This window comes from Paenibacillus sp. FSL H7-0331 (assembly GCF_001956045.1).
In genome coordinates this window covers 1-57,671 of sequence record NZ_MRTH01000025.1, presented here as the reverse complement: position 1 = coordinate 57,671, position 57,671 = coordinate 1, and the positions used below count along the sequence as shown (strand labels likewise).

The 57,671-nt window shown below is 37.3% G+C and carries 46 protein-coding genes, 2 tRNA genes and 1 pseudogene (1 of these 49 running past the window's edge); 36 read left to right on the top strand and 13 right to left on the bottom strand.

What is annotated here, in order from left to right; all coding sequences use genetic code 11:
- The 4 genes from tatC to BK127_RS28405 all read left to right on the top strand — a co-directional run.
- Positions 1-124 carry the 3' portion of a twin-arginine translocase subunit TatC gene (tatC, locus tag BK127_RS28420; protein ID WP_076235490.1) on the top strand. 638 nt of this gene lie to the left of the window's left edge, so 124 of the gene's 762 nt are visible here — the last part of the coding sequence; the start codon falls outside the window, past its left edge; the stop codon is at positions 122-124.
- A 232-nt stretch (positions 125-356) separates the two neighbouring features.
- Entirely contained in the window at positions 357-638 is a 282-nt protein-coding gene (groES, locus tag BK127_RS28415; RefSeq protein WP_076235489.1) for a co-chaperone GroES, read from the top strand.
- A gap of 176 nt (positions 639-814) precedes the next feature.
- Positions 815-2,452, top strand: coding sequence for a chaperonin GroEL (gene groL / locus BK127_RS28410; protein ID WP_076235488.1), 1,638 nt, complete (start codon positions 815-817; stop codon positions 2,450-2,452).
- Positions 2,453-2,678: 226 nt separating this feature from the next.
- Positions 2,679-3,446, top strand: coding sequence for an SDR family NAD(P)-dependent oxidoreductase (locus tag BK127_RS28405; RefSeq protein ID WP_083689661.1), 768 nt, complete (start codon positions 2,679-2,681; stop codon positions 3,444-3,446).
- A gap of 190 nt (positions 3,447-3,636) precedes the next feature.
- Here the strand turns inward: BK127_RS28405 and BK127_RS28400 are convergent, their stop codons facing one another.
- From BK127_RS28400 to BK127_RS28370, 7 genes are all read right to left on the bottom strand, one after another.
- Positions 3,637-4,146: a hypothetical protein gene (locus BK127_RS28400; protein WP_076235487.1), complete on the bottom strand. Its 510-nt coding sequence runs from the start codon at positions 4,144-4,146 to the stop codon at positions 3,637-3,639.
- 72 nt (positions 4,147-4,218) lie between these two features.
- On the bottom strand, positions 4,219-5,931 hold the full coding sequence (locus BK127_RS28395) for a hypothetical protein (RefSeq protein WP_076235486.1): 1,713 nt from the start codon (positions 5,929-5,931) through the stop codon (positions 4,219-4,221).
- Positions 5,932-6,137: 206 nt separating this feature from the next.
- Positions 6,138-7,724 carry an S-layer homology domain-containing protein gene (locus tag BK127_RS28390; RefSeq protein ID WP_305954333.1) on the bottom strand — a complete coding sequence of 529 codons (1,587 nt, stop codon included), beginning with the start codon at positions 7,722-7,724 and terminating at the stop codon, positions 6,138-6,140.
- A 238-nt stretch (positions 7,725-7,962) separates the two neighbouring features.
- Positions 7,963-10,407, bottom strand: coding sequence for an O-antigen ligase family protein (locus tag BK127_RS28385; protein WP_076235485.1), 2,445 nt, complete (start codon positions 10,405-10,407; stop codon positions 7,963-7,965).
- Complete coding sequence (locus BK127_RS28380) at positions 10,400-11,506, bottom strand: glycosyltransferase (protein WP_076235484.1); 1,107 nt, start codon at positions 11,504-11,506, stop codon at positions 10,400-10,402. Before BK127_RS28380 ends, BK127_RS28385 begins: the two co-directional genes overlap by 8 nt.
- Positions 11,503-12,495, bottom strand: a complete 993-nt coding sequence (locus tag BK127_RS28375; protein WP_144026584.1) for a glycosyltransferase family 4 protein — start codon at positions 12,493-12,495, stop codon at positions 11,503-11,505. Before BK127_RS28375 ends, BK127_RS28380 begins: the two co-directional genes overlap by 4 nt.
- A gap of 158 nt (positions 12,496-12,653) precedes the next feature.
- Complete coding sequence (locus tag BK127_RS28370; protein WP_076235481.1) at positions 12,654-14,147, bottom strand: sugar transferase; 1,494 nt, start codon at positions 14,145-14,147, stop codon at positions 12,654-12,656.
- A gap of 262 nt (positions 14,148-14,409) precedes the next feature.
- Between BK127_RS28370 and BK127_RS28365 the strand changes: the two genes are divergently transcribed.
- The 23 genes from BK127_RS28365 to BK127_RS28255 all read left to right on the top strand — a co-directional run bounded on the left by BK127_RS28365 (position 14,410) and on the right by BK127_RS28255 (position 42,142).
- Positions 14,410-15,486, top strand: a complete 1,077-nt coding sequence (locus tag BK127_RS28365) for a mannose-1-phosphate guanylyltransferase (RefSeq protein ID WP_076235479.1) — start codon at positions 14,410-14,412, stop codon at positions 15,484-15,486.
- Between the two features lie 49 nt (positions 15,487-15,535).
- The gene (gene gmd, locus BK127_RS28360; RefSeq protein ID WP_076235476.1) at positions 15,536-16,498 is read left to right on the top strand and encodes a GDP-mannose 4,6-dehydratase; all 963 of its coding nucleotides are present in this window, start codon (positions 15,536-15,538) and stop codon (positions 16,496-16,498) included.
- A 27-nt stretch (positions 16,499-16,525) separates the two neighbouring features.
- Positions 16,526-17,473, top strand: coding sequence for a GDP-mannose 4,6-dehydratase (locus BK127_RS28355; protein ID WP_076235474.1), 948 nt, complete (start codon positions 16,526-16,528; stop codon positions 17,471-17,473).
- 31 nt (positions 17,474-17,504) lie between these two features.
- Positions 17,505-18,281 (top strand): ABC transporter permease, encoded by a 777-nt coding sequence (locus BK127_RS28350; RefSeq protein ID WP_083689659.1) that lies wholly within the window; start codon positions 17,505-17,507, stop codon positions 18,279-18,281.
- 14 nt (positions 18,282-18,295) lie between these two features.
- The gene (locus tag BK127_RS28345; RefSeq protein ID WP_076235472.1) at positions 18,296-19,579 is read left to right on the top strand and encodes an ABC transporter ATP-binding protein; all 1,284 of its coding nucleotides are present in this window, start codon (positions 18,296-18,298) and stop codon (positions 19,577-19,579) included.
- A gap of 12 nt (positions 19,580-19,591) precedes the next feature.
- Positions 19,592-20,791, top strand: a complete 1,200-nt coding sequence (locus BK127_RS28340) for a class I SAM-dependent methyltransferase (protein WP_076235471.1) — start codon at positions 19,592-19,594, stop codon at positions 20,789-20,791.
- An 11-nt stretch (positions 20,792-20,802) separates the two neighbouring features.
- A complete protein-coding gene (locus tag BK127_RS28335; RefSeq protein WP_076235470.1) occupies positions 20,803-22,008 on the top strand; it encodes a glycosyltransferase family 4 protein in 1,206 nt (401 codons plus the stop codon).
- Positions 22,005-24,380 carry a glycosyltransferase gene (locus BK127_RS28330; protein ID WP_076235468.1) on the top strand — a complete coding sequence of 792 codons (2,376 nt, stop codon included), beginning with the start codon at positions 22,005-22,007 and terminating at the stop codon, positions 24,378-24,380. The genes BK127_RS28335 and BK127_RS28330 overlap by 4 nt, the downstream gene beginning before the upstream one ends.
- 14 nt (positions 24,381-24,394) lie before the next feature.
- Complete coding sequence (locus BK127_RS28325) at positions 24,395-26,548, top strand: hypothetical protein (protein ID WP_076235465.1); 2,154 nt, start codon at positions 24,395-24,397, stop codon at positions 26,546-26,548.
- Between the two features lie 387 nt (positions 26,549-26,935).
- Positions 26,936-27,370 carry a GtrA family protein gene (locus BK127_RS45780; RefSeq protein ID WP_076235463.1) on the top strand — a complete coding sequence of 145 codons (435 nt, stop codon included), beginning with the start codon at positions 26,936-26,938 and terminating at the stop codon, positions 27,368-27,370.
- Positions 27,370-28,905, top strand: coding sequence for a lipopolysaccharide biosynthesis protein RfbH (rfbH, locus tag BK127_RS28315; RefSeq protein ID WP_083689658.1), 1,536 nt, complete (start codon positions 27,370-27,372; stop codon positions 28,903-28,905). The genes BK127_RS45780 and rfbH overlap by 1 nt, the downstream gene beginning before the upstream one ends.
- 139 nt (positions 28,906-29,044) lie before the next feature.
- Positions 29,045-29,821, top strand: a complete 777-nt coding sequence (gene rfbF / locus BK127_RS28310) for a glucose-1-phosphate cytidylyltransferase (RefSeq protein WP_076235460.1) — start codon at positions 29,045-29,047, stop codon at positions 29,819-29,821.
- Entirely contained in the window at positions 29,803-30,885 is a 1,083-nt protein-coding gene (gene rfbG, locus BK127_RS28305) for a CDP-glucose 4,6-dehydratase (RefSeq protein ID WP_076235458.1), read from the top strand. Before rfbF ends, rfbG begins: the two co-directional genes overlap by 19 nt.
- 44 nt (positions 30,886-30,929) lie before the next feature.
- Positions 30,930-32,702, top strand: a complete 1,773-nt coding sequence (locus tag BK127_RS28300; protein WP_076235455.1) for a thiamine pyrophosphate-binding protein — start codon at positions 30,930-30,932, stop codon at positions 32,700-32,702.
- A gap of 20 nt (positions 32,703-32,722) precedes the next feature.
- On the top strand, positions 32,723-33,682 hold the full coding sequence (locus BK127_RS28295) for an NAD-dependent epimerase/dehydratase family protein (protein WP_076235452.1): 960 nt from the start codon (positions 32,723-32,725) through the stop codon (positions 33,680-33,682).
- Entirely contained in the window at positions 33,679-34,674 is a 996-nt protein-coding gene (locus tag BK127_RS28290) for a glycosyltransferase family 2 protein (RefSeq protein ID WP_076235450.1), read from the top strand. Before BK127_RS28295 ends, BK127_RS28290 begins: the two co-directional genes overlap by 4 nt.
- A 367-nt stretch (positions 34,675-35,041) precedes the next feature.
- Complete coding sequence (locus BK127_RS28285) at positions 35,042-37,075, top strand: uridine kinase (protein ID WP_179097639.1); 2,034 nt, start codon at positions 35,042-35,044, stop codon at positions 37,073-37,075.
- On the top strand, positions 37,065-37,754 hold the full coding sequence (locus tag BK127_RS28280) for an HAD family hydrolase (protein WP_076235445.1): 690 nt from the start codon (positions 37,065-37,067) through the stop codon (positions 37,752-37,754). The genes BK127_RS28285 and BK127_RS28280 overlap by 11 nt, the downstream gene beginning before the upstream one ends.
- On the top strand, positions 37,747-38,820 hold the full coding sequence (locus tag BK127_RS28275) for a class II aldolase/adducin family protein (protein WP_076235443.1): 1,074 nt from the start codon (positions 37,747-37,749) through the stop codon (positions 38,818-38,820). Before BK127_RS28280 ends, BK127_RS28275 begins: the two co-directional genes overlap by 8 nt.
- A gap of 11 nt (positions 38,821-38,831) precedes the next feature.
- Positions 38,832-40,478, top strand: a complete 1,647-nt coding sequence (locus tag BK127_RS28270) for an NTP transferase domain-containing protein (protein WP_076235440.1) — start codon at positions 38,832-38,834, stop codon at positions 40,476-40,478.
- Positions 40,475-40,882 carry a GtrA family protein gene (locus BK127_RS28265; RefSeq protein WP_076235438.1) on the top strand — a complete coding sequence of 136 codons (408 nt, stop codon included), beginning with the start codon at positions 40,475-40,477 and terminating at the stop codon, positions 40,880-40,882. The genes BK127_RS28270 and BK127_RS28265 overlap by 4 nt, the downstream gene beginning before the upstream one ends.
- Positions 40,848-41,552, top strand: a complete 705-nt coding sequence (locus BK127_RS28260; RefSeq protein ID WP_076235435.1) for a glycosyltransferase family 2 protein — start codon at positions 40,848-40,850, stop codon at positions 41,550-41,552. The genes BK127_RS28265 and BK127_RS28260 overlap by 35 nt, the downstream gene beginning before the upstream one ends.
- Positions 41,552-42,142, top strand: coding sequence for a PI-PLC domain-containing protein (locus BK127_RS28255; RefSeq protein ID WP_076235432.1), 591 nt, complete (start codon positions 41,552-41,554; stop codon positions 42,140-42,142). The genes BK127_RS28260 and BK127_RS28255 overlap by 1 nt, the downstream gene beginning before the upstream one ends.
- Positions 42,143-42,397: 255 nt before the next feature.
- On the opposite strand, the pseudogene BK127_RS46095 reads toward BK127_RS28255, so the two are convergent.
- Positions 42,398-42,711 (bottom strand): annotated as a pseudogene (locus BK127_RS46095) (IS256 family transposase); the annotation flags it as partial.
- A 527-nt stretch (positions 42,712-43,238) separates the two neighbouring features.
- Between BK127_RS46095 and BK127_RS28250 the strand changes: the two are divergent.
- Positions 43,239-44,954 (top strand): hypothetical protein, encoded by a 1,716-nt coding sequence (locus tag BK127_RS28250; protein ID WP_076235429.1) that lies wholly within the window; start codon positions 43,239-43,241, stop codon positions 44,952-44,954.
- Between the two features lie 243 nt (positions 44,955-45,197).
- Here the strand turns inward: BK127_RS28250 and BK127_RS45775 are convergent, their stop codons facing one another.
- The 3 genes from BK127_RS45775 to rfbC all read right to left on the bottom strand — a co-directional run bounded on the left by BK127_RS45775 (position 45,198) and on the right by rfbC (position 49,731).
- The gene (locus tag BK127_RS45775) at positions 45,198-45,317 is read right to left on the bottom strand and encodes a transposase (RefSeq protein WP_372237382.1); all 120 of its coding nucleotides are present in this window, start codon (positions 45,315-45,317) and stop codon (positions 45,198-45,200) included.
- Positions 45,318-46,835: 1,518 nt separating this feature from the next.
- Positions 46,836-48,536: a hypothetical protein gene (locus BK127_RS28245; protein ID WP_076235427.1), complete on the bottom strand. Its 1,701-nt coding sequence runs from the start codon at positions 48,534-48,536 to the stop codon at positions 46,836-46,838.
- Positions 48,537-49,182: 646 nt separating this feature from the next.
- A complete protein-coding gene (gene rfbC, locus BK127_RS28240) occupies positions 49,183-49,731 on the bottom strand; it encodes a dTDP-4-dehydrorhamnose 3,5-epimerase (protein ID WP_076235424.1) in 549 nt (182 codons plus the stop codon).
- Positions 49,732-49,947: 216 nt separating this feature from the next.
- On the opposite strand from rfbC, the gene BK127_RS28235 reads away from it, so the two are divergent.
- From BK127_RS28235 to BK127_RS28215, 5 genes are all read left to right on the top strand, one after another.
- Complete coding sequence (locus BK127_RS28235; protein ID WP_076235421.1) at positions 49,948-51,252, top strand: LolA family protein; 1,305 nt, start codon at positions 49,948-49,950, stop codon at positions 51,250-51,252.
- Positions 51,253-51,443: 191 nt separating this feature from the next.
- Positions 51,444-52,610, top strand: coding sequence for an alanine racemase (alr, locus tag BK127_RS28230; RefSeq protein ID WP_076235418.1), 1,167 nt, complete (start codon positions 51,444-51,446; stop codon positions 52,608-52,610).
- Positions 52,611-52,861: 251 nt separating this feature from the next.
- Complete coding sequence (locus BK127_RS28225) at positions 52,862-53,143, top strand: CopG family ribbon-helix-helix protein (protein ID WP_076235529.1); 282 nt, start codon at positions 52,862-52,864, stop codon at positions 53,141-53,143.
- A gap of 3 nt (positions 53,144-53,146) precedes the next feature.
- A complete protein-coding gene (locus tag BK127_RS28220; protein ID WP_076235415.1) occupies positions 53,147-53,497 on the top strand; it encodes a type II toxin-antitoxin system PemK/MazF family toxin in 351 nt (116 codons plus the stop codon).
- Positions 53,498-53,598: 101 nt separating this feature from the next.
- Complete coding sequence (locus tag BK127_RS28215) at positions 53,599-55,800, top strand: Tex family protein (protein WP_076235528.1); 2,202 nt, start codon at positions 53,599-53,601, stop codon at positions 55,798-55,800.
- A 98-nt stretch (positions 55,801-55,898) separates the two neighbouring features.
- On the opposite strand, the gene cmpA is transcribed toward BK127_RS28215, so the two are convergent.
- Entirely contained in the window at positions 55,899-56,030 is a 132-nt protein-coding gene (gene cmpA / locus BK127_RS43115; RefSeq protein WP_144026582.1) for a cortex morphogenetic protein CmpA, read from the bottom strand.
- A 114-nt stretch (positions 56,031-56,144) separates the two neighbouring features.
- Positions 56,145-56,504, bottom strand: coding sequence for a hydrolase/acyltransferase (locus BK127_RS28210; protein WP_076235412.1), 360 nt, complete (start codon positions 56,502-56,504; stop codon positions 56,145-56,147).
- A 153-nt stretch (positions 56,505-56,657) separates the two neighbouring features.
- On the opposite strand from BK127_RS28210, the gene BK127_RS28205 reads away from it, so the two are divergent.
- The 3 genes from BK127_RS28205 (at position 56,658) to BK127_RS28195 (ending at position 57,323) form a co-directional block, all read left to right on the top strand.
- Complete coding sequence (locus tag BK127_RS28205) at positions 56,658-57,131, top strand: SprT family protein (RefSeq protein WP_076235409.1); 474 nt, start codon at positions 56,658-56,660, stop codon at positions 57,129-57,131.
- Positions 57,132-57,149: 18 nt separating this feature from the next.
- Positions 57,150-57,225: transfer RNA gene (locus tag BK127_RS28200), tRNA-Asn, on the top strand.
- Positions 57,226-57,234: 9 nt separating this feature from the next.
- Positions 57,235-57,323: transfer RNA gene (locus BK127_RS28195), tRNA-Ser, on the top strand.
- Positions 57,324-57,671: the final 348 nt, after the last annotated feature.

The following is a 57,671-nucleotide window of genomic DNA, read 5'->3' as shown; positions in this document are numbered from 1 at the left end:
CGCTGTGGTCGTATCGCTGCCGATGATTTTGCTTTACGAGGTCAGTGTGTGGCTATCGGGATCCATATACCGCAAACAGCTGATCAAGGATCAGGAATGGGAAGAGGAATTCGGTCCCAAATAATACCGCATTTACAGCCGGATTGGAGCTGCAAATGTGGTTTTTTCTTTAATAGGCCGGTTGTATAATAACAATTTCAATGGATACAATGATGAAGTTGTGTAAATTATTTAAAAAAACTTGCAAAATGTTACGAAACTGATTATCATAATAAGTGTTGTTAGCACTAAACATATTCGAGTGCTAACAGTAACCTAAAAATTCAGAACCATATTTCAAAGGAGGACATTTTCTCATGATCAAACCGTTAGGTGATCGCGTAATTATTGAAGCCATTGCTAAAGAGGAAACAACAGCAAGTGGAATCTTCTTGCCTGAAACTGCTAAGGAAAAACCGCAAGAAGGTCAAGTTGTAGCGGTAGGCAGTGGCGTACTGAAAGATGGAGAGCGTGTTGCGCTTGAAGTTAAAGAAGGCGACCGCATCATTTTCTCGAAATATGCAGGTACTGAAGTGAAATTTGAAGGACGCGAGCTTCTTATATTGCGCGAAAGCGACATTCTTGCCGTTATCGAGTAGTTAACAGAAGATCCTATACTTATAGACTATCACCAGCTGCTAATGCGAATTTAGCCGGCTTTTACTTATAGCATCAGCATACATTCAGGATCAGTCCAGCAGAAGGTATCTGATGTTTCTTGTGAAGATAAACGGAACGTTGTTCAAATACATTTATTTCAGGAGGGTTTCACACAATGGCTAAGGATATCAGATTTAGTGAAGATGCTCGCCGCGCAATGCTTCGTGGTGTTGACGCGCTTGCCAATGCAGTAAAAATCACTTTGGGCCCTAAAGGTCGTAACGTTGTTCTTGAAAAAAAATTCGGCAGCCCGTTAATCACCAATGATGGTGTAACGATCGCTAAAGAAATTGAATTGGAAGATGCATTCGAAAACATGGGTGCTCAACTGGTTAAAGAAGTAGCTACCAAAACCAATGATGTTGCTGGTGACGGTACAACAACTGCAACTGTATTGGCTCAAGCGATGATTCGTGAAGGCTTGAAAAACGTAACTGCAGGTGCTAACCCAATGGTTATCCGTAAAGGTATCGACAAAGCGGTTAGAGCAGCTGTAGAAGAATTGAAAAACATTTCCAAAGCTATCGAAGGCAAACAATCGATCGCTCAAGTTGCTGCTATCTCGGCTGCTGACGACGAAGTAGGTCAATTGATCGCTGAAGCTATGGAAAAAGTGGGCAAAGACGGCGTTATTACGGTTGAAGAGTCCAAAGGCTTTGCAACTGAGCTTGAAGTGGTTGAAGGAATGCAATTCGACCGTGGATACATTTCCCCATACATGATCACAGATACGGACAAAATGGAAGCTATTTTGGAAAACCCGTATATCTTGATCACTGACAAAAAAATCTCCAACATTCAAGAAATTTTGCCTGTGCTTGAAAAAGTCGTTCAACAAGGCAAACCGCTTGTAATCATCGCTGAGGATGTTGAAGGCGAAGCATTGGCAACTCTGGTTGTTAACCGTCTTCGTGGCACATTTACTTGCGTAGCTGTTAAAGCTCCAGGCTTTGGCGATCGTCGTAAAGCTATGCTTCAGGATATTGCAGCATTAACTGGCGGACAAGTAATTACTGAAGAACTGGGTCTTGACCTGAAATCGACGCAACCGGATCAATTGGGTTCCGCTCGTCAAGTTCGTGTAACTAAAGAAAACACAATCATCGTTGACGGTGCTGGCGACAAGAAAGACATTGGCGCTCGTATTTCCCAAATCCGTTCACAATTGGAAGAAACAACTTCCGATTTCGATAAAGAGAAATTGCAAGAGCGTTTGGCTAAATTGGCTGGAGGCGTAGCGGTAATCAAAGTGGGTGCAGCTACTGAAACCGAGCTTAAAGAGCGCAAACTTCGCATTGAAGATGCTTTGAACGCAACTCGTGCTGCTGTTGAAGAAGGTATCGTATCCGGTGGTGGTACTGCCCTTGTTAACGTATATGCGGCTGTAGCTGCTGTAAAAAGCAACGATGGCGACGAGCAAACTGGTGTGAACATCGTTCTACGTGCTCTTGAAGAGCCTGTACGCACGATTGCAGCTAACGCAGGTCAAGAAGGTTCCGTTATCGTTGAGCGTCTGAAAAAAGAAGCTGTAGGCATTGGCTACAACGCAGCAACTGGCGAATGGGTGAACATGTTCGACGCTGGTATCGTAGATCCGGCGAAAGTAACACGCTCCGCATTGCAAAATGCAGCATCCGTTGCAGCTATCTTCTTAACTACTGAAGCGGTTATCGCTGACAAACCGGAAAAAGACAAACCAGCTATGCCTGATATGGGCGGAATGGGTGGCATGGGCGGAATGGGCGGCTTCTAAGAAGCGCACTGACTGCTATTACACTGCAGCCTGAGATTCTTTTACAGAGATATCCGGGCTGCAGCATCCATATCCCAAAAGAGACCTTTTATGAGTTCAATGAACTTGTGAAAGGTCTTTTTTTAGTTCTACGATTCTGATTCCCAATTCGGATCATTTGGTGCTAGACTGATGTTAGGACGCATCACCAGATGCATCAGCAAAAATACGGAAGGATGATTGGATTATGATGTATTTACCATTGGAAAATAAAGCAGCCATTGTTACCGGAGGTGCTAGCGGCATCGGATACAGTATCGTTAAGGGCTTGGCGCGTGCGGGTGCAAGCGTCATCATCGCTGATATGAGCCATCAAGGAGAGGAGGCAGCCAAGGCGCTGATTGAGGAAGGATTAAACGTCATATTCGTTCAGGGTGATGTTACGTTGTCAGAGGATGCACAGCGAATCGCTAGCAAAGCTGACGAGCATTTTGGTGGTTTAGATATTCTCGTCAATAATGCAGGCATTTATCCACGTAGTATGATGCCCGATACGACCGAAGAGCTGTGGGACCGGGTGATGTCGATCAATGTAAAGGGAGTCTTTTTGATGTGCCAGGCGGCAGCACCTTGGTTGAAGAAGCGTGGGGGCGGCGCGATCATTAATATGAGTTCAAGTCATGCAGCAGTCGGATCACCTGAGCTGTTCGCCTATTCGGTTTCCAAAGGAGCGATCTCGACATTAACCCGTAATTTGGCTCGATCCTTATCCAGTGACCGGATTCGGGTCAATGCCATCAATCCGGGATGGGTGGCGACAGAGCGCGAAATTGAGGTACAGGCTTTGAATGGGAATAATCTGGACTGGCTAATTGAAAAAGGCAAAACATTACCACTTGGACGTCTGCAAACGGGTGAAGATACAGCGGCAGCTGTCGTGTTTCTGGCAAGTGATCATGCTACCCAGATTACTGGACAAATCATTCAAGTGGATGGAGGCACCACAGTTCAATAAGCGGAGCCTGGAAGCTGATAGAACGACAAGAAAACAAGCTTCACCACCACATGGAGCAGTGATGGAAGATGCTTGTTTTCTGCCTTGCTGAGTTTCTTACATATATAAGTTGAACAAAAGAAACACACTGCCCGAGTGGAGAAAGTGGACTATTTTGGAGAAACGGACTATACGCCTTTGCAGGTGGATTTTATTGGCCGCCTTCATGCCCCTCGGAAATATTCAGCAGCTGATCAGTGAATAAGTAGAGCTGATGAAGAACAAGCGCATTTTGGCGGTCCAAATGCTCTATGGCTTGCGAGCTGCTAAGCCAGTCGCGCTGCAGGATCGTATTGTGTTTAAAATAAAGAACACCCGTATCTGTAAAAAGGCCAAATCCACCAAGGGGCAGCTGGATATTAATTTTCGCTGTTTCTGCAAGCAGTTTGGTATAGGTTGAGGGAGGGACGTTGTTTCTTAGTACAGCAAATGTTTGTAATATGGCAACTCCCTCTTCGGTGAACGATTCCATCCCTGGCAGGAAGCATAGTTCCAGATCAACAATCGTGAAGCGTTCGCCGATTTCATCAAAACGCAAGATCAAAGATGGATATGGCGATTCATTTGAAGGTTCAGCCCAGTGGTTATGAACGTCGAGCTTTATATAGTATTGTTGGAATTGGCGGAGAAACGAATCTGTAAAATCAGTAGCAGCTGCCATAAGTATTACCTCCATACATAGGCTTGTCTTTGAAAGAGCAAACAAGCGATTGTCTCAAATGGGTTAAGTGAATTAAGTATGCAGTTTTTTGGCTATCAAATCTTTGCCTGGTTTTTTCTTAAGTCGGTTGACCTCAAGCCCTATACCTTCAATAACAGATTTGGCCTCTTCATCCTGACCGGCAACCCCACCTTCATAGAGCATAGAGGCGAGATCGGTTACAAGTTGGTTATAGCATTGTCCTACGTTGTTGAAGCCGTGTGCCTCTAGTACACCTTGACGTACTTTTTCGCGACTAAGTCCTACATTCTCCGGCTTGGTCATTTCTTTATCAATGTTCAGGGCTTTGTCGACAAAGGTTTCCTTCCGTTTGGATTTTTTGTAAAATTTGACGATGGCGCCGATTCCACCGAGAATAGCAGCTGCTGCGAGCAGGATAGGACCGACTGGAGACAAAGCAGCTGCGATCATCACAGCGCCTCCTGCGATCATCAGCGCTCCTTTGGCGGCAGTTGTGGCGCTTTTGGATTTGTTAATAGCTTGGGTGGATCCCCCCAGATTAGCAGCCAGACCTAAATCCCTCTGATGTAGTTTAGCTTGCTCGGTTTCACTCGTGCTTCCCTTGGCGCTAAAGCCTTTTTCTAGCTCCGCCAGCTTCTTCTGGTTTCTGCTGCTTTCTACGTAGCCGGCTACTCCACCAGCCAGGTAAGCCGCGCCTCCAACAACTCCTGCCGCACCTGCGGCAGCAGTAGCCGCACCGCTGGCAGCCATTCCTCCGAAGGTTCTGACACCATTAACCGTACCCGCAGTGAAACGGGTTAAATCAGCTGCTCCACCTGAAGCCTCTGATCCTAGTATTTGTGCTTTACCAGCAGTAGACAAGCTTGAATCATAGTTTTCAGATGCATTATATATTTGCGATACGGAAGCCACTCCGCTCAGTACGCCTGCTGCCGGTGCAACTGCATTGGCAACCGAAAGGGCGCCACCGGCCCCGAGCGTATTGCTTATAGTGGCCGTACCGGATACCCCGCTCGTAGCCGCTGAGGTTACGATTGCCGTATAGCCCGCATAGTCTCGTGCCTGATCAGCATTGTAGTTAGTAATGTTCTTGGCCTTGGCTTCACGACTAATCTCTGAGAATCGGTCCCAGTCCACCGTCTTGGTGAAGACGCCTGTGAGCATCGTCTTTTTTGCCTTATCAATAGTTGGAGTACGATCATTACCACACATGGCTTTGATGGCAGACATTTTTTCTCCGGTAGTCAAATCATCAAAATATCCGAATAATCCCGCCTTCTTTTCTTTTTCCGCACGTCCCTTAAACCATTCAAATACTACATTATAGTTGTGATATTTTTTTAAATCCTTGGTAGGCGCAGGACGTGCTTGCTGAGGAGGTGCAGCCATAACGGGTGCACCTGCTGACAAGCCAGCAACCGGAGCTGCTTCGGCAGGGACATCGGTGGCTGGAGCTGCGATTGGATTACTGGCTGCAACTTCGACGGCAGGCGCAGCAACTGTTTCGGGTGCTTCAGCAGTGACTTCACGTTGAATGGCCGAACTGCCTGTACGATGTGAAGATGAAAACATTCGCTGAATTGCCTGATTTCCTACAGTTCGCTGCATATGTATCATGTTTTCATTGGAAAATCCTAAAGCTCGATTAGTAACGGGGCTACCTTGTGTTGATGTCATTATGCTGGGTTGCTGCTGAATAGGTGAAATTTGATCCGTTGAGGTTTTTTTTACAGCGCTATTTTTGACATTGGCATGTTCTAACATCAGAATCCTCCCCAATAAAACTTCTATCTTTATGATAGCATACTATAGGAGGAAAAATACTTTTATAAAATTTAATTAAATGATAGATGGCGGGCTATGAATGTGACCCGAAGCCTTAGACTGATTGGGCAAGGGTCTATCAAGAGTTTATCTTAAGCATACAAAAAAGACCCGATACCGAAGTATCGAGTCCCATTTGATTAAAACTAGTTAATGAAGTTAGCTGTACTCAAGAAACGCTTCAACATCGTTGCAGATTGTGCACGAGTAGCTTTGCTTGCGGAACCGATTGTATCATCAGTCAAACCATTGATAATACCAGCGTTTACTGCAGCAGCGATTTCTTTTTGAGCCCATACGATTTTGTTGGAATCTTTGAACTTGCTCAATACGGATTGTGGATCTGTTACATTAGTGCTGATGCTAGCATAGTCCATCGCACGAATCACGATAGCAGCCAACTCTTCACGAGTGATTTGAGCATCAGGACGGAATGTGTTGTCTTCGTAACCATTGATAATGCCTGCATAAGTAGCTGTTGCTACGGAGCTTGCATACCAAGCATCAGACTTAACGTCGCTGAATGTGCTAGCAGGTGCAGCAGAAGTTAAACCAAGGGAACGAACTGCCAATGCTGCAAATTCAGCACGAGTGATGTTGCGTTCTGGTTCGAAAGTTGTATCTGTGGAGCCTTCTACTACAAGCTTGTTAGCAAGAAGCTCAACATCGGTTTTGGACCAATGGGAAGCAACATCAGCGAAGCTTTTGTTGGATTCAACAACAGTATAGATACTGTTACCATTACGTTTGATGTTAGCCACGTTTTTACCATCAACAGTTGTGAAAGTAGCTGGAACAAAGCTTACTTTCTTCGTTGTTTCGTTGTACAGAACACCAGTTGTTTTGGAAGCATCAACAGCTTTGGAAACATTAACTGAACGGGAAACATAAGTTTTACCGAAGTCAACCGATGTTGTTTTACCGTCTTTGTCAATACCAACAACATTAAAGTCAACAGCATCAGCCAATTGAGTTCCGCCTACTGCAGTTGCAGCTGCTTTAACAGCATCAGATGTAGTGGAATCAGCTTTTGCAATCGTAACTTTAATTTTCAAATCTTTAACTTCAATATTCAATGCTTTTGCCAGAGCTTCCAATTTGAAAACGGAAACCGGCAATACATAAGTACCGAAGTCATTAGTAACTGTAATTGTTTTGGAACCATTTCCTACCAGAGCAGAAGCAGGAAGCAAAGCAACAGTACCGGAAAGCTTCAATGTAATGTCACCAGCAGTTAAAGCAGTAGATAAAGTATTAGGGTCAACGAAACCATCACTGGAAACGGAAATTGCACCGTTGCTTATGCTGGAACCGCCACCTCCGCCGCCACCGCCACCGCCAGTGGTGGTGCCAGTGTTAACTCTGTTAACCGTTAGAGAAGCAAGATCAGATACAGTATTGTTGTAAGTAACTTTTGTAACTAGATCTAGAGTATTGTATCCAACGGCAGACGCATTAAAGTTATAGTAGTATTTGCCATCGGTGTAAGTGCTGTATGTAGCTGTTGTTGTAGTAACAATACTACCACCGCTATATACATAAACATACACTGAATCTCCAGCACCGACTGCATAAACATCGGAATATACAGAACCTGTAACATTTCCGTATTCATATTTAGCAGTTGAAAAACCTGCGGTTGCTGCGAAAGCTAATACTGGAACCATGATTGCAATAATAAGCATTAAAGAAAGCATTGCAGATATTTTTTTAACGAAAGTACGATTTAACACAGTATTCCTCCTATTTGTTCCTCTGTTTGTAAGGTCTTGCAAATTCAAATTCGCCATTCTCGATTCACCTCCCTTCCAGCGAAGACTGTATTATAACAAGGCTGGTGCCTTTGTTAAATCAGAATAATAATACTGAATGTATTATTGAAAATACAATCTACATCTTACCATCTAATAGCAAGCTATGGTAGTATTTTGTTAAAAAACATTGCTTCCAAATAATAGGACGTAATTGCCGCTAGAAAGTTGCGTTGACCAGCTTATTTATCTCATCACGTTCTTTTGGGTCCTTGGCGATGAGCTTGTCATATAGTGGTTGATCCGTTTTGTTTTGCTTTTGTAAGGAGGCGAGGTACCATCTGGCTATCTCGCGATTACCAGCATCCTCAAACTGATCGTTAGTATATGTTTTTAGGAAGCTTTCAGACGATGCATACTGCCCGCGAATAAACTCGATTTGTCCAAGGCTTAATGCCATATTACGGGTAACATTGAAAGGACGCCCCTGAACTTGCTCTTTCGGAAGATTTTCCAGCTCTTTCATCTTGCTTAAGACTTTTGCGTAGATTTCGAAAGAATGGTTCCAGTATTGTACTTTTAAAGCATCGTTTCGATCTATTCTAGCTTTTTCAGATAGAGTCAGATCAAGAGATATTGTTTTTTCGTACAAGGTGATATCCCAAGAATAATTATTAATTTGAGAGCTTGCGATTTCTTGTGCTTTTGCAAACTGTTCCTTGATCAAATAAGCTTTGATCTCTTGATCAATTAAGTAACGATTATGGGGTTCATCTGTTTTCAGTTGATTTATAAGACTGATTAAAAGAGTATAAGTTTTTTCATCTTTGGTTTGTTGATAAGACTGAAACAGTATATCAATTTTGTAAAGACTATAATCCGGATGATTACTGTGAGTACGTAGTGCCTCGTCTAAAGGAACAAATACATCATTAATCGTTTTATTGCTATTGCCAGCTGCTACTGCATTTTGAAATGAGCTGTTGGCGCTTAGATTTTGGGCAGATATAAAGAACATAATGATCGATAATACCAAAAGTGCTGCTGGATAAATTTTATTGATGTAAGGAAGAGTTGATTCTTTAACGAAATTGAACTTGGGTATGACAGAAATCTGAGAAATCATTGCACCCAGACTCAAGAATACAAGTATGCCTATAAATACATAGCTAAGATCAAAGTCGATTATACTGTGAATAAGTAGAGATATTGTGACAATATAGAAAATGTGACGGTCCTGCCCTTGCTCCGAAAACTTGCTTTGATACCGAATGTACAGCCCAAAGATATAAGCAAGGAACCCAAGAAGTACTAAAATACCGACGGTTCCAGTTTCCACTAAATACTGCATGAAAAAGTTGTGGGCCTGCCTGCTTACATAAGGGTAGCTTTGGTACTTTTCGTATAGGGCTGCCCATGCACCGCCACCGGCACCCAGAATCGGGTAATCCTCAAAAAGTTTCAGGGCATCCTTGTTAAAAGAATTTCTTTCTAAAACACTGTGCTGAGCAAAATTGATATTTTCGATACGTTGTTTAATATAGTCAGGTAAAAGATTCGTAGCACCTGTGTTGCCAAAAAGCAGTAACAAGCCTATTGCTCCTATTACTAAAGCAGTTGCTGGCAACAAAATGGTTGCAAACTTCATTTTTATCTTATTATCTGTGAATGTATCGACTAAAGGAAAGAGAAATTTTTGGAATAACCATATGAGAATAGCACATCCTGCAGAAGTACCTATAAGTATCCACAATCCACCTGCAGCCGTTGCAAGGTTTTGATGTAAGTAAAATTGTTCGCCAACTGCCGTAATCTTGCCCAGAATGAGAAGCGATACTAAGAAAGAAACGCCAAGAACAATAAACATGAATATTTGTTTGGATATTTTCATAAATGGTAATATGAGCAGCAGAACTATAGGCAGAATGACAAGTCCGCCGCGTGATAAAGTTAGGAACAATGAAATGATTATAGGTATGCACATAAAGGCATTAATAATAATAACAACTGGTTTCTTACTCGAAACGATAAAATAAGCAGCACTAAGTAACAAAGCAATAAGAAGAGCTGCATATGAGTTCGCATATTGAAAAGTAGAGGTGAGCCGCAGTTGGTTTTCCGCGGACATGACAGCATCCTGATACTCCATTTTACCGGGAAAATTGACGAACCAGCTAATCATCTTTGCCGCCGATTCCTTGTAGCCAAGCCAGTTGATCAGTCCGAACCATACGACCGCATATCCCGATCCCATTAAACTACAAGTTATGATTTGATTGCCAAGCTTACTTCTACACAAATAAATACCGAGAATAAAGAAAATCGCATATAACATTTGAATGTATAGCAAATTAGTAGCATAGTAACGTGAAGCCTCAGATATTCTGGACAGTAAGTAAGTTAATGGAAGCAGCCATACGAGTAAACTAAGAATGTCACGATGATCTTTCAGCTTCCAGTTATAGAATAAGTATAACGACGCAATAATAAGTACAATGAACCCCCAAACTAAAGAGGTATAAATAGAACGTTCAAAATCAAAAGTGTTACCATTAAATAATGCTTTTTGAAAAGGTGCCCAAAATAAAAAAAACACAACAAAAGCAGAAAGCAGCCAAAACAGAATTGATTTTTTTTCTTCATTCTCTACAGCTTTTTTATTCATGAGAGTGCTCCTTTTGTTGAATCGCCGTATTAATATAATTCAAGATTTCTTCTTTAAAACGGTTCTCATTAAATCCATGAGCATGCTTCCGAATAGCTGAAGAGTCAAAAGCTATGGATTCAAACTTACGCACAGCCTCTATAATACTGTCGGCTGTCGGCTCGTTGAAAAACACTCCCGTCACATTATCAACTACAGTTTCCAACGCCCCGCCTGTACCAAAGGCAATAACAGGTCTTCCACTCGATTGTGCCTCTAATGGTGTAATCCCAAAATCTTCTTCACCCGCTAGAATGAACCCTTTACACTTGGAGTAATATTCTATAATCACTTCATCGGGCTGCCGTCCCAAAAATGTAATGGTTTCTCCCGCCAAGGACTCCAAGCGTTTTCTGTCATAACCATCTCCAATAATAACTAACGGCTTTTTGAGTTTATTGAAGGCCTCAATAGCAATGTCTATTCTTTTATATGGAATCATTCTGGATACAATTAAGAAGAATTCTTCTGTGTTCTCGGCTTGCTTGAAATTATCATAGCTGACAGGCGGATAAATAACGTCAGAATCACGACCATAATACTTGGCAATCCGTCTAGAAATACTTTTAGAATCTGCGATGAAATGGTCGACTCGCTGAGCAGTTATTAAATCCCACATCCGAATTTTGTGAAGGATAAAAGGAAGAACCATACGGAATATCGGGTTTTTCACGTCTTCTTGAATGTATTGATGATACAGATCCCAAACATATCTCATTGGTGTATAGCAGTAACAGATATGAATTTGATTAGGGCTTGTAATTACTCCCTTGGCGAAGGCGCTTGAACTGCTCAATATAACGTCATATTCCCTTAAGTCGAATTGTTCAATAACAGTCGGAAATAAAGACAGCATTTTCTTGTAGTGCTTTTTGGAAAAGGGAATTGAATGGATGTACGAATTACGAATATCAACCTGACCAAATCTTGCTGGCATTTTTGATAAATCACTAAGTATCGTATAAACAGGAGCATTTGGGAATAAATCCAGGAAGCATTCAAGAACCCGTTCCGCTCCTCCATATTGGTTAAGATAATCATGGACAATTGCGATTTTCATTTTGAACCACCTAATACCTTTTGATATATTTGTTTGGTTTCCATTGCAGTTTGTTTCCAGGTAAATTGCTTGGAACGTTCCAGACCCATTTGTGAATACAGATCTCTCTTTGCAGAGTCTGAGACTATTTGAAAAATTTCCTCAGCCCATAAGAAGTGATCATGTGGATCAATAAGTATGCCAGCTTCTCCCACAATCTCAGGGAGCGACGATATATTAGATGCAATAACAGGAGTACCACATTGCATCGCCTCAAGGAGAGGAAGACCAAAGCCTTCATACACAGATGGAATAACAAATACCGTAGCTGCACTGTATATAGCGGGTAAGTCTTCATCGTCAATAAATCCAGTGAATACAACTTCATCTTCTAATTGATTTTCTCGTACCCAGTCAAATATAGGATTGAACTTCCACCCTTTGGCGCCAACAATTACAAGCTTTTCTGAGCAGTCATATTGTTTTTTCAAAATTAAATAAGATTGAAGTAAACCAAGTAAATTTTTCCTCGGTTCCAAAGTTCCTACAAATAGAATATATTTATCTGGAATTTGGTATTTTTTCAAAACTGGTGCTGAATTGGAGATGAATTTAAAGTTCTCATCTGCGGCAAGATGAACAACATCAATTTTTTCTTCCGCTATGTTGAGTAAATTAATGATATCGAGTTTACTTTGCCAAGAATCGGTTATAATGTGATCACATTTCTCAGCGCTGTAAGGGACCCACTGACTATGATGTTTTAAGATTTTTTGGGTAGTAAATTCTGGGTAATGCATATAAGACAAATCATGAATCGTAATAATGCTTTTGCCTTTTAGAGTAGGCGTATGAGTAAAATTAGTACCGTGAAAAATATCAGCTTTCGATTTTTTTATCATATCATAGGGCATATTATAAAGGAAATTAGGGCGCAGAAGTCTGCGTATCACCTTATAAGGGTACATATTATTGACCAAATCAAGATGAAAATCACGTTCGAAAGACAAAACGTGATTTTCCCGAATACTTTTTGCTATTCGGTTAAAAGCTAAGTACAGATTCACATCGGATTCATTTGACAGTTGCTTTATCAAGCATTCGACATATCGAGGAATTCCTGACCGTGGTCCGAGAAGTGGCTGACCGTCTATATATACATTCAATATTAATAAGCTCCTTCACCCTTCAACACAACAGGGAGTGTTTTTAATAATATTTTAATATCAAAAGCGATACTCCAGTTTTCAATATAATAAATATCAAGATTCATCCATTGTTGAAAGGATAAGTCACTCCGTCCACTTACCTGCCACAAACCCGTGATACCAGGGAGCACCTCCAGCCTTCTCCACTCCCAGTCACCATATCGTTCTACTTCGTAAGGTAACGGAGGTCTTGGACCTACCAAGCTCATATTACCTATCAGAACATTAAACAATTGTGGGAGCTCATCAATGGAATATTTACGTATAAACCGCCCTACTTTGGTGATGCGTGGATCCTCTTTCATTTTGAAAGCAATACCATCCACTTCATTTTGGTTTTGTATTTGTTTTAGTAAGGCGTCAGCGTTAGTTACCATAGACCTAAACTTGAGCATATAAAATCTTTTTCCGTTTTTTCCGATTCTTTGTTGCTTATATATGATACTTCCTTTGGAATCCATCTTAATAGCGATAGCAGTTATAAGAAATACAGGAAGTATGAGAAGAATCAACAGAGAAGAGGCAACAATATCAATTAATCTTTTGCATGCAAGACCCAAGCCTCTCATGGGAGTTTTCACTAATGTTACTACTGGTAATGAATTAATATTGCCTATTTGAACAGTACTCATGACCAGATTATATAAATCAGGAACAATTTTAATATTAATATCCAGCTTTCTAAGATCCGTAATGAGTTTATTGACTAAATCTCTTTCTGAAGGAATAGTAATAATGATTTCTTCAACAAGGTGTTTTTTTAGTAGTTCATTTAATTGTGCTATTGGACCCAAGTATTTGTGCTCTTCATAATCCTGAGTTTCGTCATCATCTACAAAACCAATAATTTTATAACCGAGATATTGATAATTTGTCAGTTCTTGCATTAAAGATTTACCAAACTTTCCCGCTCCTACAATGACGACATTTTTGCTCACAACACCTTGCTTAGCTAATCTAATATATACCGCACGTTTGATTCCACGTACCAATCCAGAAGAGACAATTGCCATTAGCCAATACAGGACAACAACCAATCTGGAAAAATCTGTAAATTTAAGTAAGAAACTAACTCCAATTGTAATAAGAATTGCGAATGAATAAGCCTTGATCATTTTATATAGTTCATCTGCAAGCCCTGAACTTGATCTAAAGCTGAATAGCTTGTAGCGGTAAACGAAAACGATGTAAGTAAATGAAGAAATTAGGAAGAAAACCATGTATTTCAAAAAACGGGGTGAGTTTATATCCCACAAAATAATATTACTCTCGAATTCTTGTGAAATTCTGTATTCATAGAGATAGAAGAAAACTAATACGATCGAAACAGCTTCAAGCAACAAAAAGATTGCTGCTAAAATGCTTGAATAATTCTTCTTTATAGCAAGTTGTTTATTCATTTCTAGAGTAGGTATAAAATGCTCTGATTTTGTTGTCGCATATTGGTAATTCAATTTTAGTAACCTCCGAGAATTCGACATTCATGATCTTAATACTATTATTAAACGAGTAGGTAAAGCAATAAAAGTTATTACCAGTTATATAAACTAGCCTTTTCGCACTTACCTTGGTAACATATACGTAACCATTATACTAGTCATGTACATTTATGGAAACAAATAATTCCATAAGCATTGCTTTGTCGTAAATTGGTACGTTATAATATTGTAGTTATAGAAAGCGACCCGCTTTATGTCGATAACTGGAGGGGAAGATATGACCATCACCGCAGTGATAATGGCTGGGGGGAAGGGTGAACGGTTCTGGCCCAAAAGCCGAACGAATTTGCCGAAACAATTTTTGAATATATCCGGTAATAAATCTATGATTCAGCAGACAATTGCCAGGCTAGAGAAGCTAATAGATATTTCTCAAATTTTTATTGTGACCAATGAGCTCTATGCTGAATTGATGCATGTGCAGTTACCTACTCTACCACTGGAAAATATAATAATCGAGCCTATAGGTAGAAACACAGCCCCGTGTGTAGGCTTAGCTTCCTTAATAATAGAGGAAAAGTTTCCAAATAGTACTATGGTGGTACTTCCTTCTGATCACATTATTGAAAATGAGGAAGGATTTATTAAAATCCTGCAAACAGCGGTTGAGGTTTCTCAAGATGATAGCAGTATGGTAACGCTTGGTATTAAACCAACCTATCCTGAGACTGGCTATGGGTATATTGAGAGCACCAACGAAATGGAAATGATCAACGACTTAGAAGTGTACAAAGTAAATAAATTTGTTGAAAAGCCTGATCTAAATACGGCACAAGGCTACTTGGCTACAGAAAGCTTTTTTTGGAATAGTGGAATCTTCATTTGGAAGACATCTGTTATACGTAAATATATTCAAGAGCTTATGCCAGACATGCATGATATTTTAGAAACGATGAAAAAGGCTTTTGAAACTTCCAATCGAAATGATGTAATTCGAGCTGAGTTTCCAAAAATGCCCGATCAATCCATTGACTATGGTATTATGGAGAAGGTTGACAATATTTATGTAATTCCTTGTATATTTGGCTGGGATGACGTTGGGAGCTGGACTGCACTTGATCGAATCAACGAGCGCGATGAAAATGGGAATGTCATAAAAGGCAACATACTTAATTTAGATACCAAACGCTGTATTATCGAAAGCAATGGTAAATTAATAGCAACTCTCGGAATAGAAGATTTGATTATAGTAGATACTGAAGATGTAACGTTAATTTGCACCAAGGAAAAAGCGCAGGAAGTAAAGTTATTATTGAAAGAACTAAGAATGCAAAAGCTGGATAAATACTTATAATACAAATTAATCACTCAATCTATGAATATATTAAAGGAGAATTTATTACATGACGAAGTCGGCGCTAATTACTGGAATTACAGGTCAAGATGGTTCATATTTAGCTGAATTATTACTATCTAAAGGTTACAAGGTATATGGCTTACGCAGAAGAACTAGTGTACCAATATTGGAGAATATTGAGCATATCAAAAATGAAATTGAATTCGTTGAGGGAGATCTGTTGGATCAAGGGTCTTTAATACAAGCGATACGTGTCTCCAATCCTGATGAAGTATACAATCTTGCTGCACAATCGTTTGTAGGTACTTCATGGCTTCAACCTGTGCTTACGGGTCAATCAACAGGAATTGGTGTCACAAATGTATTAGAGGCTGTTAGGCTCATTAAACCGGAGGCCAAGTTCTATCAAGCATCAAGCAGTGAAATGTTTGGTAAGGTTGTTGAAACTCCTCAGAAGGAAACAACACCTTTTTATCCAAGGAGTCCTTATGGTGTCGCTAAAGTATACGGTCACTGGATTACGGTTAATTATCGCGAAAGCTTTGATATGTTTGCTTGTTCCGGCATCTTGTTTAATCATGAATCACCACGCCGCGGCGTTGAGTTTGTAACTCGTAAGGTTACGGATGCTGCAGCTCGAATTAAATTGGGCCTACTAAATGAACTGCGGATGGGTAATTTAGATGCTAAGCGTGATTGGGGATTTGCTGGGGATTATGTAAAAGCAATGTATTTGATGCTACAGCAGGATCAACCAGATGACTATGTTATTTCAACTGGGGAACTTCATACCGTAGAGGAATTGGTTGAGATTGCTTTTGGTCACGTTGGATTGAATTGGAGAGATTATGTTGTAGTTGATCCGAAATTTGTAAGACCAGCAGAGGTCGATCTTTTGTTAGGTGATTGTACGAAAGCTAAGAGTAAGCTTGGGTGGGAATTAGAAGTTGGATTCGAACAATTAATCACAATGATGGTTGAGAGTGATTTGAAAAAACTGCAACGCTAAAACAGCTAGATAAAGGCGGTTTATTTCATGAGAGCATTAATTACAGGGATTAATGGATTTGTTGGTAAACATCTTGCAGCGTTTCTTATCAATCAAGGACATCAGGTTTGGGGAACTACTAGAGTAGTTCCCCATTTCAAAGACAACAACAATATTCATATTATACAAAGCGCTTTAGATGATGCTGAAAAAATGAAATCAATATTAAATCAAGTTTTACCAGACCAAATTTATCATTTGGCGGGTCAAAGTAATGTGAGATACTCTTGGGAGAATAAATCTGAGACATTTGATGCAAATGTCATAAAAACAATAAATTTGTTCGAAGCAATTCTACAAAGCGATGTACGTAATCATACTAGAGTTTTGACTATAGGATCTTCTGAAGAATATGGTTTAATTGAAGATTTATTGTCCCCTATTTCGGAAAACACTTTACTAAATCCCATAAGTCCATATGGAATTTCTAAAGCAACAGTTTCTATGTTATCTAAGCACTATAACAATCAACATTCTATAAAAACAATTCATGTGAGACCATTCAATCATATTGGCCCTGGCCAAGGTTTGGGGTTCGTCACTTCAGATTTTGCCAAACAAATATCTGAAATTGAAAAAGGAATTAAATCCCCTATCATAATGGTGGGAAATCTTGATGCAAAACGAGATTTTACAGATGTTAGAGATATAGTAAATGCATATTACTTGCTTCTTGAACAAGGTGATTTTGGTAAAGTTTATAACGTTTGTTCAGGAGTTCCTGTATCTATTCAAAAGATTCTCGAGAAACTAATAAGCATTAGCTTTTGTAGTAACATACAAATTCAGAAGGATGAAACTAAACTAAGACCATCTGATTTTCCTCTTTACTATGGAGATCCACAACTTATTAGAAAGAAGACTAATTGGGTTCCCTCAATATCATTAGAAGACTCCCTTTCTAATATAATACAATACTGGAGAAATAGAATTTAATAAACTCCGACTAAGGAGCAACAAATTAATTATGATGAAAAAAATTAAGGAAATATATCAATATAGGCAGATGCTGGAAAGTCTAGTTCTTACTGATTTAAGAACACGTTACAAAGGTTCTTTTCTAGGTTTTTTTTGGACTTTAATTAATCCTCTCTTAATGTTAGTTGTATATTCAATAGTATTTAAATATATAGTTCGGGTTGATATTGAAAATTACACTTCGTATTTATTTGTTGGACTGATCTCATGGTTCTTAATAAATCAAGCCATAACATCAAGTGCGGGAGTCGTTATTCGAAATGCAGGATTAGTAAAAAAAATCTACTTTCCAAAAGAGATATTGCCATTATCCGTAGTTTTGGGTGGAGTTGTTAATTATGTTTTTAGCCTACTAGTTTTATTTCCAATACTCTTTTTCAGTAAGATACAGTTGGGTTGGCCACTTTTGTTGTTCCCTGTTATCTTAATTATTTATTTTGTGTTTACTCTTGCATTAACATTAATTTTTTCAAGTCTAAATGTTTATTTTAGGGATTTAGAACATGTATTGGGTATATTAATGATGGTGTGGTTTTATCTGACACCGATCGTCTTTACAACAAGTATGATTCCTAAAGAGATCAACTTTATATTTTTATATAATCCACTACGAGTGATAATTGAAAGCTTTCACGATATCTTCTTTTACAACAAATTTCCAGACAGCACTGAATTAACTGTGGTAGCAATTCTTTCTGTTGCAATGTTATATTTCGGTTTATTAATCTTCAAGCATTTAAGCAGAAGATTTGCAGAAGAAATTTAAGGGTGGTTGAAGTAATGAATGTTATCTCAGTAACTAATGTCACTAAATCATTCAAGGTTTTCAAAGAAAGAGCTTCAACTCTAAAAGATAGAATTGTAAATAGAAGAAAAAATAAATTCGATGTATTTCTGGGTTTGGACAACGTTTCTTTAGATATAAAAAAAGGAGAAACAGTTGGTTTAGTTGGTAGGAATGGTTCTGGAAAAAGCACATTGTTAAAACTATTAACGGGTATTTTATATCCTGACACAGGTGAAATAAATATGCAAGGGAAAGTATCTAGTTTATTAGAATTAGGTGCTGGCTTTCATCCTGATTTCACAGGTAGAGAAAATATATTTATGAACGCTGCAATACTGGGCTTAAGTAAGAAAGAGATTAAGAGCAAACTTGATCAAATAATCACTTTCTCAGAACTTAAAAATTACATTGAAAATCCTGTAAGAAGTTATTCTTCTGGTATGTATATGCGATTAGCCTTTTCTGTAGCCATTATGGTTGAACCGGAAATTTTATTAATTGACGAAGTTCTTGCTGTGGGTGACGCAGCTTTTCAACAAAAATGTATGGATCAGTTATTGAGATTGAAAAGTGTAGGAACAACGATCGTGTTTGTTTCTCATGATCTGGGTGCAATGGAAAAACTATGTGATAGAGTCATTTGGATTAATAAAGGGAAAGTAACAGAAGATGGACAACCAAGAAAAGTAATTGATAAATATCTCTCTTATCTAGCAGAAGAAGAAAACAAAAGACTAATCGAAGAAAGTAGTCCAGAACCAGTTACTACTGAGATCGATGTTACTCAGGATAACATAGTTAAGCAAGAAGAAATTCAAAAAGATGTAATACATGAAGTCGATGAAAACAGATGGGGAAACCGATATGTTGAATTGACTGATGTTATAATTACTGATATCAATAATATCCCTAAACTGGGCTTTTTGAGCGGGGAATATTTGAAGATAATTATTAATTATAAGACTAATCAAAACATTGAAAACCCGGTATTTGGATGTGGTATACACACAATAGATAATATACATTGTTATGGAACAAATACTTTTATAGATAAACTTAAAATACCTTACTTGGAAAAGGGATTAATAGGTAAAATGGTGTTTGAAATACCCTCTATTAATTTAGGGGCTGGGACATATTTAATAACTGTTGCTGTTCACGATATTAATGGGAATCAGTATGACTATCACGATAAAAAATATTCTTTTAAGGTATCAAGCATAACTAACGATGTAGGAATCGTTAAGATAAAGCATGAATGGTTACATGAAAAATAGGTGGTGCCAAAAATGGTAGAAAAAATAACTCCTGGATTTATTATGAATCAAATTCGAAATGGTGTTCGTTCTCAAAAAAAGACTATTGAAGAGATTAAATTAGAACAAGCTACTTTAGAGACTGAGATAGATTTTAAAGATGAGGAACTTTCTCAAATCTTTTCTTCTTTACAGGTTAAATTAAAAAGATTGAACTATAGAATTACTGCTAATATACCTGTGGCTTTTTTGGAACCTCATCTTGTTTCCAGATTTAAATTTTTAGGTAAAATTATTGTTCCCATAAGACGCATTGGAACTAGATTATTTACCAAATGGTATGCAGATACTTTTATAAATCAACAAAAGCAATTAAATAATGATATTTGGTTTGGTCTAAATTCTGCAATAGAAATTATTAATGAACAAAACAAAGTGATTCTTCATTTAACTAATAAAAACATTGAATTGACGAATAAAGTTTCAGAATCATTACTAACGGGAAATGAGCTAGCTAATAAAACTACAGTCTTAACTACAAAAATAATGGAAATAGATCAAAATGCGGTATTATATCGAGATGAACTAGGTACAAAGATTCAAACAATCGCAGATGAATACAAAAAAAATACAGTTCTTGATTTTAATTATTCAAAATTTGCCGAACGATTTAGCGCTGATCGTGAAACTGTAAAGGAAATATACCTACAATACATTCCTTATTTGAAAGATTGTAATTACGTTCTGGATATTGGATGTGGTAAAGGGTATTTCTTGGAGTTACTCCGCGATCACGAGATTGAAGGAGTGGGTGTGGATTCTGATCCTGAGTTAGTGAGAATCTGTACCGATAAAGGGTTATCAGCCCACACAAATGATGCTATAAAATACCTTGAAAGTCTGAATGATAATAGTGTTGGGGGAATATTTACAGGCCATGTTGTAGAGCATCTACCTGCCCCTTTGAAAATACATTTTCTGAAATTATGCTTAAGCAAATTATCTTTAAATGGTGTACTTATTATAGAGACACCAAATACTACTTCACCATACGTCATGCATAATCTATATTATCTAGATCCTACACATGAAAAGCCAATGTTTCATGAAACCTACAAATATATTGCTGTTGATGTGGGATTTAGTGTTATTAATTCATATTTGAGTGGTCCTATCGATGGAACGGATCCTCAGGAATATTATAATTTTTCTTTGATCTTATCTAAACAATGAGGAGTTAATATATGATAATTGCAGTTGTAACTCCGTGGTACAGTGATAATATCTCGGGTGGTGCAGAGAGGTTTGCTGGTGGTATAGCAAGAAGTCTTCAAAGTGCAGGATGTAATGTTGAGATCCTTACCACCTGTGGTAGGGATTCGTTTTGGGATTGGGGTACCGATTTTTATAAAGAAGAAGTTACAATTATAAACGAACTTAAAGTAAGAAGGTTTTCTTTAAGAAAAAGAAATAAACAATTGTACGATGACCTAATGGGCAAATTAATACATGGTGAAAGTTTAAGTTACGTTCAAGAGATGCAACTAATGCATGAAACCGTCAATAGTGATAGTATGTATCAATTTATTAACGAGTCAGGAGAAGATTATATATTTTTATTTATCCCGTACCTAAGCGGCACAACGTACTGGGGAAGTAAACTGAGGCCTGAGAATAGCTTTATTGTTCCGTGCCTGCACGACGAAGGAATGGCCTACCTCAAATCGGTTAAAGATATGTTCTCAAGGGTTAGTGGACTGTTCTTAAATACAATTGAAGAGCAAGAATTTTCAGAGAGTTTATACAATTTGCAGGATGGTGCTAGCGTGGTCTCAGGTGGTGGAGTAGAAGTTAACTATATACCGAATCCTGATGGTTTTAAATCTAAATATAATATTTCTGGAGATTATGTTGTATATGTTGGAAGGCAAGTGTCCGGGAAGAATGTTCCGCAACTAATTCAATTATTCAAGCAATATAGCGATGAGAATTCGAATAAGACGAAACTAGTTTTTGTAGGTAAAGGTGAAGACCAAATTATAGAAACTATGAAGGCTACCAAGAATATAATCCATATCGGTGAGGTTAGTGATGAGGATAAATACGATGCAATTGCAGGTGCAGTTGCTTTGATACAGCCATCCTTAATGGAAAGCTTCTCTATAGTCGTGATGGAAAGTTGGTTATGTAATACCCCTGTTATAGTTCATGAACATTGTGCTGTTACAAAAGGTCACTGCGACCGTAGTAAGGGAGGACTATATTATAAAGACTATGATTCTTTTAAAAAAGCTATAAACACATTATTGGAAGATACAAATAGGGCAAACTCTATGGCAGATTTGGGTAAGAGGTATGTAGACGAATATTACACATGGGCTAAGACATCTGAAACAATAATAAATTATCTGATTAAAAAGGGATTTCCAAGAGAGGATATTATCTCATGAGAATTTTAATCGATGTTCAAACTTTGTACACCGCTGAGAAAAACAGAGGGATTGGCATCTATACTTATAATTGGGTTAGGGGTCTTATAAATCAAGATTCTAGCCATCGGTATTACTTACTTAGGAAAAAAAATGATGAGTGGCAATTTACTTTTGTTAGTAAATTTATTGATTTTGATCAAAGAGTTCAAGAAGATCATACTTGGGAAACAGCAGATATAGAAGACTTTATTGAACAAAAGAATATCGATATTATTCATTTTACTAGTCCACTGATGTTTGACATAGAAGTTCCGAATATTAAAAATCAAAATGTAAAAGTATCTTATCTAGTTTATGATCTAATTCCAATTGTTATGAAAGAACATTATTATAATAAATGGCCACAACATATTCAAAACCTTTACGACTCTAGATGTAATATCATTAAAAAGGCAGATTGCATATTAACAATTTCTGAAGCGTCGAAGAATGATTTGATACGAATTTATAAGATTGATAGTAATAAAATTCATGTAGTTTATGCTTCTACAAATGAATATCTTTATCAAGAAGAAAGATCAGGTAAAGAGCAAACGTTATTAAAGGAAGAATTAAATCTTTCATCGAGGTTTATTTTCTCTTTAACAGGTTATGATCCTAGGAAAAACAATAAGGGGCTAATTAATGCATTTTCTAAATTAAATAAAGAATTTTCTGATGTCATATTGGTTATTTCTGGAATCAAGCAAGAAAATGAGAGAGAAGAGCTTTCCCTACATGCAAAAGAGAAAGGAATCAATCCAAGTCAATTATTGTTTTTAGGTTTTATAACAGATGATTGTTTAGTTGCCTTGTACAAAGAGTGCGAAATGTTTGTCTTCCCATCTGTTTATGAAGGTTTTGGATTACCTGTACTAGAAGCCATGCGATGTGGAACTCCGGTTATAACAACCAATAGCTCTTCCCTAACAGAAGTAGCTGAAGCTGCTGCAATAATTGTAGATGTTAACGAAGATGAGATATTGGCAAAGGCAATTACATCCTTATTAAAGGATAAACAATTATCGGATGTATATAAGACGAAAGGTATCAAGCAAGCGGAGAAATTCAGTTGGAATAAAACAACTTCAGCAAGTTTACTTGTTATTAAAAATCTTATTTTTGGTGTGTCTCCTGAGATTCAATTTAATTCAAACAAACCTGTCTTGGCTTACTTTAGCCCCTTAAACCCACAGTCATCAGGTATATCTGACTATAGTGAAGAACTATTGGTTAACTTAAAGGATTTCTTTGAAATAAAAATATTTGTGGATAACTTCTCTCCTGATAATCCATTCATTAGAAGTAATTTTGAAGTTTTAGAATATAAAACTAATATGGAACTACTAGAACGAATTAGTACAAGAGTATATCATATGGGGAATAACGAATTGCACTCTTGGATCTACGATGCATTCATTGATTATCCTGGTAGTGTTGTTTTGCATGATCTTAATTTGTATGGCTTCTATATGTATACCAAGTATTTACGTGGAGATAAACATGGGTTTGTAAATGAGTTAACCTATAGCCATGGGCAACAAGGTAATGATGCTGGAATGCAATTAATAACTCAAGGATCATATCCTAATGATCAAGAATTTCCAATGTTTAAAAAAGTAGTTGAATTGAGTAATCAGATAATTGTGCATAGCAAGTGGGTAAAGGAAAAAATTCAAATTGAAACGAATTTTACAGGGGAAATAATTAATATTCCAAGTGGGATTATAATTGAGAAAGAAGAATATAACAAAGATGATTTGAAAAAGAGGCTCAATATTAATCCGGATAAAATCACAATAGGTGTATTTGGTAATGTTATTCCTAACAAAAGAGTAGATGTTATTTTAAGAGTTATCTCAGAATTAGTAAAAACTAATACAAATATTCAATTATATATTGTAGGCCACTGTAGCGATGATGTGAAAGCACAGCTTACAAAAATAATGAGGCAATTAAACGTTAACAATTTTGTTAAATTAATTGATAGTCCAGATTTGGAGTTGTTTAAAAGTTATATTAAAGCATCAGACATATGTATTAACTTAAGATGGCCCACCTTTGGTGAAACATCTGCGACACTTGTAAGATCGTTAGGATATGGGGTACCATGTATCGTTTCTAATGTTGGCTCATATAAGGAATACCCGGACGATTGTGTTTGGAAAGTGGATGTTGATGAATATGAAGAGGAGTTAGTATTGGCTTATTTGCTTGAACTAACGAATAACAAATTATTACTTAATTCAATGAGCGCTATTTCTACTTGTTATGCCGAAAAAACATTAGATTTTTTAGCTATATCTAATAAATATTTCAATACTTTAACAAGTCATTTAAATGAGTTATGAGGTGAAAGTAGTAGATGAATTCCCAATCGAAAAGATTGATAAAAGTTTTTTTTATGTATACGTTCTCTGCTGCTCTAAGCATTGCTATATTAATTTTTTTAATGCAACTATGGAAAGCAAATTTATCTGTTCCGTTAGATTATAACGCTGATGGTCTGTTCTCAACAATTATGGTTAAAGGACTTATTGAGAATGGCTGGTATTTCAATAACAAATATCTAGGAGCGCCTTTTGGTTTAGAAATGTATGATTTTCCAATGGCAGATAACTTTCATTTTTTTATTATGAAGTTAATATCTTTGTTTATTCCAGATTATGCATCAGTCTTAAATTTATATTTCTTATTGACGTTTCCTTTAACAACAGTTATTTCGTTATTTGTAATGCGGAAACTTAATTTTTCGAATACAGTTTCTCTTATAGGAAGTTTACTTTATAGTTTTATGCCATATCACTTTTTGAGAGGAGAAGCACATCTATTTCTTTCAGCTTATTATTTAATTCCACTAATGATATTATTAATTGTGAATATAATGTCAAATGATCGTGATAATTATGGGGCGAAAAAGAAATTATACAGTTTATTTATTTGTTTGTTACTGTCTTCTAGTGGAGTATATTATGCTTTTTTTATATGTTTTTTGTTTATTATAGGAGGACTGGTCTCAAGTTTAAAATTTAGAGCTTTATATCACATAAAGATTTCATTAATTCTTGTAGCATGTATTGGTTTTGGTGTTTTGATTAATATCTCTCCTTCGTTATATAATAACTATGCTACAGGTAAGAATACAGAAGTAGCAATTAGAGATACATCACACACGGAAATTTTAGGTTTAAAAATTTCACAATTGGTTCTCCCGATAGATAACCATAGAATCAACCTATTGGAACGTTTGAAAAAAAAATATACTTCTACTGCTCCATTAGTAAATGAGAATAGTTTTGCATCGTTAGGTTTGATAAGTTCAATCGGCTTTTTGATTTTAATTATAACAAGTCTTCGACAGTGGAAAATAAAGGAAAAAAGCGAATTATTAATTAACTTAAGTAATTTGAATTTATCACTTGTTTTACTTTGTACTGTAGGTGGCTTTGGTACTTTGTTTGCTTTAATTGTTTCTCCTTCTATTAGGGGTCTAAACAGGGTGAGTATAATTATAGCCTTTTTATCAATACTAGCAATATGCATTATCATAGATTACACCAGGAAATATTTACACAAATCTGTTTTTAATGTGCTACTTATTGTGCTATTGTTAATTGCTTTGTTTGATCAAACAAGTAAAAATTATATACCTAACTATCAAGCTCTAGAAAATAGTTTTTCTACAGATAAAGATTTCGTTGGCAAAATAGAGAGCGCTATTTCTGCAGAAACTCCTGCAAAAGTTTTTCAATTGCCATATATTTTTTTTCCAGAAGCCTCGCCGCTGAATAAGATGGGGGGGTATGACCACTTTAGAATGTATCTACATTCTAATAAGATTTCATGGAGTTTTGGAGCTATGCAGGGCAGATTCTCAGATGTATGGCAAAAGGAAGCAGTACAAAAACCTGTTAAGGATTTTCTTGAACAACTCTCATTAGCTGACTTTCAAGGGATCTACTTGGATAGAAATGGATACGCTGATAATGGCAAACAAATGGAAGAAGACTTACATAGTTATTTAGGAGCTCCTTCTGTTATAAGTAGTGACAATAGAGAAGTTTATTTTGACTTGTCTAATTTTACACAATCATATAAAAACAGTATGTCTAATACAGAATTTATAAAGAAAAAAGAAATAATCAAGTCTCCTACATTAATCAAATGGAATGGTTGTTACGGGGTTGAAACACAGGGGGAAAGAAAATGGAATTGGTGTTCAAATAAAGTGGAACTGGAATTAAATAATTTATCACTCCATAATAAAGAATTAACTTTGAAAATGACTGTATTATCAGGATTTGACGTGCCTTCTCAGTTAAAGATTACCTCAACTGATGGTAGTGAAAAATTAATTTTCAATGCGCAGGGATCCGATTATTCAAAAAAAATCATTGTGCCTGCAGGACAAAGATATGTGATTAACATATCAAGCGACTCAAAAAAAATTGATGCCAATGGCGATCCAAGAAATGCCTCTGGCATGTATTTTAGACTTGAAAACGTGAGTATCGAATGAGGTATTATTCACTAAAACTAAATGGGATATCAGTAAACAAACTGAGAAGTACTAGTGTATAATTCCTCAATAGCATTGCAAACAAGTGAATATAGTATTCAATGCAGTTGTCGCACCTTCATGGAATTTTGTTAAAGACTAGATGCAATGCGCTTCAACAGTTATCGAAACAGCAACTCTTTCAGGAAATCTGGGGTTGCTTTCAGATCGTACAAGTAATCGGCATTCTGACTAAGAATCAACTTTTGGGCCCGGTAACCAACATTTTTTTTTGAATCGGCAGATGTTCTTTCTATTTGACTTAAAGTTTCTTATCCGTTTACAAATGGTTATTTTGTTTTATATAGATGTTCTGTAATAGTCAAGCAATTTATTCATAGAGTTGTGATGCAAGAGATCAAAAAATATGGAGGAATATTATTAAAAGTGAAAATTAATCAAACACTAAGATTTATTTTAGTTGGTATTCTTAACACAATTGTTGGATATACAGTTTATTTTATTTGTTTGAATCTACTACACTTTAATTATTCTATTTCATTGGTTGTCTCTCATATACTGGGTGTAATTAATAGTTACTATTTGAATAAAAAATGGACTTTTAATGTAGCAAGAAGTTCTAGTAGAATGATTCTAAAATTTGGCTTAATATACTTATGCACTTTTCTACTCAATTATGGTATATTAGTTTTGTTTGTAGAAATGCTAAAGTTGAATCCACTGATATCACAACTTATTTCTTTATTCGTAACAACAATAATTAGCTTTTTGGGTCAAAAATATTGGAGTTTCAAAGCAACTAAATTGGAGAGTGAAAGTTAATGTTTTTTAACGGTAGCATTATTGAGAATATTTATGGTAAGAAAGCAATTATAACAAATATACTTAATCAAAATTATAATGTGATTGAAATTTCAGAAGGGATCGTTACGGATGACAAATATCAAATATCATTAGAACACATGGAAGGACAAATATGTGACGTTAGAAATCAAAGTGTGTATAACGCAAGTGAATGTTCTTACACCGGAGAATTACCTAAGTCATTATTTGAAAAAATACTGCGATTAGAAATCTTATCAAAAGTGGGTCAATTCTATCACTTATTTCATGAAAAAAAGCATGAGTTTGATCCCGAGAGTTCTTCGTTATCCTACGGTGGAAGAGTTTATGACGAACTAGAAATGAAAAGTCTTGTAGATTCGTCATTAGACTTTTGGTTAACAGCGGGTAGATTTAGTAAGCAATTTGAAAAAGAATTTGCCGATTTTATTGGGGTTCGTTATGCACTTTTAACAAACTCGGGTTCATCCGCCAATCTGCTCGCATTTTCCACATTAACATCGCCTAAATTAGGTGAAAGAAGAATTACTCCAGGCGATGAAGTAATCACGGTAGCTGCAGGCTTTCCCACTACTGTGACACCGATGGTTCAAAATGGGGCCATTCCTGTTTTCATTGACGTAGACTTAGGTACGTATAATATTTTGGCTGATAGAATCGAGGAAGCTATCACTCCAAAAACTAAAGCTATAATGATAGCTCATACAATGGGCAATCCCTTTAACTTAGAGAAAGTAATGGAAATAGCTACGAAGTATAACTTATGGGTAATAGAAGATAATTGTGATGCTCTGGGGTCCAGATATAATGGAAAGTTAACTGGAACCTTTGGTCATATTGCAACATCTAGTTTCTATCCACCTCATCACATGACTATGGGTGAAGGTGGGGCAGTATATACCAATGACCCTAAGTTAAAAATGATTATTGAATCTTTCAGAGACTGGGGAAGAGATTGCTGGTGTCCTTCAGGATGCGATGATACCTGTAAAAAAAGATTTGGTTGGGAGCTTGGCACTCTACCAATGGGTTATGATCATAAATATACGTATTCTCACATTGGTTATAACTTAAGAGTTACGGATATGCAGGCCGCAGTTGGTGTTGAGCAGCTGAAGAAAGTTCCGAGCTTTACGGAAGCCAGAAAGAATAACTTTAATCGACTCCTTACAGGCTTAGAGGATTTGAAGGATTACTTTATTCTTCCGAGACCGACTGAAAATGCTGATCCAAGTTGGTTTGGTTTTATTCTAACTTTGCAAGATAATGTTTCATTTAGTAAAAATGATATTGTTAGTTATTTAGAAGCCAATCGGATTCAAACAAGAATGCTGTTTGCTGGTAACTTAACTAGACAACCTGCCTTCCAAGGAGTTAATTATAGAATACATGGTGACTTAACAAATACAGATAAAATTTTAAAAGATACTTTCTTAGTTGGTGTTTATCCAGGATTAACGAATGAAATGATTGACTATGTAGTAGAAAAAATTCATGCTTTTGTGAAACGTTAATGATTATAAATAAGCTAAGAGTTATTTTCGCTGCTCCTAGCTTTTTCGTTTAGGATAATCTAGCAAATTCAGACATCAATTGACACTTTCTTTAATTAAAAGATATAATTTAATATACACAATATTCCTGGAGGTAAGTATGAAAATTGTAATTCTAGCAGGTGGATATGGTACAAGAATAAGTGAGGAGTCTCATTTAAGACCAAAGCCAATGATTGAGATCGGTCAACGCCCTATTCTATGGCATATCATGAAAATATATTCATCATACGGATATAACGACTTTGTTGTATGTTTAGGATACAAAGGTTTTTTTATAAAAGAATATTTTGCTCATTACTTTTTACATGAGTCGGATGTTACTTTTGACTTTACAAACGAAAACCAAACTATAGTTCATACTCACTCAGCCGAGCCTTGGAAAGTAACTCTGGTTAATACTGGTTTAAATACCATGACGGGTGGCAGAGTAAAACGGATTAAAGATTATGTTAATAACGAACCATTCATGTTAACTTATGGCGACGGGGTAGCTGATGTTAACATTAACGAATTAGTAGACTACCACAAATTGCATGGTAAATTAGCTACAGTTACTTCAGTCCAACCTAGTGGGCGTTTTGGTGCATTAGATTTAGGAGTGAGTGGTGAAGTAAACGGATTTCAAGAAAAGCCAAAAGGCGACGGATCGTGGATTAATGCTGGTTTTTTTGTGATGCAGCCTGAAGTTTTCGATTTTATTGAAGGCGATGATACTGTATTGGAAAAAGAGCCACTAGAGCAACTATCCAAAAAAGGGGAACTATACGCATACAAGCATAATGGATTTTGGCAGCCTATGGATACTCTGAGGGACAAAAATCATCTTGAAGAATTATGGGGAATAGGTAAAGCGCCATGGAAAAATTGGAACTAATGAGGAGCTTTTGGCAAGGGAAAAGGGTGTTTTTAACTGGTCATACTGGATTTAAAGGAAGCTGGCTATCTATTTGGTTAACACATATGGGCGCTCTGGTAACAGGATACTCCTTGCAACCTCCAACGTCCCCTTCTTTGTTTGAAAAATGTCGCATTGAAGATAAGATAGAGTCATCCATATTAGGAGATATCAGGGATATTAATAAATTAACCCAATCAATTCAGAGGGCTAACCCTGATATTGTTATCCATATGGCAGCCCAATCATTAGTTCGTCTATCTTACGATGAGCCTGTTGAAACCTATTCTGTCAATGTTATGGGTACTGTTAATATCTTGGAAGCAGTACGGCAGACCCCCAATGTAAAAGCGGTTGTCAATGTAACTACAGATAAGTGTTACGAAAATAAAGAATGGTTATGGGGTTACAGGGAAGTAGATGTTTTAGGAGGATATGATCCGTATTCAAATAGTAAGGCTTGTTCTGAGTTAGTTACAGCATCCTATAGAAACTCCTTTTTCAATATAAATAAATATTCTGACCATGGTGTAGCCTTAGCTTCAGCAAGAGCAGGTAACGTTATTGGCGGTGGGGATTGGGCAAAGGACCGTCTTATCCCAGACTGCATAAATTCTCTACTTGAGGAAAAAGATATAATTATCAGAAACCCAGCAGCTATACGTCCCTGGCAGCATGTATTAGAGCCTCTTAGCGGATATCTTCAGTTGGCTCAAAAGCTTTATGAGCATGGACCTGTTTTTGCAGAATCATGGAATTTTGGCCCACATGATTCTGACGCAAAGCCAGTGGAATGGATCGTTGAGAAAATGTGTGAAAAATGGGGTAACAAATCGAGCTTTATTATTGATGGAAGTAACCATCCTCATGAAGCTCACTTTTTGAAATTAGATTGCTCAAAGGCATATAATCAGCTTCAATGGGAGCCGAGATGGTCTTTAGATCAAGCCTTGGACAAGATTGTAGAATGGACATTAGCCTATAAGAATGATGATAATTTGTTTGATATCTCTGTTAAACAGATAGAGGAGTATATTAATTGAAGATATTATAATCTGCTCTATTAAATTAGGAATGGAGTTTAAATATGAAACTTTCAGATTATGTTATCGATTTTATAAAAAAACAAGGTGTGGATCATGTTTTTGAGTTCATCGGTGGTGCTATAGTTCATTTACTTGATTCGGTAGCGAAGAGGGATGATATTGATTGTATCTCAGTTCGACATGAACAAGCTGCCGCTTTTGCTGCAGAAGCTTATGCCAGATTGAATGGAAAACTAGGTGTAGCTATGGCAACCAGTGGTCCTGGCGCGTTAAATCTTGTAACTGGAATTGGTAGCTGTTTCTTTGATTCCGTTCCATGTTTGTTTATTACGGGCCAAGTAAACACTTATGAATACAAATTTGATCAACCAGTCAGGCAAATTGGTTTTCAGGAAACAGATATAGTTAGTGTAGCTCAATCTTTGACTAAATATTCTGAGATGATAATTGACTATAAAATGATAAGATATCATTTGGAAAAGGCTGTCTTTATTGCTCAAAACGGACGTCCTGGTCCTGTTCTTCTGGATATACCTATGAATCTTCAAAGAGCTAATATTGAGCCTGATGAGCTAGAAAGTTTTTTCGATAGTGATGAGTATCGTTCTTTACTTGTAAAACAAGAAATTGAAGTTTCTAAGAAGCAATTAAATGAAGTGCTGACCCTATTGAAAAATGCAAAGAGACCTGTTGTGTTGGTTGGTGGTGGCGTAAGGGGAGGGAATGCCCAAAATATTTTAAGGGAGTTTATTGACAAAACTGGTATTCCTGTAGTTGCGTCATTAATGGGGTTAGATGCTATACCTCATACTAATCCGGCTTTTTATGGATTGATAGGGTCATATGGAAATCGTTATAGTAATTTAACTTTAGCGAATAGTGATCTGATGTTAATATTAGGATCAAGATTAGATACACGGCAAACTGGAACAAGACCTGACACTTTTGGAAGAGCAGCAAAAAAGATCCACGTAGATATTGATTTTAATGAGTTAAATGCAAAAGTTACTGCGGATATAGCAATTCATGCTGATGTAAAAACTTTTTTAGAAGAATTATGTGACCTACTGCCAGATGCTCTTAATACAGATTTAAGTGAGTGGTATAATGTCATTAATAACTTTAAAGAAAAATATCCAACGCGCGGTACCGTAGGACCTGATCATATAGATCCAAATGATTTCATAGTTCAATTATCTTCTTTTTCAAGAGAAGGGGATATTGTATGTCTAGACGTTGGGCAGCACCAAATGTGGGCATCACAGTCTTTTAAATTAAAAGAAAAACAGAGACTGTTAAATTCTGGTGGAATGGGTGCGATGGGCTTTGGTTTACCAGCAGCTATAGGTGCAACTCTCACTTCAAAACAGAGAGCTCTAGTAATTGCGGGTGATGGTGGCATACAATTAAATATTCAAGAATACGATACGATTGTAAAGTATGGACTGCCTATCAAAATTTTTGTTATGAATAATAATTGTTTAGGAATGGTAAGGCAATTCCAAGATATATATTTTGAAGGTAGAAAACAGTCTACTATATATACAGCACCGAATTTAAATAAGATTGCTGAAGCTTATGGAATCCCATCTTTTTCTATAAACCATAAATCGGAAATTGATGCAGTATTATCTCAAGTAATGGATATAGAAGGCCCTACTTTTGTAAATGTTCAATTAATTCAAGATACGGCAGTAAATCCTAAATTAGTTGTTAATAAACCAATAGAAGATATGTCTCCTCACTTAGGCAGAGATGAATTAAAAAATCTCATGTTGGTAGATCTAGTAGAAGAAATGGAAATACCTAAATAATTTATTGAAGTTGGTGAAACATGCACACCACCAAAAAGGTCGCTATATTGGGTGCAACCAGTCATATTGCGAAAAATATTATTTTTGAATTTTCAAAAACTAGTAATTACGAGCTATGTTTGTATGCTCGATCTGTTGGTACAGTTCGATCTTTCCTTGATCGAATTGAGCAAACGACTAACTTCAATATTAGAGTATATCCAATGAACGAGTTTGGCAATTATAATGTTGATGTAATTATTAATTGTATTGGAATAGGAAATCCAGCAGAATTAAAAGAGGATAAATTTAGAATTTTTTCCATTACAGAGTATTATGACAATTTAATTATCGACTATCTGAAAAATAAATCGAATGATACTTTATATATTAATCTTAGCAGCGGTGCAGCGTATGGGTCTGAATTTGATCAGCCGGTTAATGAGTTAACTTGGGCTAATGTTGAGATTAATAATTTAACGGATCAAAATTATTACGGGATTACAAAGTTATACACTGAAGCTAAACATCGATCATTGGAGAAATTCAATATTGTGGATCTTAGAGTTTTTAGTTTTTTTAGTAAGTTTATTGATCTAAGTGCAAAGTTTTTAATTTCAGAAATTATTAATTGTATAAGTAATGAAAAGATTTTTGAAACTAGTAAAAGTGAGATATTAAGGGATTATGTAGATCCCAAGGATTTTTGTAATTTAATAAAACTTTGTATTGATAAGCATTATACCAATGATTTCTATGATGTATACAGTCTTGGACCTACTTCCAAACAAGAAATGATGAATATGTTTCATGAGCAATTCGGATTAAAGTATGTTATAAAAGATGATATCTCGATATCCAATTCCACGGGAATTAAATCTAATTATTACTCATTAAACAAGAAGGCACAGAAGTTACAATATGTCCCTATCTTTTATTCTTTAGAAACAATTGCTGAAGAGGCAAGGGCAATCTTATTGAACAAGAGGGTGATTAGGTGAAATTCATTAGCATAGTAACTCCTTGTTATAATGAGGAAGACAATGTAGAAGAATTATATTCGCAGGTTAAAGAAATATTTAATTCCATGCAGGATTTTGTATATGAACATATATTTATTGATAATGCCTCGAAAGATAGTACGCTACAGATCCTGAAAAACTTAGCTGCAAAAGATGAGAATGTAAAAGTAATCGCTAATGCAAGGAACTTTGGACATATTAGATCCCCTTATCATGCTCTTTTGCAAGCAAGAGGCGATGCTGCAATTTTATTGGTAGCTGATTTGCAAGATCCTCCCAAAATGATTAATGATTTTATTAGCAAGTGGGAGGAAGGTTATAAGGTTGTACTTGGAGTTAAGACGCAAAGCGAGGAATCTCCAATAATGTTTGCTATTCGTAAAATGTATTATAATTTTATTAATAGAGTCTCTGATATAGAACTAACCAAAAATAATACTGGTTTTGGGTTATACGATAAACGTGTAATTGAAATACTAAGAGGAATAGATGATCCATATCCATATTTCAGAGGATTAATATCTGATATTGGTTTTGAAAGCTTCAAAATTGAATATTTACAGCCTGCAAGAAAAAGAGGCATTACGAAAAATAATTTTTACACTCTTTATGATATTGCGATGCTTGGTATTACAAATCATTCTAAAATTCCATTAAGAGTTGCTGCCATGCTGGGATTTGCTATGTCCGCATTTAGTTTTGGAATAGCAATTGTATACCTATTAGCGAAGCTAATATTCTGGAACTACTTTTCTGTGGGCACAGCGCCACTTATTATTGGTCTGTTTTTATTTAGTTCTGTCCAGCTTTTTTTCATTGGAATAATTGGGGAGTATATTGGATCTATCCATACTCAAGTATTGAAGAGACCGCATGTTATTGAAAAAGAAAGAATTAATTTTGATAAATATCCAGATCCTGTAAGTGAAGAATATATGGAGGAAATTAAAAAAATATATTATTCTGCCTAGCTAACCTATGCTGGAGTTTGTTGGTGGGTAAGACTGTCTATTGTTGACATTAGTTATAAATGCAAATAATAATTTCACCACCTGTTTTGTTCAATATTATTTCTTGCAATTTCGTTAAAATATAGCAATTGATGTGACTGGTTTGGTATTGTATATTACTTCTGACGAAGGTGAATTGGTGCTAGAGCTAACCATTTGAATTTTTGGAAGGGTCTAAAAGTATATCGTGAGATATGGAAATTAATGTTGAAATATGGAGATTACATCGAGCTATGAATTGAAGAATAGAATTTCATTGCACGCAAAGAGTAGCAGTAAAACATTGATGTAGTAATAAGACCAAATAACATTTATGAGGATTGAATTTATGTTTGGTAATAAAAAAATATTTGTAAGTATTATACTCATTAAGTTAATTCTCATTTGTTCATTCTCATCGGATTATCAAGATAAACTTTTTATACCATTTGTTGACCATTTCATTCATTTTTTTGATAATCCATGGCAATATTTCTTTGAAAATAACTTACCTAAATCCTTTCCGTATCCCCCACTTATGTTGTATATTTTAACCTTTTTTCATTTTGTACCAGAAAATACGCCACATATTATCGTAAATGCATTGTTCAAAATCCCTACATTAGTTTCTGATTTTCTTATTTATTTTATATTGTCAAAATTATTTCCAAGTAGAATTAAAGAAATTACTATATTTTATTTTACATCACCGATTATCTTTTATGCTTCGTATATGCATTCGCAGCTAGATCTGATTCCAACGTCTTTTTTATTTCTTGCCATATACTTATTAATGAAAAATCGAATAGCATATTCAAGTCTTGTATTTGGTTTAGCTATAAGTATTAAGTTTCATGTAATAGCGGCTTTGCCACTTATTATTTTGTATTTATTTAAAAACAAAAAAAAAGTAGGCTATCATCTCTGCATCCCATTAATTGTTTATCTATTGTTTAGTTTTCCTTTCATTTTTTCGGAAGGATATAGAAATTTAGTATTAATGAACAACGAGCAAAATTCAATGTTTAATGTATACTTTATATTTAATGATCTGAAGGTTTATCTTGCACCTCTTGCTGTAATGCTTATTTATGCAAGATTTGCAGAGTATTCGAAAATTAATAATGCGTTACTATTTAGTGCATTAGGCTTATTGTTTTCTGTGTTTATTTTGGTAGTACCACCAATGCCAGCGTGGTATGTTTGGGTGACGCCATATGTATCAATATATTTCATTAATCATTATTTGAAAAATCCAAGATCTATTTATATTATGCACATACTGTTGAATAGTTGTTATTTAATCTATTTTCTCTGTTTTCACAAATCAGGTTTAAGTGATTTGAACCTGTTTGGAGAAAATTTGAATTTTAAAGTTGGTTTTGAACAATATAGTAATTTGGCGTTTACTTTTCTTGAGGCAAGCTTGTTAGCAGTTATTTATATATTATATCGATATGGATTAAAAAGTAATGCAATCTATAAAAAGAAGAATATGGCATTTGCTATTGGTATTGGTGGGGATAGTGGTTCTGGTAAAAGCACATTATTAACAATTATGGAGCAATTATTGCATAAAAATGGTGTGCTTCTATTAGAAGGGGACGGAGACCATCGATGGGAAAGAGGAGATGATAAATGGAACACACTTACACATTTGAATCCTAAGGCAAATTTTCTACATAGGCAAACAGAAGATATTATAGCGCTAAAACGTGGAGAACAGGTCGAGAGGGTCGTATATGATCATGAATCTGGGAAGTTCACGGATCCTAAGAAAATAAATTCCAATGAATTTGTTATTATTACAGGCTTACATCCATTTTATTTGCCTAAAATGAGACAAGCATTAGATTTGAAAATCTATTTAGAAACAGAAGAATCATTGAGAAGGCACTGGAAGGTATTAAGAGATACACAAAAAAGAGGGTATTCGTTAGAAAAAGTTTTAGAGCAAATTGAAGACCGGATGCACGATGCCGAAAAATATATATGGCCACAGAAAAAATTTGCGGATTTGGTTATTTGTTATTTTTCGGAGACTCCAATTAAAATTGGAGACCCCAATTTTGTTGCTAATGTAAAGTTGAAAATCATAGTGGATTCGAGTATAAATTTAGAGCCAATAGTAGAGGTTTTACGTGATAAAGATGTAGATATTGTTCATGATTATTCGGATGATTTAGAAACTCATTTTATTATTGTAGATCAGCACATTCCTAATATTAATTACGAATTGATTGCTGACCAAATTATTCAAAATAGAGATGAAATATTGTTGGAGAAACCCATCTGGAGTGCAGATCATAGAGGTCTTATGCAGCTAATGATAGTGATAATGATTAGCGAAAAGATGAAGGAGGTAGCTACAAGTGAGTTATAAAGGTATACTATTAGATTTAGATAATACCATTTACAAGTATGAGCCTGCTCATGATATAGCACTAACTTCTACACTTACACGATTGTGTGATATTACTGGGATAAGATACGAGTACGTATTCGGATGCTTCAAGCAAGCAAGAGATAGAGTTCACATTCAATTGGCTGAAACAGCTTCCTCACACAATCGAATTTTGTACTTTCAAACTTTATTAGAAATACTCAAGGTTAAAGAACTAAATCTTGCTAAAGATTTATACGAAATGTATTGGAATATATTTTTAGATCACATGCAATTGATTGAGGGATTTATGGAATTTCTTAATATAATTAAAGATAAAAAGGTTTGCATTGTAACAGATTTAACTGCACACATTCAATATCGAAAAATGGAAAAACTTGGAATTTGGAGTTTTTGTGATTATTTCGTTACTAGTGAAGAAGTAGGTAAAGAAAAACCACATCCAATGATGTTCATGTTAGCGATTAATAAAATGGATTTGCATTATTCAGAGGTATGCATGATCGGCGATAGTTATCACAAGGATATCGAAGGAGCATCTCAATTAGGTATTCATTCATTTTGGTTAAATATGAAAAAAGAAAATAAAAATATCCAATCAAGCTTAATTACGGAATTTAATGACTATGAACAAATAAAGGAGTATTTTTATGAATGAAATCCATCAAATGGTCAAAATGTCGAAGTATGCTGGAGAAAGGTTTGACCTCATACAAGCAGCGGGAGGTAATAGTTCTATAAAAAAAGATGATGGAACAATGCTTATTAAAGCTTCTGGATATTTATTGTCAGATATTGAACTTGACCATGGTTATGTGAACGTAGATATTCAGAAAATTATAAGTGTATTAGGATGTGAAGCTGTTAAAAATGAAAGAAATAAAAAGAAACGTGAGCAAAACGCGAATTCAATGCTCAAGGAAGCAATACAATCGAAAGGTTCCCGCCCTTCTATTGAAACCTTTTTACATGCTGCACTTTATAAATACACGTTGCATACTCATCCGATTTCTGTGAATGTTGTTGCATGTCGAATAGATTGGAAAGAGATTTTAATTAGATTATTCCCAAATGCGCTATGTGTAAACTATTTTACTCCAGGCATTGATTTAGCGTTGGCTATGATGCAGGAATTAGATTCATATCTGATTAAACATATAAATTTACCTAAGATTATTTTTTTACAGAACCATGGTTTAATTATTAGTTCAGATACTTATAGCGAAGTAAGAGATCTTACCGATGAAGTTGTACTGAAACTGGAACAGGCATTTAATTTAGATTACTCGCCGTATAAGATTACTAATCAAATTTCAGCGTTAGTGAATCTAATTGGTGGGACTAGTTCTCAAATAACATATTGTTCAAATGATGAGAAAATTTTAAGTTTAGTAAGCAAAAAAAAACTATTCGATTATTCGCCCTTTTGTCCAGATGGATATGTTTTCTGTGGTGTGAAAACAGTATGGTTGGAAAGTTTGGATGATCGTAAAGGCATTCAACAATATATGAATCAATACAATGAACTTCCCAAAATAATTGGATATAAGGAACGGGTATATATCTGTGCGCCGAACCTAAGAAAGGCAAAAGAGATTGAAGAAGTTTTTAAGTTTCATTTAATGGTCTTAGATTCGCAAGAGCAAGTGGTAAATCATTTAGCATCTGATGAAATCATGTACCTTGGCAATTGGGATTCAGAAAAGTATCGACAGAAACTATAGGGGGAATGAAAATGCAAATTATTATTCCGATGTCTGGAATTGGATTAAGATTTATTGAGGCAGGTTATAAAGATCCAAAGCCTTTAATTGAAATCGATGGAATGCCAATCATTGAACATGTGGTGAACATGTTTCCAGGAGAAACGAATTTTATATTTATTTGTAATAGTGATCATTTACGCAAAACAAATATGAGAGAGATTTTAGAAAGGATTGCGCCATATGGAAAGATAGTTGAAATTCCCTCACATAAAAAAGGTCCTGTTTACGCAGTATCACAAATATTCGAACTAATAATGAATGAGGAAGAAATTATTGTGAATTACTGTGATTTTTCTTGTTATTGGGATTATAAAGACTTCTTAAATCATACAAGAGAAAGAAATGCCGATGGTGCAATTCCGGCTTATAAAGGCTTTCATCCACATATGTTAGGTACGACTAATTATGCATTTATGCGTGATGATAATCAACGGATGCTTGAAATCAAGGAAAAGGCTCCATTTACAAACAATCGTATGCAAGAATACGCGTCTAGCGGAACCTATTATTTTAAAAATGGTGCAATTGTTAAAAAGTATTTTCAACAATTGATGGAAGAAGATATTAATCTCGGAGGGGAGTATTATGTTAGTTTAGTTTACAACTTACTGCTACGAGACAGTTTAAATATCTCAATTTACGAGATTCAGCATATGTTACAATGGGGAACACCGCAAGATGTAAAAGAATATGAATCATGGTCTAAGTATTTCAAGTTAATTACAAGATCATCTGCTAAACGTACTAATGAAACGCATAGCACAAATTTAATTCCTTTAGCCGGTGCAGGCAGTCGGTTCGCGAAAGAAAATTATCAAGAACCAAAACCTCTTATTCAAGTATCAGGTAAACCTATGATTATTCAGGCGACTGAAACTTTACCGAGTGCTGACAATTATATTTTCGTCTGTCTGAAAGAACATTTGGAGAAATATCCATTAGAGGAAGAATTAAAAAAACAATATCCCAAATGTAAGATAGTAGTTGCAGATCATTTAACCGATGGTCAGGCTCGTACATGTGAACTTGGACTTAATGAAATTGATTTACAAGTCCCGTTGTTGATAGGTGCCTGTGACAACGGAATGGTATGGGATATTGAGAAGTATGAGTCACTATTAATAGATTCTAATGTAGATGCGATTGTTTTTAGTTTTCGCCATCATATTTCGAGTCAACTTAATCCACAGATGTATGGTTGGATAAAAGTTGGGAATGAGGATTTCGTTGAATCTGTATCTGTAAAGAAACCGATAAGTGATGATCCGTTTAATGATCACGCCGTTGTTGGATCATTCTATTTTAAGAAAGCACAATACTTTGCAGAAGCTATTCAAAGATTGTTTGACCAAAACATTCGAGTGAATGGTGAATTCTATGTAGATAGCTGTATCAACGAATTAATTCGTATGGGTCTAAAAGTAAAGGTCTTTGAACTTGAAGAATATGTTTGTTGGGGAACACCTAATGATTTAAAAACCTATGAGTACTGGCAAAGCTTTTTTCATAAATGGCCGTGGCATATTTATGAGCTAGAGAAGGATATTACTATGAATATAGAGAGCATACCTGGGTTAAGTCAAAAGTATAACTCATTTAGACAGTCAAATAGATGAAAAAAGGGGTTATCACATTTATCCCCCGGTTTTTAGTTTCGGGATTTTCTGCAGTCGGAACTGATAGCTTAGTGTATATCACTATGTTAAGTGTTGTTTCTCCAAGCATTGCTAAAACTGCTTCTTTTTTGTGTGGAACCATTATAGCATATCTACTTAATAAATATTGGACATTCCAAATTAAGAGTAAATCTTACAAGGAAATTATGAAATTCGTTATCTTATATTTATCAACACTCAGTATTAATGTTGTATTAAATAATGGTTTGTTACTTATCTTCAAGGAATATTATTGGTTAGCATTTTTAGGTGCAACTGGAACTAGTACTGTGTTGAATTTTATAGGTCAGAAATGGTGGGTATTTAAAAATGATAAAACTGTCTATCGTAATACCTTGCTATAATGAGGAAAATAATATTCCACTCATATTAAGTAAGTTTTCCGAAGTAATAAAACGCGAGGATATAGAAGTTATTTTGGTGAATAATGGATCGTCAGATAATACAAGCCAAATTTTAGATGAGCTGTTACCTATTTATGGTTTTGCATCTACAGTCAAAGTAGAGGTGAATCAAGGATATGGTTTTGGGATTTTATCGGGTTTGAAGGAAACTAAAGGTGATTATATAGGTTGGACGCATGCGGATTTACAAACGGATCCAGCTGATGTAATTAAAGCATTAGATATCATAGAGAGAAATGGAGATCCTAAACATATTATTGTCAAAGGCAATAGAAAAAATAGACCGCTATTCGATCAAATATTTACATCCGGTATGAGTTTATTTGAAAGCGTATATCTTCAATGTAAATTGAATGATATCAATGGACAACCTAATATTTTTCACAAAGACTTTTTTTTATCATGGTTGAATCCACCTTATGATTTCTCGTTAGATTTATATGCCCTATATATGGCTAAAAACAGTAAGTTAAATGTAATCCGTTTTGATGTTGCTTTTCCAGAGAGAATTCACGGTCAATCCAGCTGGAATCGAGGGTTTTTAACAAAGTGGAAATTCATTAAAAGAACTCTCCAATTCAGTAAAAAATTAAAAAAGGAGTTATTATAATGAACTGGATTGCTCATCGCATAAATTCAATTGAAGAATTAAAGAATACGCCAATTGAATATGGTATTGAGGTTGATCTGCGAGACTATGGCGATAGGTTAATTTTGCAACATGATCCTTTTTCTGATGGTGAAGATTTCGATGAATTTTTAAAATTTTACAAACATGGAACAATTATTCTAAATATTAAAAGTGAACGTATTGAAAACAGGGTATTAGAAATATTGAAACACTACCGTATTTTAAATTACTTCTTTTTAGACTGTTCATTTCCAATGATATATTTATTGTCTCAATTAGGAGAACGAAATATAGCCCTTCGTTATTCTGAATATGAGGGCATAGATACTATCATATCTATGAAAGGAAAAGTAAAGTGGGTATGGGTAGATTGTTTTACCAAATTACCTATAGATAAGAATAATTACGACAAACTGAAGAATTCGGGATTCAATCTTTGTTTGGTATCACCTGAATTACAAGGAAGGGTTACGGATATTGAAATATATAAAAATCAATTAAATGAACAGGGAATAGTATTCGATGCTATATGTACCAAATTGCATAATATGGAACTATGGAAGAGTTAGTTTTGTTGAAGAGATAATCTACTAGCGAAAATGTTGTCTTGCAGGGCTTGATATGGACGGCTTAAAGGCAGACCCGATGAAAGTGCAAATTTTTAAGCGTCCGTTCGCACGGTCAAGACACTTTCAGCAAACTGGTTAGCAATCTGGAAAATAAACGGTGAGTTACAGCAAAATTTGTCCCTATTTCGGAAAACATCCTATCCATTTTTATAACAAGTCCATCATGGATATATATAGCATTTTGGACAGAGGTTACTTTGTCGGAAAGATGTTCTTTCCTTTGGTGACTTTGCGTAATTGACGGTGGTAGCTTTTAATCATATTTGTTGTATAGAATAATTTCGACAGTTATAGTACCAAGATCGAACAATCAGTGGATCCAGCGGGTACTTCTTTTCTTTTTGTTACCAAATTACTCCATATCCATCAAGCAACTTAGCTTCTTCTGTGACTGTCTTTTGAATGTATTTGGAATCTACGATAACTTTTTTATATCTTTGTAGGAAATATAGCTAATCGAGTTGCGAATTTGGACCATGCAATTCGATTTTTGTTTGCTGATAGCAAGCCTTGGGTGAAGCTAGAGCTCATGAGATGTGAGATTGACTACACACATGTTCAGAATTTCCTGTAAGACGTTTATCAGAACAAGGAGGACTCATTTTAACCTATCCAAATTCCTTAGAATATCAACGTAAACATACTAACTCATCACCGTCTTCTTCACAAAACCGTTCCGGCTATGTTGGTTTGCTTCGTTCTTGCATCATACCGACTTTAGCCAAGCGTCATATCCAACTTAGCTACAGAAGACTTTTTGCTATGACATCCTTAAACAGCACTTTCAACTTAGGCTGGGTATCTGCGGTAGTCCGAAATTTTTTTGTTCTTTTACAACTTGACATAGCGGTTGTTAGTTCAATAATCGATCATTTGGTTTCTTCCTCATTTAGCTCTTACAAGTAGCTTTCCATGTTTCGTTGACTTTTATAGGTTGGACGTTTTTTTGTACTGACCCTGATTATATGCAAATTAATCAATCAAACATAAGTATTGTTGGTTGTAGGTACTTTGAATTTATAGTGGAGGTATTTCGATGTTGGTATTGGGAAATTTAATAATAATAATTTCATTTTCTCTTCTGTTTATTTTCAGTGGATTATTAGTTTATAGGCATTCATTTTCAAGTATTGATAAAATGCCATTTTCGTTTAAGTTCTCTGCTTCTTATTTTATAGGGATGGGATTATTTCTAGCTATTTGGAGATTACTTAGCTCCGCGTTCTCTAATGTTGGAGTAGCATTGATATTGACTTTGGCGATTTTAATTGTTCTCTATGTAAAAGACGGAAAATTTAAAACTGATTTATTAGAAATCATAGTTCATTTTACAGAGAAACGATATTTTGCTTTGTGTGCGGTTATAATTGTTCCTACAGTTATATTGCTTTATTGGTTAATGCCTTCTGGTGTGATCACAGCATTTAGTATTTTAGGTAGTCTTCATAGTCCAAGATATGCCAACATTGCTACATTTATCACGGAAAATAATTATATTCCGATTCTTTCGCAAAATTATGGTCAATCTTTACTTACGTCTTTGCCAATGTTATTAGGTGTTAATATTCCACTATTTTCTTTATATTTATGGCTTTCGATTTCTATTGGTATGATATCGCTTTTTGTATATGGGTTATTGAAAACTTTTAACTTGAGCAAGCAAATAACATTAATAGGTACATGTTTAGTGTTATTTGGTAATACAGCTCTTTCTTTTACTCATATACTCGTTATTGATTCTAGTACCCCCTTTTTTTTAAACGGATACACTGACTCGATATACTCTATAGCGTCATTTATAATTTATATCCTATGGTTACATAAATTAATCAAATCAGAAAAAAATATAATTAAAGATATGATCATACCTTTTATACTTGGAATCTCTTGGAGTTTTTCTGGACCACAAAATATAATTATTGGTTTAGCTGTTTTTATAATGATTTATTTTATTATTATAGTTAAAAAAATAGATTGTAATAAAATAACTATAGGTATTAATTTATTTGTGTTTTGTGCATTTATATTACTGGGAACTACTCAAGGTGGTATGCTTTCAATTGCAAAGCCAAGTCAAATTTCAATCTCTGGTACAATGGAAGTAAATAGTTCTAACACATTGAAATTAAAACCTGAAATTCCTTATTATATTGGTACTGGCGGATATTGGGTGTACGGCAATGATTTGAGCGCATCGGAAGATAAGCAACTTAGTGAGGCTATTAAAATAATTAATAATGGGGGTGGGAAAACAATAAATGTATTAAATGCTTTGAATTCTATTATTTTAATGGTAGAAACTAGTATTTGGACTACTATTAGAATTGCGTTTTTTCCTTTAGTTAGTTTGATATTTATAATTGTTTTATTAGTTAATAAATGGGATGAAATGAAGGAAATAATGAAAAAGTTCGAATATATAGTTTTTATTAGTTTTGTCATTAGTTTGATTGTTGGTTTAATAATTGTTTACACAATTGATATAGCTGGTTTAAAATGGGCACTGACAAGGTTTTTACTGCCGGGATATTTTTTAGGGATGATTGTTTTGGTATATGTTGCAAGTGAACTGTTATTCAAGAAAACTGCAAATAAAAATTTATATATCTCAATTATAGTATTTTTTAGTGTGATAGGTCCATTTGTGGATGTTTTAACAACTATTCATGGGAATTTTTTTAATAATGGAGATTCTATAGATTTTTTTCAAAAAGTTAAATTGTTAACTGAACTTTCAGGGTATATAAAATAACTTGACACTTTCAAAGAAAAATTATTGATATTTAATGTAACTACGAATACTAATTTTTATAACTGTTGAATAGGGTCTGTCAATTATGGCTACACACGGGTCTGTCAAATCATTTGTGTAAATTCATACAAAATGCATATCTCCCCGGGGGGATATGAAAATTTAATTTCAACGTAAATATGTGGAAAGAATAGGGGACAACTGCGGCAATATCCGGCTCCAAATTTGCTATACGGGTGACGTTCATATCGTCGCCAGATAGAGTATCTTGAACAGTGCTTTTTCTGTTGGAAAGATACTTTTTTCCTTGGTTACTTTTCGAAGCTGACGATAGTAACTTTCGATGATGTTGGTCGTGTTAATCAGCTTTTGGACCTACATTGGATACTTAAGGAAGGTTGCGAGTTCATCCCAATTGATGAGCGAGAACCGAAAATCAGGGGATACTTGCCTCTTCAAAACGGCTAATTCCAACAAGGCTGCGTCCTATATTGTTGCTCTGTAGAACAGTTTCAAACCTGCTGTTACCTTCTTTTGGTCTTTGTAGGACTCAAAGCAAATCGTTCAAGATCGGTAGCCATAACTTGGAGAACTCGTCTCTCCGATCTACATAGCAACACATATTTGCTTTTGTTCAGATCGATCCATGTAGGCAGCTTTGTTCAGGAAATACCCATCCTGCTCGACTTTGAAGAGTATCGCATCTAGAAATACAAACTGCGTAGGCTCCTTGTAAATGACGGTTCTGCTATTCTTTAATGAGGTGGTACAATTATGTTTGTTATGTTGGAGATCACCGTCGGCAATTCATTAATTCCGTACAACTGCAAAGGTGATCATGGACATCTCTGGCGCTGATTCCCTTCATATACATCGCAATGATGTGATCCTCGACGCCCGTCACGTTGGATGGATGATTTCTTCACGACAACTAGTTCAAACTCACCTTGGAGATCTCGTGGGACTTGATCTCTTGATCCCCACATTTGCTAGTATTAGCTTTTACCATTTCGGCTTTTTGGAGTTTGCTTGTTTGTAGTGTCAAGTTCGTCGTAGCATTATTGTGCATCGAATTTGCTTTTCAGCATCTCCTGCAGTGTTTCCGCGAATAGATGCTTTAATGCAACCTTCACATCTTCTAATGTAACTAATTTTGTTTTCAACGATGAACTGACGAAGCTGATGTGGTCCATTATTCCAGTATGTGCTCCCCAATCCTTCCTAATAGGTTTTGGAGTTTATACAAATATATTTTACAGACCATAGCCCTTTTCGCCAACATATGGTCTTTTGTCCGAGAAACGTGTCTTTGAAGAATGCTACGGTTTTTACACGGAATGTGATCACGGTACCAGCTTTGACAGTTTTGTGAATAATAGTTGTAAAATATAATATATCAGCAGTTGAATAACCCATAAGATCAGAGGTAGGTATGTTGAGGCAATATTAAAAAGGCTGTTGCCAGCGTATGAGGAATAGACTAAGTAAAAATTAATCTATAGTTAGACCACAAAAGTCACTGCATTGAAGACGGCTGCTTGAACAGAAAGGTCATCTATGACAAAATAAAAGCCAATAGATATAAAGATAGCGTGATCACTCTGTATTACATGATACCGTTAAAGCCAATTATTGCTTTCTAAGGCTACAGAACAGTTTGTAACGGAACATGCTGATAAACCCAGTATCTCTACTGGGGACATACTGACGTCTGACTAATTATCCCAAAGGAAGGCGGGTTATGGTTCTGGACAATGCTCGCATCCACCACGCCGAAGACATCGAGCACAAACTACTGAGTCTGGTATATCTGCCCAAGACATTCCTGAACTTAATCCGGTTGAAGGTTTATGAAATATAAAAATTTGAATTTCTTATAATTTAATTTTTATAGTTTACCAGTATCCCTTTATTATAATCTAGCATACTAAAGAATGATTTTAAATGATCATCACTCACGATAGGTTCAGTGAGTAAAATGGAAGTAATCTCCGATTCTATCATAGCAGCATTATCTTGATATCCAGCTCTGTTAATGTAAATACCACTAAATCCTGCGAATGCTAAGTCACGTATCATAGTTTCAGTTGATTTGGTAGCGGTTTGACGCACCCATGTATCGGATTCTCGACCTTTCATCGAACCATAACTCCATCTTATATCGCGTGAGTGAATGTAAGGTGCAAAATGATCGTAATCTTTCATATTATGTATAGGTGGATTCTCTGGAAACGGGACATAGGGTAATTGAAAAACCATAGAACCAGTTGGTATCGAAGATTCTATTTTTTTTATATAAATACTGTCCTGATTGTATAATGCTCGGAGTTGGGCACTTTGAGGGTTAAAATTGCTATTCGTTTGATCAAGAATAGCAATTAATAGTATACCTGAAAGAAAGAATGTGCCAACTACACCGCGACTTAGCTTCCATTGATCCCATAAATAGAAAACGGCAAATATGCAAAAGTACGCTATCATGATACTTATTCGATTATAACCTCTTATTTCATCCATGATAGTTAAAGCGAAGATTGATCCAAAACCACCTATAGAAGCAAGTAATAAAGCTGCAGCATTCAAAAAACTAACTTTTTTGAGTATCCCTTCATTACGGGAAAATAAAAAACCAATAAGGACAAGAAAGCCTATGCTTCCTACTAGACCAAGGGTAGCGAATTTATTTTCATTATTTAATGGCGTCTTCGTGTTATATAGGTTTTTCATAATTGCCAACTTATTGATTCTATGATTATCAGCAGGCATCATGAGGTGCGTTATTTTTAGACCATATAACTCAGCTCCAACAGGGCTTCGTTTCCCGACCTCTGAATTACTTCCGTGTTGTATTTTATAAATTATTGTTGGTGATAAATTAATAAGACCCCCGATTAGAATGATAAATATTAATAAAAAAGGAATTAGAGCAGTTTTAAACGATTTCAGCTTAAATAACAAATATAATGCTACAAATGCTAAAAAGAAACATGTAAAAAAAGAGTAGTATATCCCTGCAGAGGATGCAATAAGAATAATAGATGTAGATATGATGATTTTTTTTCTCGTCCAGTTGTTTTCCAATGCCCATATAATAATCATAAATAAAAATGGTACCAAATAATATGATGCTAAAAATAAATGTCCTTCTCCACGCATAAAGTGGTATGGTAAAAATGCATATATTAATGATGCAGCAGAAGCGGTTGGACATGATAACTTAAAATGGCGTAATACAATCAATGAAGTTACCACGGTTATTGGATAAGTTAAAAGATAATAAAGATTCATCACTAAAGCATAGTTTGATGAAAATAATGAAATGATCTTGATAAACAATAAGTGGAGATTATCGGACATAGCATAATCATTCATATCTAACCCGAATGGAGCCCCAACAGAATCGTTATGTAGATACCATCCATGATCAATTATACTTTTTATCCACATGCTATTGAGTAATGCATCTCCGCTATAAGCTAATGGTATAGTCAAATCAATGTCATAAAGCAAAAAAAATAAAAAAATTAAACATATAGTAATAGAAAATATGTACACAATCGAGTCTTTAAAATGAAACTTCATTAGTACCTCCAATTAAACTTTTGTTATCTGTGACCAACTTCCGCATAAGAAAACGGAATGAAAACCTATCTCTTGCGGTAATATAAAAGTACCATATCGGTTTGATATAGTGAATGTGTCAAGCAGACACAATCTATAGAAGAGATTACCTTTAGTATGATAGAACAAAAAGAGCCATACAATCAACTACCAAAAGAAATTAATGTTAATATTGCCCCTGAGTGAACTGAGGTTGGCGGTAGTTGGTGTTCAAATATTAGAAAAATCGCTAGCCGAACAAAGTTTCCTCCAAGCTTACATGGTAATTGATAAGTGTGTAATTGCAGGAGCTCCAACAGTTCATTTTGTTCAACGAGAATAGTGATGAAGCGCTGGGCATCCATTTGGAAATCCGGCAGAATTCATATTCAAGTATTTTCTGATCGAATAAATGAGGTTAGCTTCATCGAATATCACACTCGGTTACTGTCGATAGTTAACGTGCATCGATTCTACCTCTCAATGCGATTGTCGTTTGCTGTCACCCGATTTATAACATCGCTTCCAACCCCATTTGTACCTGCTAACCCTTGCGAAAATGTTTCGGTAAACTTCCAATTCTCCAAAATTACAGATGTGGATTATTGATAAGTATTTCCGGTTATCTTCACTCGAAATTTATCTCGGCATCCTTTAGAAACGACAACTTGGCATCTTTATCAGAAAGAATAGGCTGTGATGTCGGCCAATCAATTCCTAAGGATAGGTCATTCCAGGCAATTCCTCGTTCATGCTCAGATGAATAGTATTCATCTACTTTATACAATACCTCCGTATTAGGAACTAGTGTAACAAATCCATGAGCAAAACCCTTCGGAACAAGAAGCTGCCTCTTATTAGCCGCGCTCAAAATGAATCCCATCCACTGTCCGAACGCCGGAGAACTTTTGCGAATATCCACAACTACATCATAAATAGCTCCAGCCAACACACGAACTAACTTGGTTTGTGCCTTTGGTGTAAGCTGATAATGAAGCCCTCTCAATACCCCGCTTTCCGTAGACAGCGAATGATTGTCTTGGACAAACGTACAATTTGTAACCAATTCCTTAAACTTCATATTGTTATAGCTCTCCATAAAAAAGCCTCGATTATCTCCAAATACAGCAGGCTCGATAAGAAACACATCTTTCATTTTTGTGTCAATTAGTTTCATGATGCATCCACCTGTCCTTTTATTTTAAGCATTTCAGGTCTGGTATTAAGCTCTTGTTTTTATATATGCCAGTCACCGTGTAATTGCTTTTAGGAATTAAAGGTTTTCTGTTCTTAATTATTACTTTCACAGCTCGTCATCCTTGTCTGCATAATCGTCCAAGTCCCCACATAGACATGTTATCAGTTGCTTTTACTTATGTCTGGAGGGATTGGAATGCGGCGGTTCACGTGGGTGATTGCCTTGGTGGTGTCTTTAAGCTTGGTGCTGGCAGGTTGCGGCAAGAAGGATGCAGGGGCAGTTGTGAAGGATTTGGACGGTGTAATCAATAAGCTGGACAGCTATCAGGGCGTTGGACGGATGGTGCTGAATACGGGGCAGGAGCCGCAGGAGTATCAGGTGGAGGTGTGGTATCAGAACCCGCATTATTATCGGATATCACTGAAGAACGATAAGAAGGATATCACGCAGATCGTGCTGCGTAATGATGATGGAGTGTTTGTGCTAACACCGCATTTGAACAAAAGCTTCCGATTCCAGAGCGATTGGCCGGAAAATCAGGGGCAGGTGTATTTGTATCAGTCGTTGGTGCAAAGCATTATCATGGATAAGGATCGCCAGTTTATAACCGATCCGAACGCGTATGTGTTTGATGTGATGGCTAATTACCAGAATGGCTCGTTGGCGCGGCAAAAGATTTGGTTGGACAAAAAGAATTATTCGCCGAAGCATGTGGAGGTATCGGATGCGAATGCGAATGTGATGGTGATTGTAGATTTCAGCCAATTCGAGTTCGGGAAGAAGTTCGAAAAGGATTCTTTTGATATGCAGCGTAATATGACAAGCTGGAACCTGAAGTCGCTGCCTACAGCAGCGGCGACCAACGGTACGAAAGCAGCGAGTACAGCAAACAATGCTTCCGCTAGCAATGGGATTGTAAGCAGCGGTGCGACGGGAAGTAGTGCCGCGGTTGCAGGTGCATCTGATGGGTCAGGAAAAGCAGCAGGAAGTACTTCAGGAGCAGCAGGCCAAGGAACCACAGGAGCAGCAAGTCAGGGTGTTTCAAGCACAGCAGGTCAAGCCAAGGCTGCTGGTACTAACACGAACGGAGCCGTAAGCAGCACTTCGGTAGCGGGTACGGCAGCCAGCACGAGCACGAGTGCCCCCGCTGGTGCGGCACAAGCTCAATTTGGCGTGATCGAACCTTTTTATACACCAAGTGGTGTGAAGCGGCAGGATATGAACGAGATTAAGTTGGGTGAAGAAAAGGCGATGATGCTTCGCTACTCAGGCAAATTTAACTATACGCTGGTGGAGTCGCGTCCGCAGGCGCAGACGGTATCGGCGCTGCCGGGAGATATTGTTGATCTTGGCTATACGCTGGCTGTCATTACAGGTGGAGAGAAGAAGATGCTGACATGGACGTACGATGGTGTTGAGTTCCGGCTATCTACGGCAGATCTTCCGATGACCGAGATGATTAAAGTGGCTCAAGCTGTACAAGGTGAGACAGGTAAATAGGAATCGCTTCACAAAGCAATTGCTGGATGCAGCCAATGTTTGCCAAGGCCTCCTTGTCATCATATTGTCATTGACACCCGGTGAAGAACGGATTACCATTAGTTACATTGAATATTTTCGAATAGCTGCAACTTGGGGAGGTTCCTTGATTCAAGGGACTTCTCTTGATTGTTAGGAGAAGGTGGATGTGTATGGATTCGTATTTTCGTCCGACACGGGTGGAGATTTCTTTGGATGCGCTGCGGGCTAATTTGCAGGGATTTCGTCGGGTTTTGCCTGAGCATGTCAATATGATGGTTGTCGTAAAGGCCGATGCCTATGGGCATGGTGCTGTAGAAGTCAGCCGGGAAGCGCTGCGCTGTGGAGCGACGTATATTGCGGTAGCTTTTTTGGATGAAGGATTGGAGTTAAGGCAGGCAGGTATTACAGCTCCAATACTAGTACTCGGCTACACGCCCCCAGAAGGGCTGGAATGGGCCTGGAAGCACGATATTACGGTGAATGTATATAGTCATGAAGTTTTGGATGCATTTGAACGCCTTGAGCCCAGAGAGAAGCCGCTATCTATTCATATTAAGGTAGATTCGGGCATGAATCGGTTGGGTTTGGTTACTGAAGAAGAGGCGGTTGAACTGATCGAGCGAGCACTCCGTATCCCGGGTTTGTTGGTGGAGGGGATTTTTACCCACTTTGCCTCTGCGGATGATGCGGATAAAACCTATACGATGGAGCAGTATCTGCGGTTTGATCGTCTGGTAAAAGGTTTTCGTGAGCGTGGTATTGAGTTTACCTATGTTCATGCGAGTAACAGCGCTGCAGCCATTGATTGTCCTGATGTATCTTATAATATGGTAAGACTCGGGATTGCTATGTACGGTTTATATCCTTCCGAGGAGGTAAACCATCAGATTATTGATTTGGAGCCTGTACTCAGCATTAAAACGGGTGTAGTGATGGTCAAAAGCCTACCCCACGATTCAGGAGTCAGCTATGGTACGATTTACCGGACACAAGGCGAGGAAACGATAGCAACGCTTCCGATCGGGTATGCGGATGGGTTCTCGAGGATGCTGACGGGTAAGGCCGAGGCTTTGGTTAGAGGTAAGCGGGTGCCGATTGTCGGCAGAATTTGTATGGATCAATGTATGGTAAATGTGACCGGGATGGATAATATTCTTAATGAAGAAGAAGTTGTGATTATTGGTAAGCAAGGTGATCAACGGATTACAGCGGATGAGCATGCCGATTGGCTGGGTACCATTAATTATGAGATCACCTGTATGATTTCACATCGGGTACCCCGTGTCTACATTCGTGATGGAGCTGTGGTTTCTACGGTTAATCCTTTGATGCGCTAAGGTTAGAGCGAATGGTTCCGTAAATGTGGGTATCTTTTCCTATCATTTTTTTGTAGCTGCGGGAAAGGATTTTGTCGATGTATCGCGAATATGTATAACACATACTTCTGGGAATGCTGCTTACACATTTTTTGGAGTTATAGCGGTATAACATATTAGCTATACGAAGCGCATATACTGATTTGAATAAATTGTCTGTATATTCGCCATAATGGTACTAATGTTTGTATGTTTTTGGGGGTGTATGCTTGGTGTCCAATGCGCATAACACGAAACGCATCATGATTAGCTTGCCTGACTATCTGCTTCAGGAAGTGGATGGGATCGTGGAGAAGGAAAACTCCAATCGAAGCGAATTTATTCGGCAGGCGATGAAGCTGTATTTGGTGGAACGGAAAAAACGTCACCTGAGGGAATCGATGCAGCGCGGTTACATGGAGATGGCAAAGATCAATTTAAACATGGCTTCGGAAGCGTTTCAGGCGGAGGAAGAAGCGGATAACACACTTGACCGTTTAGTAAGCGGGGTGTAACTATTGATTGTTAAACGTGGAGATGTATTTTTTGCAGATCTATCTCCGGTCGTAGGATCGGAGCAAGGCGGTATTCGACCTGTACTGATTATTCAGAACGATATCGGTAACCGTTTTAGTCCTACTGTGATTGTGGCGGCGATTACTGCCCAGATTCAAAAGGCAAAGCTGCCTACGCATGTAGAGATTGAAGCGGAAGCCCATGGCTTTGACAGAGATTCTGTTATTTTATTGGAGCAAATTCGTACGATTGATAAGCAGCGGCTTACAGATAAAATCACACATCTGGATGAAGAGACGATGCGTAAGGTGGACGATTCACTGCAAATTAGCGTGGGACTAATTGAGTTTTGATGCATGCAGGGATGATGACGAGGGGTCCGCTTGGTGGACTTCTCGTTTTTTTATTTAGCTGAGGAGGCAAGGAATTGATGGCAAAAGAAGAATTGCTGCAAATGGAAGAAGGCAAGACGAATATAGAGCTGGATGGTGCGATGAAAGCTGCGATACTGGAGCGTATCCAGAAGCAGATTGCAGTCGAGCTGCAGCTGCCTGAGGGTAAGGTGCGCACGACGGTAGGTTTGTTGGATGAAGGGAATACGATTCCTTTTATCGCCCGTTACCGTAAAGAGATGACAGGCGAGTTGGATGAGAACCAACTGCGGGATATTGAAGAGCGTTTGGCTTATCTACGTAATCTGGAAGCGCGCAAGCTTGAGGTTATCCGGCTTATTGATGAGCAGGACAAGCTGACAGATGAATTGAAGATATCGATCGAAAAGTCGGTCAAGCTGCAGGAGCTTGAGGATCTATACCGTCCGTATCGCCAGAAGCGGAAAACAAGAGCCAGCGTAGCCAAAGAAAAAGGCCTGGAGCCTCTTGCCGGGTGGATCTTGTCTCAGCCACGTCAGGGTGATCTGCTGGTGGAAGCAGGCAAATATGTGAACGAAGAGAAAAACGTCAAGACAGCCGACGAAGCGATTCAAGGTGCCAAGGACATTATTGCCGAGCAGATCGCAGACGATGCCAAGGTGCGCGCCTGGGTGCGAAGGTTTACTTTTGACCAAGGCATTGTACATACGGAAGCGAAGGATGCGGCTGTAGAATCCGTGTACGAGATGTACTATAGCTACCAGGAGCCGGTTCGCAAGCTGCCACCGCATCGGATTTTGGCGATTAATCGCGGGGAACGTGAGGATGTGCTGCGAGTGGCACTCGAGGTGCCCTCAGATCGAATTCATGACTATATGAACAAACAGCTGATTAAAGGACCTTCGGTTGTCAGAGATACACTGATTGCGGTTGTGGAGGATGCTTACAAACGGCTGCTGGCTCCATCGGTTGATCGGGAAGTGCGCAATGAAATGACCGAAAAGGCGGAGGAGCAGGCGATCGAGGTTTTTGCCGAGAATTTGCGTAATTTGCTGCTGCAGGCTCCGGTTAAAGGCAAGGTAGTGCTTGGTGTTGACCCGGCATTCCGGACTGGCTGTAAGCTTGCTGTGGTTGATGATACAGGCAAAATGCTGGAGATTGCGGTTACCTATCCAACACCACCGAATAACAAAATAACGGAGGCCAAGGCGAAGTTCCATAAGCTGATTGAAGCCTACAGTGTGGAGCTGATTGTTATTGGCAACGGTACGGCTTCACGGGAGACGGAGCAGTTCGTAGCCGAATTGATTGCCGAGATCAAAAACCGCAGCTTGCAATATTTAATCGTCAATGAGGCAGGGGCGAGTGTGTATTCGGCCTCCAAGCTGGCCCAAGGTGAATTTCCGGACCTTGACGTGGCTGAGCGCAGCGCAATCTCCATAGCAAGACGGATACAGGATCCGCTTGCGGAGCTTGTGAAAATCGAACCGAAGGCGATCGGTGTAGGGCAATACCAGCATGATGTGACGCAAAAAAGATTGGATGAAAGTCTCACCTTTGTCGTGGAATCGGCAGTAAACCATGTCGGGGTAGATGTGAACACGGCATCGCCATCGTTATTGTCTTACGTTTCCGGTATCAACAGCACATTGGCGAAGAACATTGTCAAATACCGGGAGGATAACGGCAAATTCACCAACCGTTCGCAGTTGCAAAAGGTACCACGTCTTGGTGCGAAGGCCTATGAGCAGTGTGCCGGCTTTATGCGCATTAGCGAGGGCAAAAATCCGCTGGACAACACACCCATCCATCCAGAATCCTACGATGCGGTGGATAAGCTGTTCCGTGAATTGAAGCTGGAGCTGAAGGAAGTGGGCTCTCAGAAGCTGAAGGAGCTGCTGCAGGCGGTTGAGCCGGTGGAGCTGGCTACCAAGCTTGGTGTTGGTGTTCCGACGCTGCGTGATATTTTGGATAGCTTGCAGCGCCCGGGTCGTGATCCACGGGATGAGCTGCCGGCACCGATTTTTCGTACGGATGTACTGAAGATTGAGGATTTGACTGCGGGGATGGAACTGCAGGGTACGGTTCGCAATGTAATCGATTTTGGCGCTTTCGTCGATATCGGGATCAAGAACGATGGGCTGGTTCATATTTCACAGCTGAGCAACACGTTCGTTAAGCATCCGAAGGATGTCGTTTCTGTTGGCGATACCGTAACCGTGTGGGTACTCAGTGTCGACTTGAAAAAAGGGCGGGTAAGCCTGACGATGAAAAATCCTTCCTGATTTTTTGAACAATACCAATAAATTGAAATAGAGCATAGCCCGGTGAGTGAAGACTCGCTGGTCTGTGCTCTAATTGTTTTGGGGTGCTGTGGATTTGGCTACAGCTGGGATGTAGACGATTCCTCAACGCGTGTACGGTAAAAATACCAGCAATCGTTCAACAGACGGATTTGTCTGCGGTTTTTGTTGTAATAGGCTCTCATTAATTGATTGCACAGCCATTGTGGCAAAAGAACCAGCCCCCTTCCCGACCTGCCTTGATCAAGTAAAAAAGGCGCCTACGCAGCCTTCAACTTTTTCTCGATGGTTTAGGATATGGCAGGGTGGGCGTGTGGGTGCAGGTCCTAATTGGTCAGTTCTTCTTCATCCTCGTACCACTGCTCAAGCTGAGCCTGCAGGGCGCGGATTTCGGTCAACAAGGAGACGAGCGGATATGCCTGCTCGTTAATCGCGGCAAACGTTTGCTCAAGCTGGTTGATATATGCCAATCCATGATGAAGCGTGTAGCCCGTGCTTACCAAATCCAGGGCGTCGCATTCGGCAATCACCTTGGGTAAGGAAGGTATGTTCGAAGCGGTCAGCTTTTCCAATTCCTTATGCAAACGCAAATGCAAAGCGGTCAGCTGGTACGCATGTGTAGCAGGTATTTCGACAAATTCAATATGATCGATGTACTGAAGGATAGCGTATCTCATTGTGGACATAGTCGGTTAGGACTCCTCTCGTGCTTGTGGTTCGGTTATTTACTGCGAAAATAGGAAAATGCGTTTACCTACTTGACAGTGTAGCCTATGCTGCGGTTACAATTCAAGTGAGAATATGAAAAGAAAAGCGGATGCTGTGAAAGAAGGGAAGTCATGGAGGACGAACAACTGCAGCAATGGGTGGAGCGAATTTCGCTGGCGTTCTTTGGGCGTCCTTTTTTGCATAAGGCTACCTTCAATGGAAGATTAACCTCAACAGGTGGACGGTATTTCACCAAATCTCACCATATTGAAATCAGTCGGCGGCAGCTCGAACAGTTTGGTGCGGACGATGTCGAAAAGATCATTAAACACGAGTTGTGCCATTACCATTTGCATATTCTAGGGCGTGGTTACCAGCATCGGGATGAGGAATTCAAAACCTTGCTGCAAAAGGTCGGGGGAACGCGATTTTGCCGTTCCTTACCTACGGTTAAGCGTAAGGAGCCTTATCGTTATAAATTGGTTTGTACAAGCTGTCGGACTGAATATATACGTAAAAGAAAGCTGGATCCGAAGAAATATGCTTGTGGAAATTGCAGCGGGAAATTGAAGCTGATCAAGCTTGACTTGCAGCAGCATTCGTGATAAATTAACAATTGTTGTTCCCTGATAGCTCAGTTGGTAGAGCACTCGACTGTTAATCGAGTTGTCACAGGTTCGAGTCCTGTTCGGGGAGCCATTTCTTTAAGGAGAGATACCCAAGTGGCTATAAGGGGACCCTCTGCTAAGGGGTTAGACTGCGTAAGTGGTGCGAGGGTTCGAATCCCTCTCTCTCCGTAAAATAGCAAGCAATAAAACCGCCGTGTATAATGGCGGTTTTTTGCTGCGCTCGGAGAGCCAAGAGGGATTTGAACCCGAGAAGAGGGGGCGTCGAAGCGGCGTTATAGGCCGCGTAGTCTTGCGTACGCAGTCGCGAGCATCCCTCGTATGTAGCGAAATAATACTTGGAACTGAAAAAACACTTGTCAACGGCAGAATGTTTAAGTTATAATGAATTTTGTCGCCAAATCGGTGATATGTTAGCCCTCAAATTGATTTCTTATACGCGGTCGTGGTGGAACGGCAGACACGCTATCTTGAGGGGGTAGTGTCCCATGGACGTGCGGGTTCAAATCCCGCCGACCG

Coding starts and splice junctions, on each gene's coding strand:
- BK127_RS28340 (WP_076235471.1), top strand. CDS start 19,592: ATGGTAGAAAAAATAACTCCTGGATTTATTATGAATCAAATTCGAAAT.
- BK127_RS28405 (WP_083689661.1), top strand. CDS start 2,679: ATGATGTATTTACCATTGGAAAATAAAGCAGCCATTGTTACCGGAGGT.
- BK127_RS28215 (WP_076235528.1), top strand. CDS start 53,599: ATGGAAGAAGGCAAGACGAATATAGAGCTGGATGGTGCGATGAAAGCT.
- BK127_RS28380 (WP_076235484.1), bottom strand. CDS start 11,506: ATGAAAATCGCAATTGTCCATGATTATCTTAACCAATATGGAGGAGCG.
- BK127_RS28335 (WP_076235470.1), top strand. CDS start 20,803: ATGATAATTGCAGTTGTAACTCCGTGGTACAGTGATAATATCTCGGGT.
- BK127_RS28235 (WP_076235421.1), top strand. CDS start 49,948: ATGCGGCGGTTCACGTGGGTGATTGCCTTGGTGGTGTCTTTAAGCTTG.
- BK127_RS28210 (WP_076235412.1), bottom strand. CDS start 56,504: ATGTCCACAATGAGATACGCTATCCTTCAGTACATCGATCATATTGAA.
- BK127_RS45780 (WP_076235463.1), top strand. CDS start 26,936: ATGCAAGAGATCAAAAAATATGGAGGAATATTATTAAAAGTGAAAATT.
- BK127_RS28355 (WP_076235474.1), top strand. CDS start 16,526: ATGAGAGCATTAATTACAGGGATTAATGGATTTGTTGGTAAACATCTT.
- BK127_RS28400 (WP_076235487.1), bottom strand. CDS start 4,146: ATGGCAGCTGCTACTGATTTTACAGATTCGTTTCTCCGCCAATTCCAA.
- BK127_RS28350 (WP_083689659.1), top strand. CDS start 17,505: ATGATGAAAAAAATTAAGGAAATATATCAATATAGGCAGATGCTGGAA.
- BK127_RS28270 (WP_076235440.1), top strand. CDS start 38,832: ATGCAAATTATTATTCCGATGTCTGGAATTGGATTAAGATTTATTGAG.
- BK127_RS28250 (WP_076235429.1), top strand. CDS start 43,239: ATGTTGGTATTGGGAAATTTAATAATAATAATTTCATTTTCTCTTCTG.
- BK127_RS28275 (WP_076235443.1), top strand. CDS start 37,747: ATGAATGAAATCCATCAAATGGTCAAAATGTCGAAGTATGCTGGAGAA.
- alr (WP_076235418.1), top strand. CDS start 51,444: ATGGATTCGTATTTTCGTCCGACACGGGTGGAGATTTCTTTGGATGCG.
- BK127_RS28395 (WP_076235486.1), bottom strand. CDS start 5,931: ATGTTAGAACATGCCAATGTCAAAAATAGCGCTGTAAAAAAAACCTCA.
- BK127_RS28260 (WP_076235435.1), top strand. CDS start 40,848: ATGATAAAACTGTCTATCGTAATACCTTGCTATAATGAGGAAAATAAT.
- BK127_RS28385 (WP_076235485.1), bottom strand. CDS start 10,407: ATGAATAAAAAAGCTGTAGAGAATGAAGAAAAAAAATCAATTCTGTTT.
- BK127_RS28265 (WP_076235438.1), top strand. CDS start 40,475: ATGAAAAAAGGGGTTATCACATTTATCCCCCGGTTTTTAGTTTCGGGA.
- BK127_RS28365 (WP_076235479.1), top strand. CDS start 14,410: ATGACCATCACCGCAGTGATAATGGCTGGGGGGAAGGGTGAACGGTTC.
- rfbC (WP_076235424.1), bottom strand. CDS start 49,731: ATGAAACTAATTGACACAAAAATGAAAGATGTGTTTCTTATCGAGCCT.
- BK127_RS28245 (WP_076235427.1), bottom strand. CDS start 48,536: ATGAAGTTTCATTTTAAAGACTCGATTGTGTACATATTTTCTATTACT.
- BK127_RS28330 (WP_076235468.1), top strand. CDS start 22,005: ATGAGAATTTTAATCGATGTTCAAACTTTGTACACCGCTGAGAAAAAC.
- groES (WP_076235489.1), top strand. CDS start 357: ATGATCAAACCGTTAGGTGATCGCGTAATTATTGAAGCCATTGCTAAA.
- BK127_RS28345 (WP_076235472.1), top strand. CDS start 18,296: ATGAATGTTATCTCAGTAACTAATGTCACTAAATCATTCAAGGTTTTC.
- BK127_RS28285 (WP_179097639.1), top strand. CDS start 35,042: ATGTTTGGTAATAAAAAAATATTTGTAAGTATTATACTCATTAAGTTA.
- rfbG (WP_076235458.1), top strand. CDS start 29,803: ATGGAAAAATTGGAACTAATGAGGAGCTTTTGGCAAGGGAAAAGGGTG.
- gmd (WP_076235476.1), top strand. CDS start 15,536: ATGACGAAGTCGGCGCTAATTACTGGAATTACAGGTCAAGATGGTTCA.
- BK127_RS28205 (WP_076235409.1), top strand. CDS start 56,658: ATGGAGGACGAACAACTGCAGCAATGGGTGGAGCGAATTTCGCTGGCG.
- BK127_RS28325 (WP_076235465.1), top strand. CDS start 24,395: ATGAATTCCCAATCGAAAAGATTGATAAAAGTTTTTTTTATGTATACG.
- rfbF (WP_076235460.1), top strand. CDS start 29,045: ATGAAAATTGTAATTCTAGCAGGTGGATATGGTACAAGAATAAGTGAG.
- BK127_RS28295 (WP_076235452.1), top strand. CDS start 32,723: ATGCACACCACCAAAAAGGTCGCTATATTGGGTGCAACCAGTCATATT.
- BK127_RS28255 (WP_076235432.1), top strand. CDS start 41,552: ATGAACTGGATTGCTCATCGCATAAATTCAATTGAAGAATTAAAGAAT.
- groL (WP_076235488.1), top strand. CDS start 815: ATGGCTAAGGATATCAGATTTAGTGAAGATGCTCGCCGCGCAATGCTT.
- BK127_RS28300 (WP_076235455.1), top strand. CDS start 30,930: ATGAAACTTTCAGATTATGTTATCGATTTTATAAAAAAACAAGGTGTG.
- rfbH (WP_083689658.1), top strand. CDS start 27,370: ATGTTTTTTAACGGTAGCATTATTGAGAATATTTATGGTAAGAAAGCA.